The organism is Microbacterium sp. A94 (genome assembly GCF_051842855.1).
In the GTDB taxonomy this organism is placed as follows: Bacteria; Actinomycetota; Actinomycetes; order Actinomycetales; family Microbacteriaceae; genus Microbacterium.
Genome location: NZ_JBPXMU010000001.1, coordinates 679,113 through 732,727, shown reverse-complemented (window position 1 = coordinate 732,727; position 53,615 = coordinate 679,113). Strand labels below are relative to the sequence as shown.

Below are 53,615 nucleotides of genomic sequence, written 5' to 3'. Positions count from 1 at the left end.
CCGCAATGCTGGCAGAGTCCACAGGCCCATGAACATGGCGAGCATGAGAACCACGTCGATTGTGTACGTCCACCCGTAGCCGGTTGTAGCGACAAGAACCCCAGCGAGCGCGGGACCAGCCATCACCATGACACCGATGGTGATGCCGTTCAGTGCGGATGCTGAAGCCAGCAGTTCGCGGGGAATCAGGCGCGGGATGATTGCCATCCGAGTGGCCATACCGACGGAGTTTGCTGCCGCGTTGATGGCGCTGAGCGCGTACAGCCACCAGATGGTCTCCAGTTCCGTCCAGGTCAACGCTGCGAGCAGGACCGTGGAGGCGAACGTGATGGTGGCTGCGACCAGTGCGACGCGGCGGCGATCGAATGCGTCGGCGAGCATTCCGCCGTACAGCCCCGCAAAGATCATCGGCACAAGGCCGGTCACCGCGACCATGGAGACGGCGAAAGTGCTTCCGGTGAGCTCGAATACGTGCAGCATGATCGTGACGAGGGTGAGCTGGCCGCCGAGCCCGGCAAGGGTGGACCCGGCCCACATCCTGGTAAAGGCGCCGCTTGCGCGAAACGGTCGCAGATCGATCAAGGCGTTGTACACCAGATGAGGCTATCCGGGAATGATCGCCGGTGTCGGGGGAGTGTTCTTCGGGCTGGTAAGCTGTACAGGTTGCCGTTTGATCGGCCGCGGATAAAGAGAGCCCACGCATCAGGCGTCGGGCGCCGCGCAGTGAACTGAAAGGGGATCCCATCTATGGCACTCGAATCTGACGCTAAGAAGGCGATCATGGAAGAGTACGCGACGCACCCCGGTGACACCGGATCCCCCGAGGTGCAGGTTGCAATGCTGACGCAACGCATCAAGGACCTCACCGAACACCTCAAGGACCACAAGCACGACCACCACTCGCGTCGTGGCCTGTTCCTTATGGTGGGTCAGCGCCGTCGTCTGCTCGGCTATCTCCAGGACACCGAAATCGCACGTTACCGTGCGCTGATCGAGAAGCTTGGACTGCGCCGATAACGCACCAGCGTTCAATCGCACTTCTTCCGAAGGCCGCCCCAGGTGTGGGGCGGCCTTCGTCGTTCATCCTCGGGCCACGAGAAACGTCTTGCCGCATGAAACTTGGGTTCCCACAACGTTTCTCATGCAGAAACGCGTTTCTCGAACTCAGGTGGCCGGGTAGGTGACGGTGGTCTCTCTGAGGACCGCGCCCGTGGTGAGCTCAGTCGGGTGCTGCTGGCCCTGGTTCATCAGATGAAACACCTGCTTGTCGTGGGCGATCAGGTGGTCCGCGATGATCCGACGGTGACAGCGCCACCACACCGCCTCGGAGCACATCACTGTCGTGCGATGTTCGCATCCGCGTTCGAGCAACTGCACGAACCCGGTCTGAAACTCATCCGAGAGCGCGTAGTCGGCATAGTTGTGGAAGCTGCGGTTCTGCCAGAAAGCATTCACCTCGAACGGTACGTTGTTCGAAGCCGGGCGACAGCCGCCGAGTTCCGCGATGCGCTCGAAGCGGATGCTGGCGGCGCCCAGCGATTCCCGCAACGAGTCCTCGTCGAACTGAGGATTGCGCCTCGAGCCAGGAAGACGTCGCACATCGATGACCAGACCGATCTCAGCCGACTGCAACACCTCGATGAACTCCTCGATCGAGCGGTTGGAATGTCCGACGGTGAAGAACGGCAATGGCATGGTGTCAGGCTACGGCGCAGACGCGCGTCGTGCGCGGCATTGACTTGGCGCATGGTTTCCCGTAGGAAAGTACCACGAGCTTTCCAGGTGGAAAGCCTGGTGAGGGTGACGATGGAACAGCGACCGGTGGACGGGCATGACCCGCTGGCACCGCCCACGGCGGATATCGCGCAGGCATATTTGGATGAGCTCAGCGCCGTGCAATCTCGGCGAGAGGAGCATGTCGATCGTCGCGGGGCTGCGTGGCTTGCCCTCGCAGAGGCGATCACCATATCCGTTTATGTGACGATCGCAGGGTTTGCCATCGGGATGACTTCGGCGAACTCGGCGTTCCTCATCGTGCTCGCACTTTTCTTGCTCTGGACTCAGCTAGGCAACGAGCGACGTGAAGAGCTCGGCGGTATTAACCGCTCACGGGCGCGCACATGGGTGGCGGGCATCGGGATCGGTGCGCTGATGATCATTTTCCTGCTTGGCAGGCTCGTGGCGGCGCTCGTTGGTGGTGAGATACCGCTGGTGATCTATTTCCTGCCTGGACTCATCGCGCTTGCGGTCGTCGGTGTGCCTGCCGTGCGCGATATTCGCGCTTTCCGTCCCGTCGGCGAGCAACCGCGGCACAGACACCTGACCACTCCGGAGCGGTGGGCGACTGTCACCATCGGCGTAATCATGGCTGGGAGCATCTGGGTACTGGGGGTTGGAAGCGAGCTGCTGATATTGACTCTCGCGCCGGTGCTGATGTTCGCCTACCTCGCGTGGTGGGTTGCTGGGCGCATCAGCGAACGGCTGCCGGTCTTGGGGGCAGTGTGGGCCTGGCCGCAGTGGCTAGCCTTCATCCTTGGCGGGGTTGCGGTCACCGCGACAATCAGCGTGCAGCTGCTCGGCCTTGCAGCGTCGGCGAGCACATTCGCGCCGCTCGCCGCTGTGGTCATTTTGCTGGTCTTCGTGGCCAGCGCCTTCATGGACGGCCGTGATGGCTGAGAAGCATCCGCGCCTTCGGTTGGATGACAACTTCGCCAGCCCGATCCGCTTCTCGCTTATGGCTGCGCTGATCGATGGGAATGAGCTCGACTTCGGCACCATCGCCGAGATCCTCCAAGTGGGTGACTCGGCGTTGAGTAAGTCGATCTCGCATCTGCACATCGCTGGCTATGTCGCGACGCGACGAGGTGACGTCGGGAGCCGTCCTCGCACCTGGGTGCGTTCGACGATGAAGGGTGAGCGTGCCTTCGCCGCGCACCTGCAGGCGCTGCAGGAGATCGTCGAGTTCGCAGGTCACCGCAGCTGAGATGCCCCCACCAGATCCGGATGGTGGATGGCAGCGACGTCCGGGTGCGCGCGCAGACGTGACTTCAACGCGTTCTCGCCGTAGAGACTGTGGATCGGGTTCGTCGGATCTGCCGTGACTCCGCGAGCTTCGGCCGCGAGCTCGGCAGGCAAGTCGATCAGTGAGAGACGGGCATCCAATGCTGGATTGAAGAAGAACGGCACCGAGATGCGCTCATTCGGAGCTTTCGGTGAGATCACCCGGTGATTGGTGGCCTTCAGATAACCGCCGGTGGCGTACTCGAGCAACTCGCCGATGTTCACCACGAAAGCCCCGTCGACCGGTGGAGCGTCCACCCACTTGCCGTCGCGCTCGACCTGCAGACCGCCCACGCCCGGCTCGACCCACAGCAGCGTCAGTACGCCGGAATCCTTGTGTGCTCCCACGCCCTGCTGGGGCGCGGGCTCATTGGTTCCGGGATAGCGCACGATCTTGATGAGTGTTGACGGGTCGCCGAAGTTCGACTCGAAGTACGACTCGTCGGCGCCGAGAGCAAGCGCCCAGGCCCGAAGCAGTTTGCGGGCAACGCCCGACAGCTGCGCGTGCCATTCGGTCACGACCTCGCGCAGCTCCGGCTGCGCTGCCGGCCAGAGATTCGGTCCGAGTAGGCGGTTGAACGCCGGGCCGTCGGTGACCGTCTCACGCTCGGGGCCGATGTCGATCTGCTCTCGCCAGTCGACTTTCCCCTGCGTCCGTTCCCCGCCCACGCGCGTGTAGCCACGGAAGTGCGGGCTCTTGACGTTCTCGATCGACAGCTTCTCCTCCTCAGGCAGAGCGAAGAAGTCCAGGGCTGCCCGGTGCAATCGGCGGGACAGATCCGCAGTCACACCCGTGCCGGTGAGGTAGAAGAAGCCCACGTCGTGGGTGGCCGCGCGCAGGTCATCTCGGAAGCGCGCCGCGGCCTCGATACCGTTGTCGAGCTGGGAGAGGTCGAGGACGGGAAGATTCAGATCAGCCATGGCCTGAGGCTAAACGCCGATCGCTCCGTCCGCGATGAATATTGCCCAGCATTACCGCCGGTAACATTTAGGTCATGCCTCGTCTGTGGATTTCGCTCCGTCTGCTGTTGCCCGCCGTCTGGATCGGACTGATCGTCGGACTGAGCTTCATGGAGACTCCGCTGAAGTTCTTGGCCCCGGGCATCACGACGCCACTGGGCCTCGGTATCGGCCGACTCGTGTTCATCTCGCTGTCGATCGCCGGGTGGATCATCCTCATCGTGCTGACTCTGATCTCTCAAGCCCGGCCGCGCGAGACCCGCGGCGGCTGGATACTGGTCGGGGCAATGTGGGTGATCATGGCTGTCGAGTCCTTCGCGATTCGTCCCGCGCTGGCCGCGCGTAGCGACATCATCATCGCTGGCGGCGACCCGGGAGACTCCGTGCTGCACTACATCTACATAGCGGCCGAACTGCTGCTGCTCGCGGTGCTTGTCTGGTACCTCGTGCTCGGTACACGTCGTATCAAGATCGCCTGAATCGACCGCACCGCCAGCCTGTCAATCCTCGCGCGGGCGGCGAGAGCCGGTGGGATCCTCGCGGCGTGAGGTATCACTGCCGAGTCGCTGATCGGAGAAGAGCCAACGCGCACGCGGTTCGATCAGTGGCCGGAACAGCTGGCGCACCGGCTTCGTCGCCAGAACAAGTGCGATTCCGACAGAGAGCACGATCACCATCGGCAACCAGATCCAGGTCGGCTCGGCATCACGCAGGATGCCGGACTCACGGAACGGGTAGAGCACGAATGAGTGCAGCAGGTACACGTACATCGTGTACTGCCCGAACTGCGTCCACCAGGTGGCGCGACGCGGGATCAGCACGAAGAACGCGGCGGTGAGCAGCAGCCCGATCAGGATCAGCGCCAGTCGAATCGCCCCGGACCACCAAGCGTGCGCGCCCAGTTCGGCGTAGGAATCGACGTAGAAGAACCATCGGTCAAGGTCGATGCTCGACCAGACTTCCACCCAGTTCCAGGCGACGAAGGCGTCCACGGCGAAGATGAGCAGCGCGAGCACTCGCAACCACCAGGGGCGGAAGTCGATCAAGCGCAGTCGGTCGACGATGTCGTGTTCACGCAGCCACCAGCCGAGCACGAAGAACGGCAGAAATCCGAGGGTGCGCGACAGTGAGAAAGTACTGTCGACATTGGGCAGGTATCCGGCGCCGAGTGAGATCAGCAGACTCCAGGTCAGCGGCCAGCGCAGCAGAGCCAGGTAGGGCAGGACGAGTCGGAAGATGCCGAGTGCCAGCAGGAACCACAGAGTCCAGGATGGTTGGGTGAGGTTCGCAGTCGCCTCTCCCTCCACCAGCCATTTGGTCAGTGTCCACAGCAGTTCGAAGATCACATAGGGCAACAGGATGTCAGTGATCACCCGCGCCATCTGCTTTCTGGTGGGTGGGGCGGATTTCGAGAAGTAGCCGGCGATGATCGCAAATGCGGGCATGTGAAAGGCGTAGAACGACAGGTACAGCGCCATGGCGATGTCGGAGTCATAGGTGAGACGCTGGATTGCGTGCCCGAGCACGACCAGGACGATGCACGCGTAGCGGGCGTTATCCCAGAACGGCACGCGCCTGCGGGGTCGACCGGTTGACCCGGTTTCCGGACCGGTGGGCGTGTGCGCGGTACTGCTCATCCAAAGAGGCTACCGGTCGGGAATAAAGTTGCCCGGAGGACGTTTACTCATATATATTCAACTGAATGGATACGGATTGCTACAGCATCCACCCCACGAACTACGGAGCAAAAGATGAGCGAGTCCACCGACAACTCGGGCATGCAGTTCGGCCTCTTCACGGTCAGCGATGTCACACAGAACCCCGTCACCGGGGAGACTCCGAGCGAAGGCCAGAAGATCAAAGACGCGATCACGATCGCGAAGCACGCCGAAGAAGTGGGGCTGGACGTCTTCGCTGTCGGCGAGCACCACAACCCGCCGTTCTGGTCGTCCTCTCCCTCGACCACGCTCGCCGCGATCGCCGCGCAGACCGAGCGTCTGATCCTGTCGACCTCTACGACGTTGATCACTACGAACGACCCGGTGAAGATCGCCGAAGACTTCGCGATGCTTCAGCACATCTCCGACGGACGCACCGACATCATGCTTGGCCGCGGTAACACCGGGCCCGTCTACCCGTGGTTCGGCAAGGATATCCGCCAGGGCCTGCCGCTCGCGATCGAGAACTACGCTCTGCTTCACAAGCTCTGGCATGAGGACGTCGTCGATTGGGAAGGCAAGTTCCGCACGCCGCTGCAGGGCTTCACCTCCACGCCGCGCCCCCTCGACGGCGTCGCACCCTTCGTGTGGCACGGATCGATCCGCACCCCAGAGATCGCGGAGCAGGCCGCCTACTATGGCGACGGCTTTTTCGCGAACAACATCTTCTGGCCCAAGGAGCACTACCAGCGTCTGATTGAGCTGTACCGCCAGCGCTACGCCCACTACGGACACGGCACACCGGAGCAGGCGATCGTCGGCTTGGGCGGCCAAGCGTTCATGCGCGCGAAGTCGCAGGATGCCGTGAACGAGTTCCGCCCGTACTTCGACAACGCACCGGTCTACGGTCACGGTCCGAGTATGGAGGACTTCACCGAGATGACGCCGTTGACGGTCGGTTCGCCGCAGCAGGTCATCGACCGGTATGCCGGGATGCGCGACTTCTACGGCGACTATCAGCGTCAGCTCTTCCTGATGGACCATGCCGGTCTGCCGTTGAAGGTCGTCCTCGAACAGCTCGACATCCTCGGTGGCGAGGTCGTGCCGGTGCTGCGCCGCGAGCTGGCGAAGAACCGCCCGGCAGAAGTTCCGGATGCGCCCACCCATGCCGCACGTGTTCGCGCCGTGTACGGGGACGGACCCACCCGCGAGGCGCGTCCAGGTGTGAACCGCGGCGACAATCTGACAGCAGGCTCCCCGTATCAGGACACACCGGCGCCGGCAGGCGCCGCATTCGGCATCGGCAGGAAGGAAGCGTGAGCATGAGTACTCGTCGTATCGCCGTCATCTCGGCGGGCCTCTCAAATCCGTCATCCACCCGAATGCTGGCCGATCGGCTCGCGGCAGAAACGGTGCGGCACCTCGCCGAATTGGATGTGCAGGCCACCGTTGACGTGATCGAGCTTCGCGACCACGCGCACGACATCACGAACAACATGCTCACGGGTTTCGCGCCGCCGGCGCTGGAATCAGCCATCAACACCGTGTATTCAGCGGATGCCCTGATCGCCGTCACGCCCATCTTCTCGACGAGCTACAGCGGTCTGTTCAAGTCGTTCATCGATGTTCTGGACCCGGATGCGCTCACCGACAAGCCGGTGCTGATCGGTGCGAACGCAGGAACCGCACGGCATTCGCTGGCGATCGACTACGCGATTCGTCCGTTGTTCGCCTACTTGCACGCGGAGGCCGTGTCGACGGGCGTGTTCGCGGCATCCAGCGACTGGGGCGGTGCCGGAGACGAGGTAGCGCCGCTGGCCAAGCGCGTGGCCAAGGGCGCGAAAGAGCTCGCCGAAGCCATTGCTCGTAAGGACGCTGCGCACTCCACAGATCCGTTCGACCCGGCGAACTACCTCGGGGAAGGACGTTCGTTCGGCCACCTGCTCGGTGGACTCGCGGGGGAGTGATACCGCGCGCACGCAAAGCCGAGGGGCGGACCTCGAACAAATAAAAGATGAAGAGGGCCACCCCGATCGGGGTGGCCCTCTGACGGTCAACCGCTCTTGCGTCGGAACTCGCGCCGCGTCTGCGGGGCGTTTGCCGCGTGGACGGCGGATTCGCCATCCAGATGCGACTCACCATTGCGGTGATGTGCGTTCTTCTTCTCGAGCGCTTCCTTGAACTTGCGCTTCATGTCCTCAGACGAGGAGGCTGCGCCTTCTTCGGTGCTCATGAGGTCAGCCTACTCCGACGGTGCCCCAGCAGGAAAGAACTCCTATCTGCGCGTGTGCCCGAAAACACACGTGAACCGCGACCGCCGGGATCGAACGGAAACCGAATCGGAGACAGCGGGTGAAGAAAGACCGTGCACAGAGTGAACACTCGATGCCTGGGCCGGTTCCGGCGCAATCCCGGTATCCGTGCACGGCATCCTGACATCGTGAGAGTCGCGATTGTGACCGAATCATTCCTGCCGCACATGAACGGTGTGACAGGGTCTGTGCTGCAGATCCTGCGCCACCTCGAACGCAGAGGGCATGTCGCCCATGTGATCGCTCCGGATGCCGCGGGCATCCCCCAGCAGTTGCACGGTGCTGTGATTGAGCCGGTGACCAGCGTCGCGCTGCCCGGCTACCGCGACGTCCGCGTGGGAACAGTCGGCGCCCAGCGCATCGCTTCGTCACTGAACCGATTCCGTCCGGACGTCGTGCACCTGGCCTCACCATTCGCACTCGGGTGGCGCGGCGCGCTGGCCGCATCCCGCAGCGGTGTCGCCTCTGTAGCCGCCTATCAGACCGACGTCGCCGCGTACACCACCCGCTATGGAATGGCAGCAACGACTGAGTTCGCCAAGAACCACCTCGTCCGTCTGCATCGCAGGGCCACCCTCACCCTTGCCCCATCAGCGGGCGCTGAACAGCAGCTCGCTGCACTCGGGATCGACCGCATCCGACACTGGGGGCGTGGTGTGGATGCTGAACGCTTCCATCCCTCGCGGCGCGTCGAACGCGGCGACGGGGGAGAGGTCGTCGTGGGCTACGTCGGGCGGCTTGCGGCAGAGAAGCAGGTGGAGGATCTGCGTGTGCTCGCGCAGCTGGACGGGGTGCGTCTCGTGATCGTCGGTGAGGGCCCGGCCCGGCAGCGACTCGAGTCGCTGATGCCCGGTGCAGCGTTCCTCGGACATCTCACCGGAGACGCGCTCGCGCAGGAGATGGCATCATTCGATATCTTCGTGCACCCCGGCGAGAGCGAGACCTTCGGCCAGACACTGCAAGAGGCGCACGCCAGCGGGGTCCCTGTGGTCGCGACGGGGCGCGGCGGGCCAGTGGATCTCGTCCGGATGGGGATCGACGGCTGGTTGTACCGGCCAGGCGACCTGCAGGACCTGCGCATGCGGGTAGTAGATCTGGTGGGAGATCGGCGTAAGCGCCGTGCTTTCGGGGCTGCCGGGCGTGCGGCTGTGGAGCACCGCAGTTGGGAGGCAGTGTGCGACCGCCTGCTGACACATTTCGCGGAGGCACAAGAGCTGAATTCGGCGGATCGGATGCTCCGGGCGCCGCGGTTGCGACGCCCGGAAACGCCGCAGCCCGTCGCCGGAGGCCACTGGCGACGCTACGTCGCATTGGGCGATTCGCTGACTGAAGGACTGTGCGACCCCGCGCCAGACGGCACACTGCGCGGGTGGGCTGACCGGCTCGCACTGCTGCTGGCGGCGCCCGGTGGACTCCACTATGCGAACCTGGCCGTACGTTCGCGCCGGGTGCGCGACGTGAGCGGACCGCAACTGGCCAGAGCCAGACAACTCCGTCCGGACCTGGTCTCCATCCTGGTCGGGGCCAACGACCTGGTGAGGGCGCGCGTCGATGTTGCTGCACTCGCAGCGCAGGTGGAGACTGCGGTGCGGACACTGCGTGCCGATGGCGCCGACGTCATTCTGGTCACGCCGTTCCTCCCGGGGCGAGCGGCGGCGCGGCTGCTCGTGGCACGCTTCGCCGATTTCTCCAACAGGCTCGTCGGCATCGCCGAGCGCACCGGCGCGATTCTGCTGGATACTGATCTGCACCCCGTGCTGGCTTCGCCACCGAACTGGGGTGAGGATCTGGTACATCTGAGCAGTCGCGGCCACCGCTACCTCGCCTACTGCGCGGGTGAGATGCTCGGAGTGCCGCACGCCGAGACGCTCGGTGCGCTGGATGAGGCACTGCATGATGCTGGCCGCCCTGTCTCTCGCACCGCGTGGTGGCGCAGGTACGCGCTGCCGTGGGCCTGGCGGCGCTTGCGTGGCCGTGCCGCCGGCGACGGGCGAGTCGCCAAGCATGACGACTACGTCTACATCGGCCGCTCGTCGAGCATGCGCGGCGTCGCACTACGCTGAGCGGGTGCGCTGATAGAGTAAAGGCGGACTGCTGTGCGCAGTTCGCGTGCGTTTTCACGCACGCTTACGCATATCCTCGGCCGTCACACGGATGGACGAGTTTAAACAAAGAAGGAGAGACCTCTTGGAAGGTCCTGAAATCACTGCCGCCGAGGCCGTTCTTGACAACGGTCGCTTCGGCACCCGCACCATCCGCTTCGAAACTGGTCGTCTTGCTCAGCAGGCGCAGGGTTCGGTTGCGGCTTACCTCGACGAAGAGACCATGATTCTCTCGGCGACCAGCGCTGGAAAGCACCCGCGCGAAGGCTTTGACTTCTTCCCGCTGACCGTGGACGTCGAAGAGCGTTCCTACGCAGCTGGCAAGATTCCCGGCTCGTTCTTCCGTCGTGAGGGTCGCCCCTCGACCGAGGCGATTCTGGTCTGCCGACTGATCGACCGTCCGCTGCGTCCGTCGTTCGTCGATGGTCTGCGCAACGAGGTCCAGGTCGTCATCACCGTGCTTTCGATTGCGCCGGGCGAGTACTACGACGCTCTCGCGATCAACGCGGCATCCGCGTCGACCCAGATCTCGGGTCTGCCGTTCTCGGGTCCCATCGCCGGTGTGCGTCTCGCGCTCATCCCGGGCCAGGGCGAGCACGCCGACCAGTGGGTCGCGTTCCCGAACGAGGCTCAGGTCGCTGAGGCTGTGTTCGACCTGATGGTCGCCGGTCGTGTCGTCAAGAAGTCTGATGGCTCCGAAGACGTCGCGATCATGATGGTCGAGGCTGAGGCAACCGAAAACAGCTGGAACCTCATCAAGGGCGGCGCAGTAAAGCCGAACGAAGAGGTCGTCGCCGCAGGGCTCGAGGCCGCAAAGCCTTTCCTCAAGCAGCTTGTCGAGGCGCAGGCCGAGATGGCTTCGCACTCCTCGAAGGCTCCGGGCGTCTACCCCGTCTTCCCGGCCTATGAGCAGGGCACCTACGACTTCATCTCCGCATCTGCGACAGCTGACCTCGAGAAGGTCTACCAGATCGCCGACAAGATCGAGCGCCAGACCGCCGATGACGAGGTCAAGGATCGCGTCAAGGCCGAGGTTGCTGCTGCTGTTGAAGCAGGAACCCTTCCTGCGTCTGCAGCCGGTGAGGTCTCCGGTGCGTACAAGTCGCTGACCAAGAAGATCGTTCGCGACCGCGTCCTCACCGAGGGTGTCCGTATGGATGGTCGTGGCCTTGCTGACATCCGTCCGCTGGACGCTGAGGTGCAGGTCATCCCGCGCGTGCACGGCTCCGCGATCTTCCAGCGCGGCGAGACCCAGATCATGGGTGTCACCACGCTGAACATGCTCAAGATGGAGCAGCAGATCGACTCGCTGTCTCCGACCACTTCCAAGCGCTACATGCACCACTACAACTTCCCGCCCTACTCGACCGGTGAGACCGGTCGTGTCGGTTCGCCGAAGCGTCGTGAGATCGGGCACGGCTTCCTGGCCGAGCGTGCGCTCATGCCGGTGCTGCCCAGCCGCGAGGAGTTCCCGTACGCGATCCGTCAGGTGTCTGAGGCTCTCAGCTCCAACGGCTCGACGTCGATGGGATCGGTTTGCGCTTCGACTCTGTCGCTGCTGAACGCGGGTGTGCCGCTGCGCGCAGCCGTCGCCGGCATCGCCATGGGTCTCGTCTCCGATGAGGTTGACGGCCAGACGCGCTACGCGGCCCTGACCGACATCCTCGGTGCAGAAGACGCGCTCGGCGACATGGACTTCAAGGTCGCAGGCACCAGCGAGTTCATCACTGCTATCCAGCTCGACACGAAGCTTGACGGCCTCCCGTCGGATGTTCTCACCGGCGCGCTGACGCAAGCCCGTGACGCACGTCTGACGATTCTCGGCGTCTTGAATGCTGCGATCGACACGCCTGACGAGATGGCGCCGACCGCGCCTCGCGTCATCAGCGTTCAGATCCCCGCTGACAAGATCGGTGAGCTGATCGGCCCGAAGGGCAAGACGATCAACGCGATCCAGGACGAGACCGGCGCTCAGATCTCCATCGAGGAAGACGGCACCGTTTACATCGGTGCTGTTGACGGACCCTCGGCTGAGGCCGCGCGCGCTCAGGTCAACGCGATCGCGAACCCGACCAACCCCGAGGTCGGCGAGCAGTTCCTCGGAACTGTTGTGAAGATCGCCTCGTTCGGTGCCTTCATCTCGTTGCTGCCCGGCAAGGATGGTCTGCTGCATGTCACCGAGGTGCGCAAGCTCGCCGGTGGCAAGCGTGTTGAGAACGTTGATGACGTGCTCAACGTAGGCCAGAAGATCCTCGTCAAGATCACGAAGATCGATGACCGCGGCAAGCTGTCGCTGGAGCCCGTCCTCGACGACGCTCCCGCCGCCGATGCTGCGCCCGATGCGGAGTCCGCTGAGGCGTAAGGTCTGAGATTCGGCCCGGATTCTTCTCCATGTGAGTCGAATCCGGGCCTTTCTCGTGCCCGTCGTTATCAGAACGTTGTGAAAACTTGGCTTCCGCCTGCCTGTAATGGCAGGTGAGGGAGGCATTTGCGCTTACCCTCGAAGTACGCACCGGGGGGTGCCGCATGTCAAGCAAGTAACGACAGAGATCACGCGTGCGGAGGTGGTTGAAGGATGCGGTTGTTCGGAACAGGGGACACTGCGCACCAGACGAGCGCGTCCAGTATGTCGTACGAGCATCCTTCCGCTCCGATTCCCGTCGTCGGCCCCGGTGTCGGTGAGACGCTGCGTGTTCCGATCGGTGACACCGGGATCGAAGTCTTTCCGTTGATCCTGGGCGCGGCCGAGTTCGGCTGGAATGTCGACCTCGAGACCAGCCATGCGATCCTCGATCGCTACGTGGAGTTCGGTGGCAATGCCGTGCACACCGCCGACGGGTTCTCCGGCGGCCGAAGCGAGCACATCATCGGGCAGTGGCTGCGCTCGCGCAGACAACTGCGTGACGTCGTGCTGGGCGTTCGCGTCGGCTCTCATGCCGACAATCCCGGGCTCGGGGCGACCAACCTCGTGCGCGCCGTCGAAGGCTCTCTCACTCGTCTCGGGGTCGAGCGCATCGACATCCTCTACCTGGATGCCACACTTGATCAGAGCACGAACCTCGAGGACACCCTCGCGACCGCGGAGTGGTTGCGTGGCGCAGGGAAGATCAACGTCCTCGGCGCATTCCGGTTCGCACCGGAACGGCTCGTAGAAGCGCGAATTCTCGCGTCGGCCGGGTATCCCCGCATCGAGGTCCTTGATGAGCCGTACAACCTGATTCGCCGCGATGCATTCGAGGGCGATCTGCGCCTCGTGGCCGGGGCGCAGAACTTGGCAGTCACGCCATCGCACGCGCTGGAGCACGGGTTCCTGTCGGGCCGCCACCGCAGCAAGGCGCTGATGTCTCAGGGCGTTCGCGGTGAACAGTTGCGCGAGCGGTTGAATCGCCGCGGCATCCGGATCCTGCGCGCGCTGGACCAGATCGCAACAGATCTTCAGGCACCGGTTGCCGCCGTCTCGATCGCCTGGCTGCTCGCGCAGCGTACGATCGCCGCGCCCATCGTCAATACCTTCGCGATGCAACACGTCGAAGAGCTGATGCAGGGAGCGGGCATCTCGTTGACCCGCACGCAGATCGCAGAGCTCACCCGCGCCGGTAATTGAGCACAGCGCGCCCCGAGACGTTTCCGGACGGGTAGGCTGGACGCGCCCCCTGTGACAGTGGGTAACGAAGCGAGTGGGTTGTGACGCATTACATCTATCTGGTCAGACATGGCGAACATCAAGACGCTGAGCACGGCGTCGACGACGGCCCCCTTTCTCCTCGGGGGCGGCGACAGGCGGAATTGATCGCCGACAGGCTGTCCGGTCTTCCGCTGAACCGGGTATGGCATTCGCCACTGCTCCGAGCGACCGAAACTGCCCGAGCGATCGCCGAGCGGCTTCCCGCGGTGACACCTGAGCCATCGGCATTGCTCTTCGACTGCGTTCCCACGGGGATGTCAGACGAGACGCCATCCGCTTATGAACCCTTCTTCGGCTCGATCACAGAAGCTGAGATCGAGGCGGGAGGCGCTCAGATGGCCGACGCGGTCAGCGAATTCCTCGTGCGCAAACAGGGCGATGTTCACGAAGTTCTGATCACGCACAACTTCGTCATCGCCTGGTTTGTACGCGAAGTGCTCGGTGCACCGGAGTGGCGATGGATGACGTTGAACCAGGCTCACTGCGGGTTGACCGTGATTGCGCAGAAGCAGGGCCGGCCCTGGTCGCTCGTCAACCATAATGAGCTCAGCCACCTGCCGGTCGAGTTGTGGACCGGGCTGCCCGACCCGATGCCGGCGTGAACGCGTCAGGGGCAGCGGAGCCAAATAGACTGGGTACATGACCAAGCAGGTGGCTCTCGTCGGCGGTACCGGCAAGCTCGGAACGATAATCAAAAGCGTGATTGATGATCTTCCGGGATTCGAAGTGACGCGCGTGCTGTCCTCTTCGAGTGATCTTTCGGAGCTCAGCGATGCTGATCTCATCGTCGACGCATCCACCCCTCAGGTGAGCATCGAAGTCGTCCGTGCAGCAGTCGAGTACGGGATCAATGTTCTCGTCGCGACATCTGGTTGGTCAGCGGATCGAATCGCGCTGGTTCGTCCGCTGGTGCAATCCGCAGGAACGGGTGCGGTGTTCATTCCGAACTTCTCACTCGGCTCCGTACTCGGCTCGGCCCTCGCCGCCGCAGCGGCACCGTTCTTCTCCTCCGCGGAGATCGTCGAGGCGCATCGCGATACGAAGATCGACTCGCCCAGCGGCACCGCGGTGCGAACCGCTGAGCTCATTGCCGCCGCGCGATCCGAGGTCGGCCCCGTCAACGCGCCCCACGCCGACCAGCGCGCTCGTGGCCAGCAGGTCGCCGGCGTTCCCGTGCATTCGCTCCGCCGCGCCGGGGTGATCGCCCGTCAGGATGCGATTCTGTCCGGACCGGGAGAGACGCTGACCATCACTCACGACACGGTGGAACCCGCCGAGGCCTACGGCCCGGGCATCCGTCTGGCTGTGCCGTTCGCTGCGGAGGCGCGCGGTGTCGTGATCGGTTTGGAGAACATGATTGACATCGGAATCCGAGCCCGCTCGTGATGACTCGCATCGGTGTTGCGCTGATCGGCGCCGCCCTGATCCTGTACTTCGTGCTGATGGGACAGAAGGCCATCCTCTTCATCACGAGTGGTCAGCCCGTCGGCATCGCGATGGGTATCGCGCTGCTGGTGCTGCCGATGATCGGGATCTGGGCGCTGGTGCGAGAGATCCAGTTCGGCGTTCAGGCTGAAAAACTCGGCACGAAACTCGACGGCGAGGGCGGGATGCCGGTAGCCGAGACCGACCTGACGCCCAGTGGCCGTATCGCCAAGGCCGATGCCGAACCAATGATCCGGCGCTATATCGCGGAGGCGGATGCTGCTCCGGACGAATGGCGTGCACGGTATCGACTGGGCGTGGTGCAGGATGCCGCAGGGCGGCGTAAAGACGCGCGTGCGAGTATTCGCCACGCCATCCAGGTCTCCAAGCGGAAGGCTTAGCCCTCCGCTCGGAGTGGATACTCAGGCGAGTGTTGCCTCGAGCGTGATCTCGATGCCGGCCAGCGCCTGAGACACCGGGCATCCGGTTTTCGCGCCTTCGGCGATCTCCTGGAACTGCTCCTGGGTGAGTCCGGGAACGGTTGCGTTGACGTTGAGGTGGCTGCCGCTGATACCGACGCCGGGCTTGAAGGTCACCGACGCGCTCGTGTTCACGTTCTCCGGCGGCGTGCCGTTCTCGCTCAGCGCGTGCGAGAGCGCCATGCTGAAGCAGGATGCGTGCGCAGCTGCGATGAGCTCTTCGGGAGTCGTCGTACTGTCGGAGCCTTCGCTGCGGGCCTTCCAGTTGATCGGGAAGGTGCCGATATTCGACGAGGAGAACTGGACAGTGCCGGAGCCCTCGGCAAGAGAACCGTTCCAGATCGTCGTTGCTTCGCTGGTGATAGGCATAATTTCCTCCAGAAGTCGGGACCGGGTGTTCGGTCAGCCTATCGACGAACCCCACTCCGGGGAACAGCTCCATCACGTACCGGGTATCCTGACAGACATGAGCGCAGCTGTCCCGACGCCGTATGAAGATCTGCTCCGTGACGTACTTGAGCACGGCACTCACAAGGATGACCGCACCGGAACCGGCACCACCAGCGTGTTCGGACGCCAGATCCGTTTTGATCTGGCTAAGGGCTTCCCGCTGATCACCACCAAGCGGGTGCATTTCAAATCGATCGCCTATGAGCTGCTGTGGTTCCTGCGCGGGGATTCGAATGTCACCTGGCTACAGGAGCATGGCGTCAGCATCTGGGACGAATGGGCCGATGCAGACGGTGACCTCGGCCCGGTCTACGGCGTCCAGTGGCGCTCCTGGCCGACGCCCGACGGGGAGCACATCGATCAGCTCTCGCAGGTGATCGACCAGATTCGGGCGACTCCGGATTCGCGACGCCTGATCGTTTCGGCATGGAACCCGGCCGATATCCCAGACATGGCGCTCGCGCCCTGCCACGCCCTGTTCCAGTTCTACGTCGCCGACGGCAAGCTGTCGTGCCAGCTCTACCAGCGCAGCGCCGACATGTTCCTCGGCGTGCCGTTCAACATCGCCAGCTACGCGCTGCTGACGTTGATGGTCGCCCAGCAGGTGGGGCTCGAACCCGGCGACTTCGTGTGGACCGGTGGCGACTGTCACATCTACGACAATCACCTCGAGCAGGTGCGCGAGCAGCTCTCCCGCGACGCCTACGACTACCCGACGCTGACGTTCGCGCGAAAGCCGGAGTCGATTCTGGATTACGACTTCTCCGACTTCGTCGTCGAGGGCTACCAGCACCACCCACCGATCCGTGCGGCAGTAGCGGTATGACCTGGGTCGGCCTGATCTGGGCTGAGGCGGCCGATGGTGTCATCGGCGCCGAAGGCGGCATGCCGTGGCATGTGCCAGAGGATCTCGCGCACTTCAAGGAAATCACGCTGTCCGCACCCGTGGTGATGGGGCGCAAGACCTGGGATTCGCTTCCGGAGCGGTTCCGCCCCCTGCCGCAACGCGACAACATTGTCATCACCCGCCAGCAGGACTGGACAGCCGAAGGTGCACGCCGTGCTCCAGACTTGAGCGCAGCCGTGCGCGGGCTGGACAAGGTCTGGATCATCGGTGGAGCGGAGATCTTCGCTCAGGTGATCGGGCACGCCGATCGGCTGGAGGTCACCGAGCTGGATCTGAAGGTGGCCGGTGATGCTTATGCGCCGTCGAAGGACGGCTGGCGGCTCGTGGACGAGGGGGAGTGGCAGACCTCTCGCACCGGAATCCGCTTCCGCTTTCTCGGATATGAGCGCTGATGCCGATCGCCCTCATCACGGGTGCCAGCGCTGGCCTCGGCGCTGAATTCGCTCGACAACTCGCTCAGCGCCGAGCTGATCTCGTGCTCGTGGCGCGCTCGGATGATGCTCTGGAGCAACTGGCGGTCGAACTGCGCCAGACCTATGGTGTCGCTGTCGAGGTGCTCGTCGCCGACGTGGTGGATGAGACCGGGGTGGAACGTGTGGTGAAGCGCCTCGTTGACCCGGAGCATCCGATCGATCTGCTGATCAACAACGCGGGGTTCGGGCTCCCACTGAAATTTGCGGACAACGACGTAGCCGATGAAGTGCGGCATCTTCGAATCCATGTCGAAGCGCCGCTGCGGCTGATGCACGCAGCGCTCGGTGCGATGCGTGGACGTGGTGGCCGGATCATCAACGTTGCATCGGTCGCCGCATTCATCCCGCGATCGACGTACGCCGCCTGCAAGAGGTGGCTGGTCGGCTTCAGCGAATGGGCGAACTCCGAATACGCCCGAGATGGCGTCACCGTCACGGCGTTGTGCCCCGGCTTCACGCACACGAATTTTCACGAGCGGATGGGCCTGCCTCCCGGTGAGGAGGGGATCGCCGCGTGGATGTGGCTGGATGCCCGCACCGTCGTTCGCGAGGGACTTCGCGACGCTGCGCGTGGCAAGTCGCTGTCGGTACCGTCCTGGCGCTACAAACTGATCGTCGCGGCGACGCGGATCGTCCCCTCCGCTCTGCTATCTAAGGCCGGACGACGCGGGCGCATGTGATCGCCTTACGGGCTTCGCCGAGGATGCAGCTCAGCGGAAGCGGCCGAGATGAATGCCCGCGTACGCGAGTGCGCCGACCGTTTCTCCATCGGTGATGCGTCCGTCAGCGACCATGCGCAGCACCTCGTCGAACGGGATCCAAGAGACCTCGACGATGCCCTCTTCCGCCTGAGCAGATCCGGCGGCTGTGGTGAGCTCCTCAGCGAGAAACACGTACTCGGGCGCGACGGTTACGCCGTTCAGGGCGTTCATCAGCCCGACCTGCGTCCACGTAGCGGCGCGCATTCCGGTTTCTTCGAGCAGTTCGCGTTGCGCGGCCAGCAGGGGCTCTTCTCCATCGCTGCCGCCGGCGGGAACTTCGATCGATCGTCCGGTCGTGTACCGCTCGAGTGTCACCAGGCACACGCGCATCTCGTCGTCAACGGCAACGATGAAAACGGCGGGGTGACGTACCGAGACCACGCCGTAGATCCCGTCGCCGGCGGGGCCGGTGACAGCATCCTCACGCACTGAGATCCATGGATTCTCGTAAACGATCCGCGAGTCGTTGGTGCGCCAGCTCATGCGTCGACTCTAGTAGCGGCTTCATCCGCGTCGCGGCGAGCGACTCAACACCGATACGCTGGGACCATGACGCACTCGGGTAACCCTTTCGGACAGGTTCTCGTCGCGCTCGTCACTCCGATGACGGCCGACGGTGAAGTCGATTGGCCCGCCGTCGAAAAGCACATGGATGACGTCATCACCGCTGGTGCGGACGGCATCGTTGTGACCGGGACGACTGGCGAGACCTCTACGCTTACCGACCCCGAGAAGCTCAAGCTCGTCGAAGTCGGCAAGTCCGTCTCCTCGGGCCGCGCGAAGATCATCACCGGCGGTGGCTCCAACGAGACAGCGCACGCGATCGAGCTTTACAAGGCCAGTGAGAAGGCCGGCGCTGACGGCATCATGATTGTCACGCCGTACTACAACAAGCCGACCCAGGCAGGAATCCTGACGCATTTCCGTCTGGTGGCAGACTCCACCGACCTGCCGGTGATCCTGTACGACATCCCGGGTCGCACGGGTGTGCCGATCAAGTACGAGACGATTCTGCGTCTGGCCAAGCACCCGAATATTCTTGCCGTGAAGGACGCCAAGGGCGACTTCAGCGAGGTCAGCCGCGTGCTGAATCAGACTGATCTGATGTACTTCTCCGGTGACGATGCGAATGCACTGCCGCATCTCGCCATCGGCGCAACCGGACTCATCGGCGTCACCGCGAATATCACCGCTGCACCGTACCGCACGATCGTGGATGCTGTGAACCGCGGCGACCTTGCTGCCGCCACGGCAGAGCACAAGCGCCTCGAGCCGCTCGTTCGGGCCACGATGACACATGTTCCCGGTACGGTCTCGGCGAAATACATCCTGCACGGCCTCGGCCGTATCTCCAGCCCCCGGGTACGACTTCCTCTGGTTGGTCCGGAGGAGTGGGAGGCCGCGCTCATCGAAGATGAGTTGTCTGTCGTCACCGATATCGCTGGTGCAGATTTCTCGAACTTCCGCCCCGACCGCAATGCGGCCGCCGGTGGTGCCCTGCCGAAGGTGCACGGCACGACGCGCTGAGACGACGGGCGCGTCGCGCGCCCATAAGAACGACCGGGCACGACGAGTGTCCGACTGAGGAGACATCAATGTCCAATCCCATCGCCGCTCCCGAACCGCTCGCCGAGGGGGCCCTCCGCGTCATCCCGCTGGGTGGCTTGGGCGAGATCGGTCGCAACATGACGACCTTCGAGTACGACGGCAAGATCCTCATCGTGGACTGCGGTGTGCTCTTCCCTGAGGAGCACCAGCCCGGCGTCGACCTGATCCTGCCGGACTTCGAGCCGATCAAAGACCGCCTCGACGACATCGTCGGCATCGTCCTCACTCACGGGCACGAAGACCACATCGGTGCCGTTCCGTATCTGCTGCGCCTGAAGAACGATATTCCGCTGATCGGCTCAGGTCTGACACTCGCGCTGATTGAAGCCAAGCTCAAGGAGCACCGGATCAAGGCGTTCACCCTCACGGTGAAGGAAGAGCAGCACGAGAAGGTCGGGCCGTTCGACCTGGAGTTCATCGCGGTCAACCACTCGATTCCGGACGCCCTTGCCGTCGCCATCCGCACACCAGCGGGAATGGTGCTGGCCACCGGCGACTTCAAGATGGACCAGCTGCCGCTGGATGGCCGCATCACCGACCTGCGTGCGTTCTCGCGCTTGGGCGAAGAGGGCGTCGATCTGTTCCTGGTCGATTCCACGAACGCTGACGTGCCCGGTTTCACACCGACCGAGAAGTCCATCGGCCCGGTCCTTGACCAGGTGATCGCCAAGGCACCGCGCCGGGTGATCGTGGCGAGTTTCTCCAGCCACGTGCATCGTGTTCAGCAGGTGCTGGACGCCGCCCACGCGAACGGGCGTCGGGTTGCACTACTGGGGCGGAGCATGGTGCGCAACATGACCATCGCCGCTGACCTCGGATACCTCAAGGTCCCCGATAACGTGCTCATCGATTACAAGAAGGCGCGAGATCTGCCAGACGAGAAGATCGTCTACATGTCGACCGGTTCCCAGGGTGAGCCGATGGCTGTGCTCAGCCGCATGGCCAACCGTGAGCACGCGATCGAGGTCGGCGAGGGCGACACCGTCATCCTGGCATCCAGCCTGATCCCCGGTAATGAGAACGCCGTTTACCGTGTCATCGATGGGCTCACGAAGCTCGGCGCCAACGTCGTGCACAAGGCGAACGCCCGGGTGCATGTGTCAGGTCACGCCGCGGCGGGGGAGCTGATCTACTGCTACAACATCCTCAAGCCTAAGAACGTGCTGCCCGTGCACGGCGAATACCGTCACCTGATCGCGAACGCCAAGCTCGCCCAGGAGACCGGCGTCCCGGAGGAGAACACGATCATTGCCTCCAACGGCACGATCATCGACCTCAAGGACGGCGAGGCGCACGTCGCCGGTCAGCTCGACATCGGCTTCGTCTACGTTGATGGCTCGACCGTGGGAGCGATCACGGATGCCGATCTCAAGGACCGGCGGATTCTCGGTGAGGAAGGGTTCGTCTCGATCATCATCGTTGTGGATGCTGCCACCGGAAACATCGTCTCGGGGCCGGAGATCCATGCTCGCGGTATCGCCGAGGACGACACCGTCTTCGATGATGTCGTTCCCAAGATCGTGGCGGCGCTGAAGGAGGCCTCGGGCAACGGCGTGCGTGACACACACGCGCTCTCCCAGGTTGTTCGCCGCACGATCGGACGCTGGGTGAACCAGAAGCTGCGCCGCCGTCCGATGATCGTTCCCCTCGTCATCGCGGCCTAGCCGATTCTGCCGGAATGCCGCGTCATTACGCGGCATTCCGGCAGCGGAACGTAGTCTTTCGGTATGGCCAGGAGTACCACGAAGACCTCGCGCGCGTCCGAGAAGCCTCCGGCGCGCGCCAAGGCCGCGGCCGCACCCAAGAAGTACGTCGACGAGGTTGAGAAGCCGGCACTAGCGGTACGCGCTTGGGTCGGGCTCGCTCATGGCGTCGGCGGCCTCTTCCGCGCGTTCGGCCCGGAGTCACTGGATAAGGATCAGCGTCGGGACGGGTTCCCGCTGCTGCTGGTGCTGCTCGCCTGCCTCGGCGCGGTCAACGAGTGGTTCTTCATCGGCAACGAGATTGCGCAGAACATCAGCGCGTACTCCGTGGGCCTGCTGATCGGGCGTACGGCGTTCTTGCTGCCGGTGCTGCTGCTGATTCTGGCCGGCTGGCTGTTCCGGCACCCCTCCTCGGTGCACGACAACGGCCGCATCGGGATCGGCTTCGGTCTTTTCGTCATCTCGATCGCTGGAATCTGTCATGTCGCGGGCGGCAAGCCTGAACCCCAGGACGGTATGCCAGCGCTCAGCGCGGCCGGTGGCCTGTTCGGATGGATGCTGGGGGAGCCGCTGTCGTACCTGACCGACATCGTCGCCTACATCGTGCTTTCGGTTCTGGCAGCGCTCAGCATCCTCATCATCACGAAGACTCCGCCGAACCGCATCGGCACGCGCCTGGGCGATCTCTACGCGTGGATGTTCGGCGCTGAGCGCCCGGACCCGAACGCACAGAAACCGGCAGCGTCCGAGGCTGATGGATCCGACGACGCCGAATCTGACGATTCGCTGCCCTGGTGGCGGCGTAACAAGACCGGCCGCGAAGAGGATCCCGACGAGGGCATCGGGTCACAGGATCTCACTGAACTGCTGCCGCAGAGTGACACCCCGCCGGTGGATAACACCGCCTACGATCAGGCCGTCATCCTCGCTGATCCCGCGGATGCCGCAACCGAGGTCCTCACGGATGTCGAGAGCGTGACAGCCGGTCTGGCAGGTAAAAGCAGCACAGCGCTCCTCGACGACTACGGTGACACCGGTGAGCAGCCCGAACTCCCCGGCCTCTCCGGATTCGGCACGGACGGCCCCGGCGAACGCGGGCTGCACGCGCCCAGCGTTCCCTATGTGCTGCCGTCGCAGGGGGTGCTCGGCGAAGGTCCGGCTCCGATCATGCGCTCGGACGCGACAGACCGCGTGATTGAACAGCTCACCAGCGTGCTTACGCAGTTCAAGGTGGATGCGAAGGTCACCGGCTTCTCTCGTGGGCCGACGGTGACGCAGTATGAGATCGAGGTCGGTCACGGCGTCAAGGTTGAGAAGATCACGCAGCTGAGCAACAACTTCGCCTACGCGGTTGCTTCGAATGATGTGCGCATCCTCTCGCCGATTCCGGGTAAGAGCGCGATCGGCATCGAGATTCCCAACGTCGACAAGGAGATGGTCGCGCTCGGGGACGTGCTGCGTTCACCGGTGGCCACCAGCAGCACGCACCCGATGACTATCGGCGTTGGCAAGGATGTCGGCGGCAAGATCGTCGTGGCGAACCTCGCGAAGATGCCGCACCTTCTGGTTGCCGGTTCGACCGGTTCTGGTAAGTCCAGCTTCGTGAACTCGATGATCACGAGCTTGCTCATGCGTGCGCGTCCGACAGATGTGCGCATGGTGCTGATCGACCCGAAGCGCGTGGAACTCACCAGCTATGCGGGCGTTCCGCACCTCATCACGCCCATCATCACGAACCCGAAGAAGGCGGCCGAAGCGCTGCAGTGGGTCGTGAAAGAGATGGACATGCGCTACGACGATCTCGCATCGTTCGGCTTCCGTCACATCGACGACTTCAACAAGGCCGTGCGCGCAGGCGAGGTCGAACTCCCCGTCGGCAGCGAGCGGGTGCTCAAGCCCTATCCGTATCTTCTGGTCGTCGTCGACGAGCTCGCCGACCTTATGATGGTCGCTCCGCGGGATGTCGAGGACTCGATCGTCCGCATCACTCAGCTGGCGCGAGCCTCAGGAATTCACTTGGTTCTGGCAACACAGCGTCCGTCTGTCGATGTCGTCACCGGTCTGATCAAGGCCAACGTCCCGTCGCGTCTCGCTTTCGCCGTGACGAGCGTCACGGACAGCCGAGTGATTCTGGATTCCCCAGGTGCAGACAAGCTCATCGGTCAGGGTGATGCGCTCTTCTCGCCGATGGGCTCTTCCAAGCCGTTCCGCCTTCAAGGCGCATGGGTCGAAGAGAGCGAGATCGATGCGGTCGTCAAACATGTGACCGCTCAGGCCCGACCCGAGTACCGGGTTGATGTGCAGGAGGCTCTCGAGCCGAAGAAGAAGAAGGAAGTCGACGAGGACATTGGAGACGACCTCGAGGTGCTGCTGGCCGCAGCTGAGTTGATCGTGTCATCGCAGTTCGGTTCGACGTCGATGCTGCAACGCAAGCTCCGCGTCGGCTTCGCGAAGGCCGGTCGTCTGATGGACCTGCTGGAGTCACGCGAGATCGTCGGCCCGTCCGAGGGATCGAAAGCGCGCGATGTCCTGGTCACACCTGAGCAGCTGCCGGCCGTTATGGCCAAGTTGCGTGGTGATGATGTGCCGGCTGCTGCTGCGCCGGCAGCTCAGGCCGCGCCCGTGGCCCACCCCGCGAACCCGCCCGCTGCGGCGCCCGGGTTCGATCCCATCGAAGCGCAGTTCGAGGGCTTGCCGGTCGTTGACGAAGATGGGGGCGACGAAGACGCCTGGGGACTGACGGGACGCGACTGATGGCCATTCCGCGGCAGCTGCCGAACGCGATCACGATCGCCCGTATCCCGCTCGCCGTCGTCTTTTTCGTGGTGCTGCTGATCGGTGGACCGTTCGGCTCTGATGACCTCACGCTCCGCTGGGTCGCTGGCGTCCTGTTCGTCGTCGCGATATCCACGGACTGGGTCGATGGCTATCTCGCGCGCAAATATGACATCGTCAGCGACTTCGGAAAGCTCTGGGATCCGATCGCGGACAAGCTGCTGACCGGAGCTGGTTTCGTCGGTCTGGCGATTCTCGGCGAATGGCCGTGGTGGGTGGTCATCATCATCCTCATCCGTGAATGGGGTGTGACGCTCCACCGGTTCGTGGTTGCGCGCAGTCACATTGTGGCAGCCGCGTGGATGGGAAAGCTCAAGACGGCGGTTCAGGGCGTGGCGTTGAGCTGGTGCCTGCTACCGCTTCATCAACTGATCGGCATGGACTGGTGGAGCGTCATCGGTGTTGTGCTGATGTACGCGACGCTGGTGCTGACGGTGGTCAGCGGAATCGACTACGTACTCTCACAGGTGCGCGGAGCTCGGGCGAGCCGGCAGTGAGTGCTGCTTCCGAGCTGATCGGCGCACTGACCGAGCGAGGCTGGACGCTCGGGGTAGCCGAATCTTTGACGGGCGGGGCGCTCACAGCCGACCTCGTCTCGGTTCCCGGGGCATCTGCCACGTTGCTGGGCGCGGTGGTCGCTTATGCGACCCCGGTGAAGGCATCGCTGCTCAACGTGGACGCGGAGCTGTTGAAGGAACACGGACCAGTGCATTCGACCGTCGCGGAGCAGATGGCGCTGGGGGTCTGTGGAGCCGTCCAGGTCGACGGACGACCGGCGGATGTCGGTGTGTCGACGACCGGGATCGCCGGGCCCGATTCGCCCGATGGTCAACCTGTGGGCACCGTGCATATCGGAGTGGCCGTTGGCGGTCGCGTCAGCTCCTTTGCCTTTCGATTCCCCGGAGACCGAGCAGCGATTCGCGCTCAGAGCGTGGAAGCGGCGATTCAGGCCGTACGGGAACGGCTGCGGGAATAGTCCTGCCTCGATGCCGGTTATTATCAATGTGTCAATGACAGGCGTGCTCACAAGCAAAGCACAGCGTGAAAGGGTAGCGTTTTTCCTAACGCATCGGGTTAGACTGGCGATCCATTCGCAAGTGGCTCCGGGCAAGGAAATGGAGGGGAGGTTCCGATGATTCTTGTACGACAGGAAATCGGCGATGTGCTGAGGGACTTCCGCCTGCAGAAGGGGCGTACGCTCCGGCAGGTTGCGAGCAAGGCTTCCGTTGCGCTCGGATATCTCAGCGAGGTTGAGCGAGGGCAGAAGGAAGCCTCCAGCGAGATTCTCGCTTCGGTTGCTGAGGCACTCGACGTCCCTATCTCGATGATCATGCGCGAGGTCGGCGACCGCATCTCTGTTCTTGAAGGCATCCAGGTGTTCCCTGATGTTGTTCCGGACGACCTGGTCGCATCGATCGAGCCCGAGCTCTCGCTGCACTGATCGCCGTCGATGCGACGTAGTGAGTTTCTTCGAGCTGTCCAACTTGAGTTCGGTGCGAGGGCTTCGAATCTGACGACGGACCTCGTCTTGGACGCGATCGGCAACCGCACTGCATCGGAAGCGCTGGATGCTGGTGTGGCACCACGTGACATCTGGCTCGCACTCTGCGATGCGACCGATGTTCCGGCGAACCGTCGTTACGGTGCTGGCCGGATTGAGCCGCGAAAGAACTGAGTCGACGTCCGATACAAGTCGACACAGATTCGGCGTGTCGTCGAATATCTGTTCGAAGTGCGCGTAGTGTTCTGCACACATGGTTTCGAGGCGACGTTTTCCACCGTTCCTGGGATTTCCGACGCAATGTCTGAGCCCCCTTCTACGGTGAAGACAGGCCGAAAAACCATACGCCTTGTCGGAGAGTTCGCCCCAGTCGGGGTGGCCGCGACAGCCTACAGGCGGCACCACGCGAACAAATAGGAGCACATGATGGCATCATCCGCAGACCGCGAGAAGTCCCTGGATTCAGCTCTCGCCCAGATCGACCGGCAGTTCGGAAAAGGCTCGGTCATGCGACTGGGCAGCGACGAGCGCGCGCCGGTTGCCGTCATTCCGACAGGCTCCATCGCCCTCGACGTCGCTCTTGGCGTCGGTGGTCTCCCGCGTGGCCGCATCGTAGAGATCTACGGCCCTGAGTCGTCGGGTAAGACAACGTTGACGCTGCACGCTATCGCGAACGCGCAGCGTGGCGGCGGCATCGCCGCTTTCATCGACGCTGAGCACGCACTTGACCCGGAGTACGCGAAGAAGCTCGGTGTTGACATCGATGCTCTTCTCGTCTCCCAGCCAGACACCGGTGAGCAGGCTCTCGAGATCGCCGACATGCTCGTGCGCTCTGGCGCCATCGACCTCATCGTCATCGACTCGGTGGCTGCTCTTGTGCCGCGTGCTGAGATCGAGGGCGAGATGGGTGATTCTCACGTGGGTCTGCAGGCACGGCTCATGTCGCAGGCACTACGCAAGCTCACGGGTGGTCTGAGCCAGACGAACACCACGATGATCTTCATCAACCAGTTGCGCGAGAAGATCGGTGTCTTCTTCGGTTCGCCGGAGACCACTGCCGGTGGCAAGGCGCTGAAGTTCTACGCTTCGGTGCGACTCGACATTCGTCGCATCGAGACGATGAAGGACGGCACCGAGGCTGTGGGTAACCGCACGCGGGTCAAGGTCGTGAAGAACAAGATGGCTCCGCCCTTCAAGCAGGCAGAATTCGACATCCTGTACGGCACGGGAATCTCCCGTGAGGGGAGTCTCATCGACTTCGGTGTTGAGCACGCTCTCGTGAAGAAGTCGGGCTCCTGGTACACCTACGAGGGCGATCAGCTGGGACAGGGCAAGGAGAACGCCCGTAACTTCCTGATCAAGAACGCTGACATCGCTCTGGAGATCGAGACGAAGATCAAGCAGAAGCTCGGCATCGGTGGCGCGAAGGCAGAAGAGGCGCCTGCGACTGCTGATGAACTCGCACAGCGTCGTCCGGCCTGATCATGGCTGACGGAAACGGGGGCGAGTCAGACCTCGCCCCCGTGATCCCGCTGTTCGGCGGGAAGCTTGTTCCGGCGTCGAGCCTGCCTGTGCGGAGAGCTCACGCTGAAGGCGGTAGCGAAACACACATTGACGACGAGCGCGACAAGAACGACGACCGCGAGCACGACGAAGCTCGGAGCGCTGCCGAAGAGGCACTCGTGCGCAAGCTGCGTGCGCGTTCTCTCTCCCTCTCCGAGGCACGCCAGATACTTCGCGGTAACGAACTGAATTCTGCGCAGATCGATGATGTGATCGACGACTTCTGCCGACGCGGCTACCTGGACGATGCGGCCCTTGCCGAGCAACTGGTGGCCTCTGGCATCGAACGCAAGGGCCAGGGGCGCATCGCGCTGTCCCGTTCGCTCGCACAGCGCGGCCTCCGTCGTGATGTCATCGACGCTGCCCTGGGCGAGCTTCCCGACGATGATGCCGAACGCGCGCTGGAGTTCGCGCGAACGAAGGCGCGCTCGCTGTCACGGTTGGACTTCGAGACAGCATTGCGCCGGCTTGTCGGGCAGCTGGCACGCCGGGGTTACGGCGGCTCTGTCGCCATGACGGCTGCGCGGACGGCGCTGACCGAAGCGTCCCTGGGCACGCGGTCCAGCGGGGTGCGTTTCGTCGATTCGGAGTGACGATCTTCCCGGCTTCGGAGAGAGTCCCGGTTTCCGCTCGTAGAATGGTTGCACCATGATTACTCCGCGCAGTGAACCGACGATCATCACGGCCTCGTCGGCGGCCGTCGACGCAGACGGACAACAGCGAACCTACGAAGTGCGCACGTTCGGTTGCCAGATGAATGTGCACGATTCCGAGCGCCTGTCCGGCTCGCTGGAAAGCGCCGGATACCTCCGAGCAGACAGCGGCGCTGAAGCCGATGTCGTCATCATCAATACCTGTGCTGTCCGCGATAACGCCGCAGGCAAGCTCTACGGAACCCTCGGCCACCTCGCCTCGGTGAAGCGGCGCAAAGAGGGCATGCAGATCGCCGTGGGCGGCTGTCTCGCCCAGATGGACAAAGAAGCAGTACTCGATAAGGCCCCCTGGGTTGATGTCGTCTTCGGCACACACAACATGGGTTCGCTGCCCGGTCTGTTGGAACGTGCTCGTCACAACGGCGATGCTGAGCTGGAGATCCTGGAATCGCTCGAGGTATTCCCCTCCACGCTGCCCACCAAGCGCGACTCTGCGCACAGTGGATGGGTGTCGATCTCCGTTGGCTGCAACAACACGTGCACGTTCTGCATCGTCCCGAGTCTGCGGGGCAAAGAGAAGGACCGTCGCCCCGGTGACATCCTGAACGAGATCCGTTTGCTCGTCGAAGACGGCGCAATCGAGGTCACGCTGCTCGGCCAGAACGTGAACTCCTACGGTGTGGAGTTCGGTGACCGCCAGGCGTTCAGCAAGCTGCTGCGCGCAGCAGGTCAGATCGAGGGGCTCGAGCGCATCCGCTTCACGAGTCCGCACCCGGCTGCGTTCACCGACGACGTCATCGACGCGATGGCTGAGACGTCGAACGTCATGCCACAGCTGCACATGCCGCTGCAGTCTGGCAGCGATCGCGTTCTGAAGGCGATGCGTCGCTCATACCGCAGTTCGAAGTTCCTCGGCATTCTCGACAAGGTGCGCGAGCGCATTCCGTACGCCGCGATCACCACTGACATCATCGTGGGATTCCCTGGCGAGACCGAAGAAGACTTTGAAGACACGATGCGCGTGGTCGAGCAGGCCCGCTTCGCGAGCGCCTTTACCTTCCAATACTCGATCCGCGAGGGAACGCCAGCGGCGACGATGGAAGATCAGGTTCCGAAGGCTGTTGTGCAGGAGCGCTACAACCGTCTGCTCGCGTTGCAGGAGCGGATCTCGCTCGAAGAGAATCAGGCGCAGGTCGGTCGCGAGGTCAACGTTCTCGTCTCAGTTGGCGAGGGCAAAAAGGATGCCGCGACACACCGGCTGACGGGGCGCGCTGAAGACGGCCGTCTCGTGCACTTCGAAGTCACCGAGGGATCGCAGCTGCCGCGTCCCGGTGATGTGGTGACGGTGAAGATCACGCACGGCGCACCATTCCACCTGCTTGCGGACGACCCGGCCGGTGCTCCGCTGCGGGTTCGTCGCACGCGCGGCGGTGACGCCTGGGATCGTTCGCAGGCCGAGTCCTGTGGCGTGCCCGCCGCGGCCGGCGAATCTAGTGCTCCGCGAGCGGTTTCGCTCGGCCTTCCCACGCTGCGCGTCGGTGTCTGACACTCCTCGCGTCTGGGCGATCGTCGGAGCGACAGGCACCGGTAAGAGCGACCTCGCGCTGAATCTTGCCGAGGCTTTGCGAGCGCGGGGGAACTCCGCAGAGATCGTCAACGCCGATGCGATGCAGCTGTACCGGGGCATGGATATCGGCACAGCAAAACTTCCGCTCGCTGAACGTCGGGGCATCCCGCACCACATGTTCGATGTTCGCGAGGTGGATGAGGAGGCCGCGGTCGCCTGGTACCAGCCGCTGGCACGGGCCGCGATCGCCGACATCCATGCACGTGGTGGGGACGCGATTCTGGTCGGCGGTTCCGGACTGTATGTATCGAGCGTCATCTTCGATTTCCATTTCCCACCGCGCGATCCTGCCGTACGTGAGCGACTCGCACTCGAACTGGAGGAGCAGGGAGCTCCCGCGCTCTTCGCCCGGCTGCAACAGGCCGATGCCGCGACGGCAGCGCGCATCGACTCGAAGAACAGTCGCCGCGTGATGCGTGCCTTGGAAGTTATTGAACAGGGCGCCCAGACACACGGTGCGGCTCTGCCGGAAGAGCCACGGCTGTGGCACCCGGACACCCGAATCGTTGGCCTGCACGTCGATCGTCCGGAGCTCGTCGAGCGCCTCGACCGCCGCGTGGAACGGATGTGGCAGCAGGGGATTCTTGGCGAGGTCGCTCTGCTTCGCGAAGCAGGCCTGGAACGCGGTACGACCGCCCCACGAGCCATCGGTTACGCCCAGGCGCTCGCGCAGCTGGCAGGGGAGAAGTCAGAGGCAGACGCGATCGCCGAGACTCAAGCGCTGACGCGACGCTACGCACGCCGTCAGGTTTCGTGGTTCAAACGCTATCCGGACCTGGAATGGGTTAGCCCTGGAACGGATCCAGCGGACGTGATCTGACTGATGTCGGTGGTGGATGCGAACGTCCTTGTATGGCGACTCACTATTTCACCGCGTCCAGCCTCGACGGCTTCATCGCGACGACAGATCACTCACTCGATTGGCTCCTGAAGCAGGATGTCGATCCAGACGGCGCGATGGCCTATCAGCAGTTCGAGAAGACGATCGGCGCGCTGGCGATGGGAGCTTCCACCTACGAGTGGGTGCTGGAGCATGAGCAGGGCCAATGGGGTTACACCCAGCCCGCCTGGGTGTTCACACATCGCGACCTTCCCGTGCCGGATGGCGCGGAAGTGACGCTCACTCAGGCGCCCATCGCCGAGGTCCACGCAGCAATGACAGTAGCTGCAGGAGAGCAGGATCTCTGGATCATCGGTGGCGGTGACCTGGCAGGCCAGTTCGCCGACGCCGGTCTGCTCGATGAGGTCTGGGTGCAGTTCGCACCGGTTACCCTCGGAGCAGGGGCCCCGCTGTTCCCACGCGCGCTCGATCTCGAGCTTTTAGACGTCGCCCGTAACCGTGATTTCCTTTGCGGACGTTACCGGGTATCGCGTCTGATACCGAATACGAAGTAGACGGCGGGACCGATCCAGTTCACCAGAATGACGGGGATCCAGGCGGGCTTTGCGCCCCGTAGCTGAATGTCCGTCCGATGTGCCAGATCCCAGAATGCCAGTGCAGCGAAGGCGACCTGCACGATTCCGAGCACTCCGAGCGCCGCTTTTCTCGCCGGGCTCACCTGGCTGATGTCTTTCTTCTTGCGTCCCATGTCATCCTCCTGACTCCATCCTCGACCTCAGCCGCTTCGCACGCCAGAGCGGGGCAGTATTCGCTGTAGAGTTCTGCGGCAGTCAGCGGACGTCCCAAGCAGAAGCAATCTGCGTGGCGCGCAGGTGCTGATCGGGCGGTACGACCAGGACCAGTCGGTGGTCGTGATCGCTGTACTGCACGAGAATCTCGATGCCCGCATCGGCGAGGATGCGAGTGAAGGCGCCGAGCTGACCTGCTTTCCCCTGATCGAGTCTCAGCATGACGACGTCGCTGATGATGACGGGGCCGATTCCGTGGGCATTCAAAGCTTCGACTGCGGCGTCGGCATCATCCACGAGGAAGTGCGCGATCGATGCATCCTGATACGTAAACACGCCCCCGCCCTCGAGGCTGACACGCGCGGCTCCGAGGACCTCGCCGAACTCCGCAAGAGAGCCCGGATCCGTGCGCAGCAACAGGCCGATGTCCCGCAGCACGACGCTCACGCTACGACCACCGTCGGCCGGAGCTCCACGCTGGATCGGAGAGAGTTCGCGATGTAGCAGCCTGCATGAGCGGCGTTGACCGCGTCGAGAACTTCTGCGCTGTCGGTGCCCCGGAGGACGGTGATCACCGGTTGCAGCACGATGCGCGAGATCGCAGCAGGGGATACTCGGTCATCCATGAACCCCCGAGCCGTGTCCGTGTAGTCGTGGACATGGATCCCGCGCATCGCCGCTACCGCGAGAAAGGACAGAAGCTGACAAGAGCTCGTGGCTGTGACAAGAAGCTGTTCCGGATTGAGCAGGGTCGCATCGCCGCGGAAAGCGGGGTCTGCCGACAGGGCCAGTACCGCGTCAGTCGGAGCCACTGTTGCCGTGTGACCACGGGAGTACCCGCGATAACCATCGGCAGTCGAGCCGTGCCAGCGGAGAGCGGTGTCGTATGTGTGGAGTGTCATGCTGGCACGATACTGCGGGGACGTTTCGGGATGTACCGAAGTGTGCTCGGGTACGATGGCGCCATGTCACGCGACCTCTCCGTGATCGGGCGTGCGCTGTCAGCACCGACCCGCTCCGCCTTCCTCAACATGCTGATGGATGGTTCAGCCCGTCCTGCCGGGGAACTATCCGCTGCTGCCGGCGTCAGCGCGTCGACAGCGAGCGAGCATCTTTCGGCGCTGCTCGACGCCGGCCTCATCGTGTGCACACCGCGTGGGCGTCAGCGCTTCTATGCCATCACGGACGCCGACGTAGCGAGTGCGCTGGAACGCCTGGGACATCTGTGTCCGCCGGCACCGGAGATCACGTATCGACAGGCGGCCGGAGCGCGAGACCTTGCTCATGCGCGGCTCTGCTACGACCATCTGGCAGGAAGACTGGGAATCGCGCTGGCCCACAGCCTGGTCGAAAACGGGTGGCTCGCCACGGATCTGGTCGATGTCACGGAGCGAGGCGCCGCGCATCTACGCGCACAGGGCATTGAGGTGAACGAACTCTCCCAGGCGCGCCGACGCCTGACCCGCGGTTGTCCGGACTGGACCGAGCGCAGACCCCACCTCGCAGGATCATTGGGATCTGCAATCGCGCAAGCATTCATCGAACGCGCATGGGTGGTTCGACGGCCGGTAGGTCGCGGAGTGGACATCACACGTGCCGGCCACCTGGCACTGAAAGAGATCTGGCGGGTGTCCGATCCTCTTTAGACTGTTCCCATGGTCGCATTCACCAAGGGACATGGCACCGGCAATGACTTCATCATCATCGCCGATCCGGATGGCGAGCTGGAGCTCACCGCCGAGCAGGTGGCCGCACTCTGTGACCGCAACTTCGGTATCGGCGCAGACGGCGTGCTGCGGGTCGTGCGCTCCGCCGTTCTCCCGGAAGGCCGGGCCTCGCTTGCAGAGGAGCCCGCAGCCGAATGGTTCATGGACTATCGCAACGCCGATGGGTCGATCGCCGAGATGTGTGGCAACGGCATCCGTGTCTTCGCGCACTATCTGGTTCGCGCCGGACTCGCGACAATCGAACCCGGATCAACACTGCCGATCGGCACGCGCGCCGGAGTGCGCGATGTGACCAGCAGTGGCACCGGCTATCAGGTGGATCTCGGGCGCTGGCGTCTGTCCGGAGACGATCCTCTCGCCAAGGCTCGAGGCCTCGACGTCGCACGCCCAGGACTAGGCATTGACCTGGGCAACCCGCACGTCGTTGTCGCGCTGGCATCCGACGAGGAACTGACCGGACTCGAACTCGAATACATTCCGGAGCTCGAGCCCCAGCTTTCGGCTGGCGCGAATGTGGAGTTCGTGGTCCCGGGAGAGCCGCTCGTGCGCGACGGTGTCGGGCACGTGAAGATGCGCGTGTTCGAACGCGGCGTGGGGGAGACCCTCAGCTGCGGCACCGGGGTAGCGGCCACTGCGCTTGCCGTGCGCTATTGGGCGGGCGACCGTGCACCGGATAACTGGCGCGTCGAGACGCCCGGTGGCGCCCTCGGGGTACGGATGTTCCCGGCTGAGGACGGCGAGCACGTTGCTCTTTCCGGACCTGCACAGTTGGTCTACACCGGCACGATCGACCTCGTCTGATGTTCGAATGCCAGAGTCTCACTCAGACCAGGGAGATCGGCTCCGTCGGTGGGGTTCCGTGCTTGCGGATCTTCAGGATGCGATAGCCCTTGCCTGTTGCCGTCCGGAACACGCTGTACCCCGGGGTGAATGTCGCGCCGAGCCAGCGTTGGAGGGAATCTGCGCCGAGGTTGCGCTGCACCACCAGCCACGCATCGCTTGATTCATCGAGACGCGGGATCCAGCGTTCCAGCATGTCGTGGAGCACATTCTTCCCGACGCGTATCGGCGGATTCGACCGGATGGTGCGAAAAGCGATGTCATCGGGAACATCGTCGGGAAGCACAGCGTTGACATTGGTGAGGCCGAGAGCATCGGCATTGCGTCGGACGAGATCGAGCGCACGCTCATTCACGTCGACTGCCCAAACTGTCGCATGCGGAGAGGCTAATGCCATGGTGATAGTGATCGGCCCCCAACCGCTTCCGAGGTCGAGGAAGTGACCACTCGGCGGTAGCGGTGGCATATTGCTGAATAGAACTGCGGTACCGGCATCCAAGCGGTCAGGACTGAAGACGCCACCAGCGGTGGTCATCTCGAGTTCACGGCCTGCGAGCGTCACCGGGATGGTACGCAGGTTCTCCGCACTTGCCGGGGCCGCAGTGAAGTAGTGATCGGACCCCATAGAGCGAGCGTACCGGAGAGCCGGGTTAAGGTTAAGGCGCGGCACACAGAAGGCAGAGGATGACGAAAGCCAAAGACGAAAGTCACAACGACGACACCGTGAACCGGGTACTTGCGAGCGCAGAGACGCGCACGCAGGCGCGAGTGTTCGGTGCAGCCGAAGCGCTCCAGAGCGACGCCACCGCGACGCACGCGAACCGCGACGGAGATCAATGGGATCTCGCGGACAGGAACGCTCTCAGACGAGTCGGCGGCCTCTCGACCGAACTCGATGACGTCACCGAGGTCGAGTACCGCCAGTTGCGGCTGGAGAACGTCGTCCTGGTCGGTGTATACCCGCAGGGCGCGCAGACCGATGCGGAGAACTCGCTTCGCGAACTCGCAGCCCTTGCCGAAACAGCCGGTGCTGTCGTTCTGGACGGCGTCCTGCAACGGCGTCCGCAGCCCGACCCTGCCACGTACCTCGGACGCGGGAAGGCACTGGAGCTCAAGGATCTCGTCGCAGCCACCGGTGCTGACACCGTCATCGCCGACAGCGAGCTGGCGCCCAGCCAGCGGCGCGCACTCGAAGACGTCGTCAAGGTGAAGGTGATCGATCGCACCACGGTGATCCTCGACATCTTCAGCCAGCACGCCCAGAGCCGCGAGGGCAAGGCTCAGGTCGAACTCGCGCAGCTCGAGTACCTGCTGCCGCGGCTGCGCGGCTGGGGCGATTCCATGAGCCGGCAGGCCGGTGGCCAGGTCGGCGCCGGGGGAGCGGGCATGGGATCGCGTGGTCCCGGTGAGACGAAGATCGAGCTCGATCGGCGTCGCATCCGCACCCGCATGGCGATTTTGCGTCGGCAGATCCGTGATTTCGCGCCTGCGCGTGACGCCAAACGTGCTGAGCGCAAGCGCAACACGATTCCTTCGGTGGCCATCGCCGGGTACACCAACGCCGGCAAGTCGAGTCTGCTCAACGCTCTGACGAGCGCCGGTGTGCTGGTCGAGAATGCGCTGTTCGCGACGTTGGATGCCACGGTGCGTCGCTCAGAGACATCCGACGGTCGTGTCTACACGTTCACCGACACGGTCGGGTTCGTACGGAATCTGCCGCACCAGTTGGTCGAGGCGTTCCGCTCGACGCTCGAAGAGGTCGCGGGTGCTGACCTCGTTCTGCACGTCGTCGATGCCGCGCATCCGGACCCTGCCTCTCAGCTGAAGACGGTGCGCGATGTGATGGGCGATGTCGGAGCTCGAGACATTCCTGAGCTGGTCGTCTTCAACAAGGCCGATCTGGTCACTGACGACGAGCGTCTCGTGCTCCAGGGACTCGAGCCGAAGGCGCACTTTGTGTCATCACGCTCCGGTGAGGGGCTGGAAGCGCTGCGGGCTGCGATCGAAGAGGCATTGCCGAAGCCGGCTGTGGAAGTGCACGCTCTGGTGCCCTACGACCGCGGTGATCTCGTGGCGGCCGTTCACGAGACCGGTATCCTGCTCTCTTCGGAGCACGGCGAGAGCGGCACCAGCATCCACGCGCATGTGTCAGAGCGACTGGCGGCAGAACTGGCGCCCTTCAACCGCTGAGTAGGTGAGTACCTGGATGCCGCTCAGCTCGCGCTGAAACGGCCCTCCACGGTGGCTTCGATCACGATGTCGTCGGGTTCGTACGCCATCACCGGTGAGGATTCTTGCATTACGGAGAATGCCGCGCCGCGGGCCCGGAGCATCTGCGGTGCGGCCGGCGACTGATCCCGCGAGATGAGTCCGACGTCTGCGATCTCGAGGGGCACGACTGTGCTCAGGTTCAGCGCGCCGGCGTACGCCTGGGCGCGCGAGACCGCGACGCTGACGGCCGTTGCTGCCACCTCGCGTTCGATGCGGGCGCGCGTTTCTGGGGTGAGGTGCCAGTCGACGTTGCCGACGTCGACGCTCTCCCACGATGAGATCTCTGACACCCAGATGGAGAGTTCGGATGCTTCGATGAAGGTCGCCGTGAAGTCGACGGTGGCGTGGTACACCAGAGCGAGCTGTTTGCCTTCGTTGTTCCACGGGCGATCTGCGCGTACTGCCAGCCGCTTGCTGGACCACTCTGCCACGACGCCGGAATCCGCACGTTCGCTGATGCTTGAGCGGACCGGCTCGGCGAGGCTCAGAGCCTTGTCGACGACCGTAGCGCGGTCGGGGCCCTCATGATGGACAGAGACCCGGATGCGCGCCCGTTCGGGAGCAACTCGCGTCTCATTCTCGCCTCGAACGGTGATGATCACAGCAGTCATGTGCCGACTCTACGGCAGGAATAGCGTGCGCTCCGGATACGTTGTAGTCTGTGGTGCTCGGGTGCTTCGGTGCTCGAGGTGATAAATCCACAGAGTGACAGCGGTCCCTTCGCAAGAAGGACCCACGGGGCTGATCGGTTTCGACAGTGCTTGTGGACCCACGTGAAGCGGGCCGAGGATGCAGGGTTATCTCGTGAACGCTCCCTGCAAAACTATAGTTGCCGAAACAAAGCGCAACGACTTCGCCCTCGCTGCATAAGCGAGCCCGATAGTCCGTCAGACCGTATGTGATTCCGATACGGACCCTGGCGTCATTTAGGAATCTTGCTGCGTGATGGCGTCTGGACGTCACGTGGGACTCTTCCCAGGCTGGGCTCGTCGACTTAGGTGTCTGTGACAAAGGTCGGAGCCGAGCAGAACGTCTCTACAGACTGCGCCCGGAGAAGCCGTGAGCTCTCAGCGTTGGACGGGGGTTCGATTCCCCCCAGCTCCACCGTACCGCTGTCACAAATGAACCCCCGCCTTCCTTACTCTAGTAAGGGAACGCGGGGGTTCATCTGTGTCTGCGATGCTTTTCGGTTCCGAGAATGATCGGCAGGTCGACATCCTTTTGGGCGTAGAGTCCGGAAGTAACAGCAGTGCGCAAACGCGCGGAACGCGGTCTCAACCCACCGCGCGTTGACGCCTGCTTAGATCTCCCTCCGAACTACGCAAAGACCCCCACCTAGCCTTCGGGCCGGTTGGGGTCTTTCGTTGTGCCCGTACGCGTACTCACGGATAATCGCTTGCTAATGATCAGGATTTATCCAGCGATTGTGCATACTCTCGGATGTAGTTCAACGGTGGGGAGTTGAGCTAGACCCGCTGGGGTTAGTGGGTCAGGAGAAGGCAACCGGAGGGTGCGTCACTCCGCCGGGCACGGAGGCCCAGACAGATCAGCGCCCGACGTATTCGCGCCGCCCCCGCGTGAAGGTCATGTGCTCGGGATGTCTCGGGCCTTCGGGTACCGGGTGCGCGTCGTCGTAGTGCTTCTCTAGGTCAGCGTCTGACCCAGCCAGGAGGCCGCAGGCGCATCTCCATCATTGGAACGGGATGATCGCTGCCATCGCCCCAGCATCGTTCATCACGGGCTCATCCGCAGTGCATGGCTGGCAAATATCCGTCTTGTGGGGGATGTGCGCCATCAATGACCGTGCGTAGCATCGAATGATCCTGTCCCTCACGGAAGGTCCAGTCACGTCATGAGTTCACGCAACGCGCCCCAGGTCGCCGTCTGGTATTTCGTCGCGGCGACGTTCCTCTTCGCCTCAACGATCCTGTTCTTCCCCGACGCTGATGTCTGGGTCCGTATCGCAACGATCGTTGTCGGGCTTCTGATCGTCGTCGCTGGCGGCATCCAGCTCGGCAGGGAGATCAAAGCACGCCGACAGGAATCGCGCTGACAACCTCACCACCCTCGGATGATCGGGCCATTGAACTCGGGCGGCATCTCCACGTCCTGCGCCTGCTGCACATGCACACACTCTGGACACGCCCAACCGCCCGGAACGTCGCGCATCACGACAGCATCATCGGGGCCGTGTAGGAAATGTCATTGGTCCCCATGCTCTCGGACAAAAGTCCGCAGGGCGGGGACGGATGGTAGGTCGAGCCTCGGGTATGCGGTGTCGCTGTGTCGTCGATAGGTGACAACACGTGGTGCGCCGAGCTGCGTAAGGAGTGGTGCGTACGTCTTCGGCGGAATCGCCGCTGTCACTGCGAAAAGGCCGCTCCTCAGCATTCGTTGAGGAGCGGCCTTTCGCGTCGGATTGCCGGGACCTACTGCCAGTCGAGCAGGAGCAGTCCCTGCTTGGTGTCGGCGACAATGACCCAGCCGTCACCGAATTCGTAGGTCATTCCGAAACCCTCTTCATCCGGGGAGAACGCATGCTGTTCCGTGATGAGGTTGCGGCCCTCGCTGTCGGCCCGCAGCCAGCCTTCGCCGATCAGCTTCTCCTGGGCGGCAATGGATGCTTCGGTATCCAGCGGTGCCCATCCGAAGATCTGGACGTGATCGGAGGCTACGGTGTAGTCGCCCCAGACGCACTGGATGCCGTTGTCGACCAGATCGGCTCCGAGTCGGAAGCCATCGGCTTCGTACGTCCAGCCATGTTCGCCGAACGCGGCCACGGTGCTCTCGGAGATGATCGTCTCGCAGGTGGGCTCAGCGAGCGTCTCATTGGGTTCGACGGTCGCCGTTGGAGCGGGCTGTGCTGAGGGTGCGTCAGCGGGCACCGCGGCAGCCGGACTGGATGAGGACGGTTCAGTCTTCGGCTCCGTGGGCGGTTCGGCAGCGGGGGAGCACGCGGTCAGCAGCAGGGTGATAGCGACTGCTGCGGCAGCAAGCGGGATGCGGGGGATCATCTCAGCCTTCAGGTCAAGTGGTGGTCGGTGGATGCGTCAACTCGAGGAACGCCTCGTGAAGGATGCCGTTGGTAGCCAGGGAAGAACGATCGGAGATGGTGTCGACGCCGTCGAAGGACGTGAACGCGCCTCCGGCCTCACGGACGATAGGGACAGCCGCTGCGATGTCATATTCCTTGACGTCGAACTCGGCCACCATCTCGAGCCGACCCTCTGCCAGCAGCATGTAAGCGTACACATCACCGTAGGCGCGATCCCGCCAGACTCGATCGGCGACGCGCAGCAGCGCGCTCTGGTGCCCGGCGTCGGTCCACTGAGTGATGCTCTGAAAGCTCACCGCTGCATCATCGATCGCGGACACCGTCGAGGTCTCCAGGCGACGAGGTTCGGCATCCGTCGCGGTCCAAGCGCCGGCGCCCGTTGAGGCCCACCAGCGGCGGCCCAGCGCCGGCATGCTGACAACCCCGACCTGCGGCACACCATCGATGGCCAGAGCGATCATGGTGCCCCACAGGGGAACGCCACGCATGAAGTTTGCGGTGCCGTCGATCGGATCGATGATCCATTGCCGGTGGGTGCTTCCCACCGCGCCGTACTCCTCGCCGAAGATGCCGTCCTCTGGGCGTTCAGAAGCAAGCAGGGCACGGATGGCCCGCTCGGTCGCCAGATCCGCGTCGGTGACGTGTGAACGATCATCCTTCGTCGAGATCTTCAGGTCTGCGGCATCAAAGCGCGGCAGCGACTGCAGGTCGGCAGCATCCGCGAGTTTGAGCGCAAGTTCGAGGTCTCGGGTCAACGCGTTCGAGGCGGGGGAATCGGTCACCATCTCAGGATACTGGGCGTCGCGCCACGCCGATCCCGGCTCGATTTCGCATGCGTCAGGATCGCTGGTAATGTTATTCCTCGGCCGGGGAAATCCCCAGCCACGCACCTCTAGCTCAATGGCAGAGCAATTGACTCTTAATCAATGGGTTCCCGGTTCGAGCCCGGGGGGGTGCACGGATTAGCCTCGAAGACTCTCGCCAGTCTTCGAGGCTTTTTCGCTTTCTATCCCCGTGCGACAGCAATCACGGTACCGCCAGTGACAGCGCACAGCTGAGCGAATGTCAACGGCATCACCGTGTGCGGGTGACCTGCAGCGGCCCAGATTTCGGGGTAGGACTCAAGCGCCTCATCGACGAAGGTGCGAATGGGCGCGGGATGCCCGACGGGTGCGACTCCGCCGATCGCCTGCCCGGTCGCTTCACGAACAACGGATGCCGGCGCCATCGTGATGCTGGCGACCCCGATGTTCTCGGCGAGCACGGTGAAATCAGCGCGGTGACCACCGCTGGTCATCACGAGAACGGGTGCGCCGTCCGCGAGGAAAACCAGACTGTTGGCGATCGCGGCAATCTTGCAGCCGATCGCAGCGGCGGCTTCTGCGGCGGTGCGCGCTGAATCCGGCAACACTCGGATCTCGGTGGTGACACCGGCAGAATCGAGGTGCTGCTTGACGATCTTGCTACGTTCCGGGAGGTTCAACGATGCGCTCATCGCTCCACCGTAGCGAAGGGCACCGCGTGGGTCGCGCTTGACGAAAGCGGTCGCACAAATTACAGTTCAAGAAACCTGAATCAGCTTTCAGATTAAGCAGCAATTCCTTCCAACGGTGAGAGGCATTCACATGCGAGTTTCAAAGAAGTTACTCCTGGGCTCTGTGGTGGCCGCGGCCGCCCTCGTTCTGTCGGCATGCGCGCCGCAGGCAGGTGCTGGCTCCGGCGGAGCCGACGCGGGCGGCGACGACGGTGGCTCCGTCGCAGAGATCACTGCTGGCGTCATCACGAGCGAGACCGGGCCACTGGCCGGGTACGGCAAGCAGTACCTCGACGCGTTCAAAGCCGGTCTCGACTACGCCACGGACGGCACCGGTGAGATCGACGGAACCACGATCACGATCGAGTACCGCGACGACGCCGGTGACCCCGACACAGCGGTCACCGCCGCCAAGCAGCTCATCGGCGAGGGCGTGAACATCCTCCTCGGCAGCGCCTCCTCGGGCGTCGCTCTGGCCATGGCAGAACAGGCCGCGCAGAACAAGGTGCTGTTCATCTCCGGGCCCGCCGCCGCGGACGCTATCACCGGGGTGAATGAGTACACGTTCCGCTCCGGACGTCAATCCGCCCAGGACGTCGCAACTGCCGGTACATTCCTCGACGACATCAACGGCAAGTCCATCGCCGTATTCGCGCAGAACAATGCCTTCGGACAGGGCAACGTCGCCGCCGTCGAGGCGATCCTCGGCGCCCAGGGTGCGACAGTCACCCCGGTGCTCGTGGCAGAAGACGTTACCGAGTTCACCCCGTTCGCGCAGCAGGTGCTCAGCGCTGAGCCGGACCTTGTGTTCGTCGCCTGGGCCGGTGCCACCTCCGGCGCCATGTGGCAGGCGATGAGCCAGCAGGGCGTTCTAGAGACCGTCCCCGTTGTCACCGGGCTCGGCGACGCCGCGACCTTCGGCGCCTACGGCGAAGCATCCGAGCAGATCAACTTCCTGAACCACTACTTCCCAGGCGGACCGGACAACGAGGTCAACACCGCGATGATCGAAGCGATCGAGTCGGCGGGCGGAACGGTCGACCTGTTCAGCCCCGACGGCTTCAACGCGGCGATCATGCTCGTGCAGGCTGTGAAAGAGGGAGCCGGTGACGTCGATGCCATGATCGCAGCTCTCGAAGGCTTCGAATTCGAGGGGCCGAAGGGCACGACCACCGTGCGTGCAGACGACCACGCGCTGCTGCAGGAGATGTACCAGGCCAAGCTGATCGTCGACGGTGACGGATTCGTCGCAGAACTCGTCGACACGGCCGCGCCTGCTGACGTCGCACCCTAAGCGGAAGGCGAAGCAACCGATGAGCACCCCAGTCCTGCCTGTGAAGAAAACAACCGGCGCCGCCCTGCGCGTCGAAGGGCTCGGCCTTCAGATCGGCGGAGCGACGATCCTCAAAGACGTTGATCTCGATATCGCACCGGGCGCCCTCGTCGGCGTGATCGGTCCGAACGGCGCCGGCAAAACCACGCTGTTCAACGCGATATCAGGAGTAATCAAGCCCACAGCGGGCCGAATTCTCCTCGACGGTGAAGATATCGCTGCCCTGTCCGTGCCGAAACGCGCACGGGCGGGGCTGGGGCGCACCTTTCAGACCTCCAGTCTGTTTCCGAAACTCTCGATCCTCGAGAACGTCCGCATCGCCGCTCAATCGGCGCAGGGCGGAAGCTACTCCCTGCTGAAGTTCCCGCGGCGTGATGACTCAGCCACCGCTCACGCCATCGCCGTCCTCGAGCAGGTCGGACTCGGCCACCGACTGGATACCCTGGCCGGTGACATCAGCCACGGGGACAAGCGCAAGCTGGAGATCGCCTCGCTACTGGCCACCGACTCCCGTCTCGTACTGCTCGATGAGCCGATGGCAGGTGTCGCTTCCGGCGACGTCGCGGGGCTCGTAGAAAACATCCGGGCAATGCAACGCGAAAGCGGATGCACCGTGCTGATGGTCGAACACCACATCGATGTGCTCATGGGGCTGGTGGATCTGGTCGCCGTCATGTACTTCGGCACGATCATCGCTCTTGACACACCCCAGAAGATCATGGAGAACCCCACCGTGCAGAGCGCGTATCTCGGAACGGGGACGACAGCATGACCGACCCGATCCTTCAGGTGCGATCACTTCGCGCATCGATCGCCGGCCAACAGGTCATCGAGGACATCTCGTTCGACGTCCCAGCCACTGGTATCACCGCTGTGCTGGGGCGAAATGGTGTCGGTAAGACGTCGACGTTGCGCGGCATCCTCGGACTCATCACCCGTCGAGGTGAGGTGCTGCTCGAGGGAGAGCGGATCGATAATCTTCCCACGCACAAGATCGTGCAACGCGGGGTCGGCTACGTTCCCGAAGACCGTGAGGTCTTCGCCGGCCTCACCGTCGCAGAGAACCTCGCACTCGCCGAACGCCAGCGCGAGCCGCGTCATGATTTCATCGCCAGCCTGTTCCCCGACCTGGTCCAGCGCCGTGACCAGCGCGCCGGCACGCTCTCCGGCGGGCAGCAGCAGATGGTCTCCGTTGCGCGAGCGCTGCTCAACGACAATCGCATCATCCTGGTTGATGAGCCCACCAAGGGTCTCGCCCCCAAAATCGTGCACGAGGTGGCCGAGGCCTTGGCCGAAGCAGCCAAGACCGTGCCGATTCTGCTCGTCGAGCAGAATCTTGAGGTCGTGCGCCAGCTGGCCGCGGGCGCCGTCGTGATCGCCGGCGGGCGGGTCGTCCACACCGGCCCCGCGAACGCGATCCTCGACGACGCCGCACTTACCCGGCGCCTGCTGGGTATCAGCGCGGAGGCCCACGCATGAGCGCGCTCATCCTCACCCTCGTCATCGGCGTCGGCCTCGGCGCCCTCTACTTCCTGGTCGCCAGTGGCCTGAGCCTCATCTACGGACTCATGCACGTGCTGAACTTCGCCCATGGCGCCTTTCTCACACTCAGCGCTTTCGTCGGCTGGGCCGTCGCCCAGGCCATCGGCGCCACGACATGGCTCGGTTTCCTCGTCTCGATCCTGGTGGGCGCGCTGGTTGGCGCCGTCTTTGCGACGCTGACCGAACTCGTGCTGATCCGACCGCTCTACGAGCGGCATATCGAACAGGTCCTCGTCACCGTGGGCCTCTCCTTCGCCGCGATCGCGCTGTTCGAGGGCATCTGGGGAACGGATGCGATCACCGTGGCGGGACCGTCGTGGCTCGGCCAGACCACCGATGTGCTCGGTGCGAGCATCCCGAATAAATACTGGGTGCTGATCCTTGCAGCCGGCCTCGTGCTGGCTGGTCTCGTGCTGTTTTTGAAGAAGACGCGCTACGGAATGATCATCCGTGCCGGTGTGGAGAACCGCTCGATGGTCACCGCTCTCGGCATCGACGTCCGCCGATCCTTCACCCTCGTATTCGCAATCGGAGGGGCTGCGGCCGGAATCGGCGGTGTGCTCGCTATGCACGCGTTGACCTACGTGTCTGCGCACCTGGGAACGACCCTGCTGATCTTCGCATTCATCGTCACGGTGGTGGGCGGTCTCGGATCCCTCACCGGAGCTGCCGTGGCCTCGGTTCTTGTCGCGGTCCTCCAGCAGGTCGCCAACACCTATCTGGGCGGCACCGGCGACTTCATCGTCGTGATCCTGTTGGCGGTCGTGCTTCTCGTCCGACCGGCAGGACTGATGGGAAGGAAAGCATAATGTCCCGTCCTAACGCTTCAACAGGCTCGCAGAACGCGGCGCTCAAGCGCTTCCTCCCCCTGATCATCGGGGTTGTGCTCGTCGTCGTGATGGCGATCCTGCCGCTGCTCAACCTTTCGCTGCCGGGCATCCTTCCCGGGCCGACCTACACACCAGGCTCGCTCGCCCTGCTCTCGCTGTGCATGGTGTTCGCTGCCCTCGCGCTGTCGTACAACCTGCTGCTCGGCAGCGCCGGCATGCTCTCCTTCGGTCATGCCCTGTATTTCGGCGCTGGCGCATACGGGTTGGGGATCGTCCTGCGCTCGTTCGAACTACCGCTGTGGCAGGGGGTGTTCGTCGCGCTCGTCGGCGGCATGGTCATCGCACTGGTCACCGGAGCGGTTGCCATGCGTGTCAACGGCATCCCGTTCGCGATGGTCACCCTGGCATTCGCCCAGGCCGGCTCCGTGCTCGTGCGCCGTAACCAGTCGATCACGGGCGGCGAAGAAGGCCTCGGCCTCAACACAGACCCGGTTCCGGACTGGCTCGTGGGCGTGATCAACACCCGCAACCTCTACTGGCTCGCTCTGATCGTGCTCGTCGTGGTGTACCTGGTCGTCCTGTGGGTCGACACGTCCCGCCTCGGGCACCTGGCCGCCGCAGCCCGTGAGAACGAACTGCGCGTGCAGGTGCTGGGGCTGCGTCCGGCGCGCGCCAAGCTCGTGGTCTTCGTGATCGCAGCGCTGTGCGCGAGCCTTGCTGGCGTCACCTATCTGCTGCTGCAGTCCGGCACACAGCCCAGCGCTGTCGGAGCCGATCTGACCATCACGGTGCTGGTGATGGTCGTGTTGGGCGGAGTGGGATTCCGATGGGGTGCGATCGTAGGGGGCGTGCTCTACACGATCCTCGACCAGCGACTCACCGTCCTCGCCCGCGCAGAAGGCATCCAAGCGCTGCCGGACTTTCTGCGCATCCCGCTGTCCGAGCCGCTGTTCCTGCTCGGCGTGCTGTTCATCCTGGTCGTCATGTTCCTGCCCGGTGGTATCGCTGGAACCGTCGATGGATGGCGGCGCCGACGCCGGGGCAGCCCTGCGGCGGCAGCCGGTTCGCTGGGCGCTCTCGAAGACAGTGAGAATGCCGATGCCGAAGTTGGTGCCCGGTGATGATGGATGAACCCCACACCCTGGGGCGATGGCTCCGGGATCGCGCCGGCTCAGATCCGAAGAAGATCGCGATCGATGATCGCGGCGTCGCAGTGGATTATCAGACGCTGTTCAGCAGAGCAGATCAGCTTGCCGCGCGGCTGCGGGATGCCGGGTACGGGCCGGGCCAGCGCATCGCCACAGTGTCAGGAAGCTCAGCCGATCACGTGGTGGCGTTCTTCGCCTGTGCTTTCCTCGGCATCAGCTTCATGCCGCTGTCCTGGCGACTGACTCCGACAGAGTTGGCCGATCTGATTCGTCGCAGCGACCCGGCACTCGTGCTCGTCGAGGACGAGTACGTCGCCCTCGCCGGAGCGGCGCTGCGGATGCTGGACAGTGCGGACACACCGCCCTATGTGTTCCTCGGCGTCACCGGGGTCGAAGTTCACGCACCGCGATCTCGCACGGTGGTGACCTCTCGTGAGGTGCGCGACGATGACCCGTTGCTGGTGATCTACACCTCGGGAAGTGAAGCTGCTCCGAAGGGAGTCGTACTCACCCACGCGAACTGCTTCTGGACGAATATGGCGCTTGCTCAGTCGATGCCGATGCGCGCCGATGACGTCGTGCTGTCGATGTTGCCTCAGCACCACGTCGCCGCCTGGAATGTGCAACCGCTGCTGGCATGGTGGTCGGGCGCGACCGTCGTTCTGGAGCGGTCGTTCCAGCCGGGACGAATCCTGCAGCTCATCGGGGAGCGCAAGGTCACCACGATGATGGGTGTGCCCACTCAGTACCGCCTGCTCCAGGAGTCTGCCGAGTGGCCGACGACCGACCTTTCATCGCTTCGTGATGTGCTCGTCGGCGGAGCCACGATGCCTGTTGAGATCGCTGAGACATGGGCGGCGCGTGATGTGTTCCTCACCCAGGGCTACGGATTGACCGAGGCCGGACCCAATGTGCTCGCGCTGCCGCCTGATCAACTCACCGCGCATTCCGGCACTGTCGGGCGCCCCTATCCGTTCGTCGATGTCTGTTTGGCGGATGTTGAGACCTCTCTCATGCTCGAGGGTGAGGCGACGGGGGAGCTGTGGGTGCGCGGACCCAGCACATTCGCCGGTTACCTCGACGATGAGGCTGCGACGGCCAGAGCTCGCGTCGGCGAGTGGTTGCGCACTGGAGATCTTGCGCACCGGGATGGCTCCGGCAACTATCGCATTGTCGACCGCCTCAAGGACATCTACGTTTCGGGCGGCGAGAACGTGTCACCTGCTGAGGTCGAGCGGGCGCTCGGTCAGCATCCGCAGGTGAGCGCTGTCGCCGTCGTCGGTGTGCCGGATGCTGTGTGGGGAGAGCGCGGCTTCGCTTTCGTCGTTGCCCGTCAACCGCTTTCCAGCGACGAATTGCACGCCTTCGCCAGGGAGAAGCTTGCGGCATTCAAACTGCCGGCGCAGATCGTTTTCGTCGACGAGCTGCCGAGGCTGACCATCGACAAAGTCGCCCGTACAACCCTGCGGGCAGCGGCCGTGCAAGTCATCGCCGCGCGAGAGGAAGAGAACGCTCATGGCTGAAACGGTCGATACCGCCACCCCCGAGACATTCGTTTCTCCGGCAACAGGGCGTCCGCTGACCAAACGCGGCGAGGCGACCAGACGCAAGCTCCTTGAGGCTGCCGAGGGCGTCTTCGCCGACCTTGGCTATCACGAAGCTTCAATCGTGAAGATCACTGAAGGCGCTGGCGTCGCGCTCGGCACCTTCTACCTGTATTTCGACAGCAAGCAAACGATCTTCGAGGCGCTCGTGATCGACCTGAACTCGCGGGTACGTCATTCGATGTCTGAGTCGATGGCAGGTGCCCAGAACAGAATCGAAGCCGAACGGCTCGGTTTCGAGGGATTCTTCCGCTTCACCGCCGCGCACCCAGCCCTCTATCGGGTCGTCAGAGAAGCCGAGTTCGTCTCCCCGGCGACGTTGCGACTGCACTATGAGCGCATCGTCGACGGCTATCACGCCGGGCTCCGCGCTGCTCAATCAGCCGGAGACGTCGACGAGGCGCTGGACCCGGAGGTAGCCGCGTGGGCGCTGATGGGCGCGGGCGAGCTAATCGGCATGCGTTACCTGCTGTGGGAACGCGATGCGGATGGGCACCCGCCTGCCGAGATCGACGCCGCCGTGATCGAGGGAATGAGCCGCTTCGTCGGAAACGCCCTGCGCCCGCGGTCATCGACAGCAGCGAGCGACGTGGCAACGGGAGACGAACCGGCAACGGGGGAGAAGGAGCGCGGGAATGGCTGAACAGGATCTTGCCGGACGGCGTGCCGTCATCACCGGTGGCGCGAGCGGGATCGGCCTGGCCTGCGCCCGAGAGTTTGCAGCGCGTGGTGCGCAGGTGACCATCGCGGATCTGAACGGGGCAGCAGCCGAGGCCAGTGCCGCCGAGATCGGCGGCGACGTGTGGGAAGTCGATCTTTCTGACACCAGAGCGTTGGATGATCTTCAGTTGGATGCGGACATCCTGGTGAATAACGCCGGCATCCAGCGGGTGAGTCCCATCGCCGAGTTCGATCCGGATGCGTTCCGCACCATCCAGCGCATCATGCTGGAGGCCCCGTTCCTGCTGATCCGTGCGGCGCTGCCCGGCATGTACGAGCGTGGGTGGGGGCGCATCATCAATGTGTCTAGCGTGCACGGCCTGCGCGCCAGCCCGTTCAAATCCGCGTATGTTGCGGCCAAGCACGGACTGGAGGGGCTGTCTAAGGTGACAGCGCTGGAGGGAGGCGCACACGGTGTCACCAGTAACTGCATCAACCCCGGCTATGTGCGCACCCCGCTCGTCGAGAAACAGATCACCGATCAGGCTGCCGTGCATGGCATTCCCGAAAGCGAAGTGATCGAAAAGGTCATGCTCACCGAGAGTGCGATCAAGCGTCTGGTCGACCCATCCGAGGTCGCATCCCTTGCCGGCTGGCTCGCCTCGCCGCACGCCGCGATGGTCACCGGAGCCTCGTACACGATGGATGGCGGATGGACCTCACGATGAACACGCACACCTATCGAACCATCGATGTCCCGGTCGCGGGCGGTAATCTTCGCGTGGGGATCTGGGATCCGCAGGGAACCACAGGGGAGATCCCCACCGTGCTCGCGATCCACGGTGTGACGGCGTCACATCTGGCGTGGGAGTTCCTCGTGGCAGAACTGCCCGGTGTCCGCGTCGTCGCACCTGACCTGCGTGGTCGGGGTCGGAGCAACGCGATCGAGGGGCCGGCAGGGATGAGCGCGCACGCCGACGATCTCGTTGCTGTTCTGGATGCTGTCGGCGTCGGTGCTGTCGCGGTCATCGGTCACTCGATGGGTGGTTTCGTCGCCGTCGTTCTTGCGCATCGGCACGCCGCGCGCGTGCAGCAGCTGATCCTGGTCGACGGTGGACTGCCGCTCGATGTCCCCGCGGATGTCGCTCCTGAGCAGTTGGTGACGCTGATCCTCGGCCCGACAGCTGAGCGGCTGTCACGACGCTGGACGAGCGTGGATGAGTACATCGACGTCTTCTGGCGCGGTCATCCGGCATTCAGCAGCGACTGGAGCGCGGCCCTCGAACGTTACATCGCCTACGACCTCTGCGCGGACGGCGACGGATATCGCCCCGCCACGAGCTACCAGACCACGGTCGAAGACACCGTGGATCTGAATCTCGGTAACGCCCTGTCAGCGGCACTTGCCCAGTTGCACCACCAGACGCTGTTCATCAGCGTGCCGCGCGGTCTGCAGAACGAGGAGCCAGGTCTGTACCCGCCTGCCCATCGTGCGCAGGTGCTCGCCGCGCACCCATCGATTGTGCATCAGCACCTGGGCGGACTCAATCACTACACGGTGGTGATGAGCGAGCGCGGAGCGAGGCAACTGGCACCCCTGGTTCGTGCGGCGGCCAGCGCTGTCACCGCCTGAGCATCAGCGCCGAACGCTCGCGATCCGTGAGGAGAGTTGATGGGCATGCGCGAGCAGCGTGCGTCCGAGCTGCGCCGTGCGATCTGGTCCGAATCGGAACTCCACGCCGGTCAGACTCAGCGCCCACTCCGCTCTGCCAGCCCGATCGAAGACGGCAGCACCCATGCCGAAACTGCCCGAGACGATGAGGCCAGGATTCAGTGAATAGCCGCGTTCCTTCGTCTCGCTGAGTCGTTTGCGCATCCGGCGAGCGCCGTGCGCTGTGCCCCAGCGGTCGGCCAGCTCCGGATGGCGGTCGAAATAGGCATCCACATCGTGGTCAGGCAGGAACGAGAGGATCGCGAGTCCGGCGCTGGCGACTCCGAGGGGAAACCGCACACCTTCGCTGAGGACGAAGGAGCGGATCGGGAACGAGCCCTCCTCACGCAGCAGACAGACGGTCTCATCCGCTCTGCGCACCGAGAGGAACGCGCTTTCTTCGGTCTTGACAGCAAGGGAGCGGACGATATCTTTCGCCAGCGCAGTGACGTCGTACCGAGCCGCCGCCACTGATCCCATCAGGAACAGCTCCGGTCCCGGCATCCATCGAGCACTCTCTTCATCGCGATCGACGAGGCCTTCGGCGCGCAGGGCGCTCAGCAGCCGGTGCGTTGTGGAGCGTGTCAGATCAGCCTGCTGCGCGAGCTCCTGCAGCGCTGCCCCTCCCTCGCCGGATGCCGTGACCAATCGCAGCAGTCGAGCCGCACGTGCAATCGCCTGCGCGCCGGGTACGGTGCGAGTGGTGTCCATAATGTGGACACTACCGGCGAGATCGCCCATATCGCAAGATTGGTGTTCTGATGGTGAACCAAAAGGCGGATGCTGGAGGAAGACCTCACACGAAGGAGCGCTGCGTGATCGATAAAGAATGGGCTTCATCCGCCGAAGCCGTCGCTGACATCTCGGACGGCTCGTCCCTTGCCGTTGGCGGGTTCGGCCTGTCCGGCAACCCGATTGCGCTCATCGAGGCGCTGCTGGCGCAGGGGACCGCAGACCTGAGCATCGTCAGCAACAACTGCGGTGTCGACGACTGGGGGCTCGGCATCCTGCTCAACGCGCAGCGAATCCGCAAGATGACCTCGTCCTACGTCGGCGAGAACAAGGAGTTCGAACGGCAGTTCCTCTCCGGTGAGCTCGAGTTGGAGCTCACGCCGCAGGGAACGCTCGCCGAGAAGCTGCGCGCCGGCGGCTCAGGGATCGCGGCCTTCTACACACAGACCGGTGTCGGCACACAGGTCGCCGAGGGCGGACTGCCACGCCGCTACAACCCGGACGGTTCGATCGCTGTGGCCTCGCCGAAGAAGGACGTGCGATCCTTTGACGTCGACGGCACACCGAAGGACTTCGTGCTGGAGGAGGCCATCACCACGGACTTCTCGATCGTGCATGCGCTCATGGGGGATCGACACGGCAACCTCGTCTTCAACAAGGCTGCGCGCAACTTCAACCCGATCGCCGCGATGGCCGGCCGCGTCTGCATCGCTCAGGTGGAGCGACTGGTCGAGCCCGGCGAGATCGATCCGGACAGCATCCATCTGCCTGGGGTGTTCGTCCACCGCATCGTCGAGGTCGGCACCGACATTGAAAAGCGCATCGAACGGCGCACCGTTTCGAAACCCGACACGGCGAAGGAAGGGGCCTGACATGGCACTCACCCGTGAGCAGATGGCGGCCCGCGCCGCCCAAGAGCTGACCGACGGCTCGTATGTGAACCTCGGCATCGGCCTGCCGACACTCGTGCCGAACTACGTGCCGGAGGACGTCACTGTCGTCCTGCAGTCAGAGAACGGCATCCTCGGTGTCGGACCGTACCCGACAGAAGACGCGGTCGATCCCGACCTGATCAATGCCGGCAAAGAGACGGTCACGACTCTGCCCGGCACCGCATTCTTCGACTCGGCGACCAGCTTCGCAATGATCCGCGGCGGCAAGATCGATGCCGCCATTCTCGGCGCCATGCAGGTGTCGGCCACCGGGGACCTCGCGAACTGGATGATCCCGGGAAAGATGGTCAAGGGACCGGGTGGGGCGATGGATCTCGTCCACGGTGCCGGACGCCTGATCATCCTCATGGAGCACGTGGCAAAGGACGGCTCCGCGAAGATCGTCAACGAGTGCTCTCTGCCGCTGACCGGCAGGGGAGTGGCGCACCGCATCATCACCGACCTCGCCGTCATCGATGTGACCGATGCAGGTCTCGTCCTCGTCGAAACTGCGCCAGGTGTGAGCGTTCAGGAAGTTATCGATGCCACTGAACCGCCGCTGACCCTCGCACCGGATCTGAAGGAGCAATCATGATCGACATCGTCATCGTCGCCGCAGCACGCACGCCCCAGGGGCGGTTGAAAGGACAGCTGGCCCCATTCACCGCACCCCAGTTGGGCGCATTCGCCATCAAAGGCGCGCTCGCGCAGGCATCCATCGAACCGACCTCCGTCGACGCGGTGATCGTCGGGCAGGTGTTGGCTGCCGGCTCCGGTCAGAACGCCGCCCGCCAGGCGGCGATCGGCGCCGGACTGGGCTGGGACGTGCCCGCACACTCCGTAAACAAGGTCTGTCTGTCGGGCCTGACTGCCATCATCGATGCGGCACGGATGATTCGCACCGGCGACGCGACGACGGTCGTCGCGGCGGGCATGGAATCGATGACGCGCGCACCGCACCTGCTGATGGGATCTCGGGATGGGTGGACCTACGGCAGCGTCGAGGTGCTCGACCACATGGCCTATGACGGCTTGACCGACGCATATGACAAAGAGAGCATGGGGGCGTCGACCGAACGACATAACGGGCGGTTCGAGCTCACCCGCCAGGCACAGGACGAAGTTGCGGCACTCTCGCACCAGCGTGCTGCCGCCGGTCAGGCCAGCGGTGCCTTCGACGCCGAGATCGTCTCGGTCGAAGTTCCGCAGCGTCGGGGTGATGCTCTTGTCATCACCCAGGACGAAGGCATCCGACCGGACACGACGATCGAGACGCTCAGCCGGCTGCGCGCGGCGTTCGCCGAGGGCGGTTCGATCACTGCCGGAAACTCTTCGCAGATTTCCGATGGCGCCTCCGCCGTCGTGGTGACCACACGAGAGAACGCCGAGGCCAATGGGTGGCCGGTGCTCGCCGTCATCGGCGCGAGCGGTCAGACCGCTGGTCCGGACAACTCGCTGCAGGCGCAGCCGGCGCAGGCAATCAACCGTGCGCTCGAGAAGCAGGGCATCACTGCCGCCGATCTCGACCTCGTCGAGATCAACGAGGCGTTCGGTGCCGTCGTTGCCCGCTCGCAGACCGAACTCGGCGTGACAAGTGACATCGTGAACGTCCACGGTGGCGGAATCGCGATCGGGCATCCGATCGGAGTTTCCGGCAACCGGCTGGTCGTGCACATGGCTCACGAACTCGCCCGGCGCGGCAGCGGAACGGTAGCTGTCGGACTGTGCGGCGGCGGCGGTCAGGGTGAAGCGCTGATCCTCACGCGCTGATTGCGGGAGGGGCTCAGCGCAAGCGTTGAGCCTCTTTCAGCGCCTTGGCCTGCTCCTTCTGGGCCTTGGCCTGTTCCTTCTGAGCCTTCTTCGCCTGCTTCATCGCGAGCGGGGAGTCCTCCGCAATGGGGACGCCCCGATTCTCGCGGTTGAGGTCGATAGCCGCACCGACCGCCAGGGCGAGGGTGATGCCCCAGCTGATCCACGCGAGTACCGCGCGCCAGGTGACTGGCGTTTCTCGTGTGCCACGGAGCATTGACACACCGGCCGTGATCGCTCCGATGAGGCCTGTGCTGAAGAGGTAGCGCATGGCTCCAACCTACCTGCGCTCAGGTGGCACCGGTAGAATGACATCGGCGCTTCGGCGCTGTAGCTGTGTAACTACCGGCCGTCGGCACTCTGACGGACAGCGGCGGCACCGGATCCCGCATCCTCGGGTGCGTGAGAGTCATGACGAGAACACACGCACCCGCTTCTGCCAGCCTGCTCCGCGAGGCGGGCCTTCCCTATTTCCTGATCGCGTTCATCGCGCGAC

61 protein-coding genes, 1 tRNA gene and 1 other RNA gene (2 of these 63 cut by a window edge) are annotated in these 53,615 nt (G+C 63.8%); 46 read left to right on the top strand and 17 right to left on the bottom strand.

Annotation, left to right across the window (positions count from 1 at the left end):
• Positions 1-537 carry the start of an MFS transporter gene (locus ACSU1L_RS03735; protein ID WP_439255041.1) on the bottom strand. It extends 690 nt beyond the left edge of the window, so 537 of the gene's 1,227 nt are visible here — the first part of the coding sequence; the start codon lies at positions 535-537; its stop codon lies off the left edge, out of view.
• A gap of 210 nt (positions 538-747) precedes the next feature.
• Here ACSU1L_RS03735 and rpsO point away from each other — a divergent pair, with 210 nt between their 5' ends.
• A complete protein-coding gene (rpsO, locus tag ACSU1L_RS03730) occupies positions 748-1,017 on the top strand; it encodes a 30S ribosomal protein S15 (protein ID WP_439254758.1) in 270 nt (89 codons plus the stop codon).
• A gap of 147 nt (positions 1,018-1,164) precedes the next feature.
• Here the strand turns inward: rpsO and ACSU1L_RS03725 are convergent, their stop codons facing one another.
• Positions 1,165-1,695, bottom strand: a complete 531-nt coding sequence (locus tag ACSU1L_RS03725) for a DUF488 domain-containing protein (RefSeq protein ID WP_439254757.1) — start codon at positions 1,693-1,695, stop codon at positions 1,165-1,167.
• A gap of 105 nt (positions 1,696-1,800) precedes the next feature.
• Here ACSU1L_RS03725 and ACSU1L_RS03720 point away from each other — a divergent pair, with 105 nt between their 5' ends.
• Both ACSU1L_RS03720 and ACSU1L_RS03715 read left to right on the top strand, forming a co-directional pair.
• A complete protein-coding gene (locus ACSU1L_RS03720) occupies positions 1,801-2,676 on the top strand; it encodes a hypothetical protein (RefSeq protein ID WP_439254756.1) in 876 nt (291 codons plus the stop codon).
• Positions 2,669-2,983 (top strand): transcriptional regulator, encoded by a 315-nt coding sequence (locus ACSU1L_RS03715; protein WP_438254835.1) that lies wholly within the window; start codon positions 2,669-2,671, stop codon positions 2,981-2,983. Before ACSU1L_RS03720 ends, ACSU1L_RS03715 begins: the two co-directional genes overlap by 8 nt.
• On the opposite strand, the gene ACSU1L_RS03710 is transcribed toward ACSU1L_RS03715, so the two are convergent.
• Positions 2,971-3,981 (bottom strand): isopenicillin N synthase family dioxygenase, encoded by a 1,011-nt coding sequence (locus ACSU1L_RS03710; protein WP_439254755.1) that lies wholly within the window; start codon positions 3,979-3,981, stop codon positions 2,971-2,973. The two genes, ACSU1L_RS03715 and ACSU1L_RS03710, sit on opposite strands and share 13 nt — an antisense overlap.
• A gap of 74 nt (positions 3,982-4,055) precedes the next feature.
• On the opposite strand from ACSU1L_RS03710, the gene ACSU1L_RS03705 reads away from it, so the two are divergent.
• Positions 4,056-4,499: a hypothetical protein gene (locus ACSU1L_RS03705; protein WP_439254754.1), complete on the top strand. Its 444-nt coding sequence runs from the start codon at positions 4,056-4,058 to the stop codon at positions 4,497-4,499.
• Between the two features lie 21 nt (positions 4,500-4,520).
• Here the strand turns inward: ACSU1L_RS03705 and ACSU1L_RS03700 are convergent, their stop codons facing one another.
• Entirely contained in the window at positions 4,521-5,657 is a 1,137-nt protein-coding gene (locus ACSU1L_RS03700) for an acyltransferase family protein (RefSeq protein ID WP_438254832.1), read from the bottom strand.
• A 141-nt stretch (positions 5,658-5,798) separates the two neighbouring features.
• Here ACSU1L_RS03700 and ACSU1L_RS03695 point away from each other — a divergent pair, with 141 nt between their 5' ends.
• Together ACSU1L_RS03695 and ACSU1L_RS03690 are read left to right on the top strand one after the other, a co-directional pair.
• Complete coding sequence (locus ACSU1L_RS03695; protein WP_439255040.1) at positions 5,799-6,998, top strand: LLM class flavin-dependent oxidoreductase; 1,200 nt, start codon at positions 5,799-5,801, stop codon at positions 6,996-6,998.
• A gap of 2 nt (positions 6,999-7,000) precedes the next feature.
• Complete coding sequence (locus ACSU1L_RS03690; RefSeq protein ID WP_438254831.1) at positions 7,001-7,645, top strand: FMN reductase; 645 nt, start codon at positions 7,001-7,003, stop codon at positions 7,643-7,645.
• A gap of 86 nt (positions 7,646-7,731) precedes the next feature.
• Here ACSU1L_RS03690 and ACSU1L_RS03685 read toward each other — a convergent pair whose 3' ends face one another.
• Positions 7,732-7,911, bottom strand: coding sequence for a DUF5302 domain-containing protein (locus ACSU1L_RS03685; protein ID WP_438254830.1), 180 nt, complete (start codon positions 7,909-7,911; stop codon positions 7,732-7,734).
• 222 nt (positions 7,912-8,133) lie between these two features.
• Here ACSU1L_RS03685 and ACSU1L_RS03680 point away from each other — a divergent pair, with 222 nt between their 5' ends.
• The 6 genes from ACSU1L_RS03680 (at position 8,134) to ACSU1L_RS03655 (ending at position 15,603) form a co-directional block, all read left to right on the top strand.
• Positions 8,134-10,053 (top strand): GDSL-type esterase/lipase family protein, encoded by a 1,920-nt coding sequence (locus ACSU1L_RS03680; protein ID WP_439254753.1) that lies wholly within the window; start codon positions 8,134-8,136, stop codon positions 10,051-10,053.
• Positions 10,054-10,177: 124 nt separating this feature from the next.
• A complete protein-coding gene (locus tag ACSU1L_RS03675) occupies positions 10,178-12,454 on the top strand; it encodes a polyribonucleotide nucleotidyltransferase (protein WP_438254827.1) in 2,277 nt (758 codons plus the stop codon).
• Positions 12,455-12,667: 213 nt separating this feature from the next.
• Complete coding sequence (locus tag ACSU1L_RS03670) at positions 12,668-13,696, top strand: aldo/keto reductase (RefSeq protein WP_439254752.1); 1,029 nt, start codon at positions 12,668-12,670, stop codon at positions 13,694-13,696.
• Positions 13,697-13,776: 80 nt separating this feature from the next.
• The gene (locus ACSU1L_RS03665) at positions 13,777-14,379 is read left to right on the top strand and encodes a histidine phosphatase family protein (RefSeq protein WP_438254824.1); all 603 of its coding nucleotides are present in this window, start codon (positions 13,777-13,779) and stop codon (positions 14,377-14,379) included.
• 37 nt (positions 14,380-14,416) lie between these two features.
• Entirely contained in the window at positions 14,417-15,163 is a 747-nt protein-coding gene (gene dapB / locus ACSU1L_RS03660; protein ID WP_439254751.1) for a 4-hydroxy-tetrahydrodipicolinate reductase, read from the top strand.
• The gene (locus ACSU1L_RS03655; RefSeq protein ID WP_438254820.1) at positions 15,163-15,603 is read left to right on the top strand and encodes a hypothetical protein; all 441 of its coding nucleotides are present in this window, start codon (positions 15,163-15,165) and stop codon (positions 15,601-15,603) included. Before dapB ends, ACSU1L_RS03655 begins: the two co-directional genes overlap by 1 nt.
• A gap of 21 nt (positions 15,604-15,624) precedes the next feature.
• Here ACSU1L_RS03655 and ACSU1L_RS03650 read toward each other — a convergent pair whose 3' ends face one another.
• Positions 15,625-16,050 carry an OsmC family peroxiredoxin gene (locus ACSU1L_RS03650; RefSeq protein WP_438254818.1) on the bottom strand — a complete coding sequence of 142 codons (426 nt, stop codon included), beginning with the start codon at positions 16,048-16,050 and terminating at the stop codon, positions 15,625-15,627.
• A gap of 97 nt (positions 16,051-16,147) precedes the next feature.
• Here ACSU1L_RS03650 and ACSU1L_RS03645 point away from each other — a divergent pair, with 97 nt between their 5' ends.
• From ACSU1L_RS03645 to ACSU1L_RS03635, 3 genes are read left to right on the top strand one after another with little or no spacing between them, the layout of a single operon-like run.
• The gene (locus ACSU1L_RS03645) at positions 16,148-16,957 is read left to right on the top strand and encodes a thymidylate synthase (RefSeq protein ID WP_439254750.1); all 810 of its coding nucleotides are present in this window, start codon (positions 16,148-16,150) and stop codon (positions 16,955-16,957) included.
• Positions 16,954-17,430 (top strand): dihydrofolate reductase, encoded by a 477-nt coding sequence (locus ACSU1L_RS03640; RefSeq protein ID WP_439254749.1) that lies wholly within the window; start codon positions 16,954-16,956, stop codon positions 17,428-17,430. The genes ACSU1L_RS03645 and ACSU1L_RS03640 overlap by 4 nt, the downstream gene beginning before the upstream one ends.
• Entirely contained in the window at positions 17,430-18,191 is a 762-nt protein-coding gene (locus ACSU1L_RS03635) for an SDR family NAD(P)-dependent oxidoreductase (RefSeq protein WP_438254813.1), read from the top strand. Before ACSU1L_RS03640 ends, ACSU1L_RS03635 begins: the two co-directional genes overlap by 1 nt.
• Before the next feature lie 30 nt (positions 18,192-18,221).
• Here ACSU1L_RS03635 and ACSU1L_RS03630 read toward each other — a convergent pair whose 3' ends face one another.
• Positions 18,222-18,755 carry an NUDIX domain-containing protein gene (locus ACSU1L_RS03630; protein WP_439254748.1) on the bottom strand — a complete coding sequence of 178 codons (534 nt, stop codon included), beginning with the start codon at positions 18,753-18,755 and terminating at the stop codon, positions 18,222-18,224.
• Between the two features lie 66 nt (positions 18,756-18,821).
• Between ACSU1L_RS03630 and dapA the strand changes: the two genes are divergently transcribed.
• The 12 genes from dapA (at position 18,822) to ACSU1L_RS03570 (ending at position 31,157) form a co-directional block, all read left to right on the top strand.
• Positions 18,822-19,799, top strand: a complete 978-nt coding sequence (gene dapA / locus ACSU1L_RS03625) for a 4-hydroxy-tetrahydrodipicolinate synthase (protein ID WP_438254811.1) — start codon at positions 18,822-18,824, stop codon at positions 19,797-19,799.
• A gap of 68 nt (positions 19,800-19,867) precedes the next feature.
• Complete coding sequence (locus ACSU1L_RS03620) at positions 19,868-21,544, top strand: ribonuclease J (protein ID WP_438254810.1); 1,677 nt, start codon at positions 19,868-19,870, stop codon at positions 21,542-21,544.
• A gap of 63 nt (positions 21,545-21,607) precedes the next feature.
• Entirely contained in the window at positions 21,608-24,337 is a 2,730-nt protein-coding gene (locus ACSU1L_RS03615; RefSeq protein WP_439254747.1) for a DNA translocase FtsK, read from the top strand.
• Positions 24,337-24,915, top strand: coding sequence for a CDP-diacylglycerol--glycerol-3-phosphate 3-phosphatidyltransferase (pgsA, locus tag ACSU1L_RS03610; RefSeq protein WP_439254746.1), 579 nt, complete (start codon positions 24,337-24,339; stop codon positions 24,913-24,915). Before ACSU1L_RS03615 ends, pgsA begins: the two co-directional genes overlap by 1 nt.
• Positions 24,912-25,394, top strand: a complete 483-nt coding sequence (locus tag ACSU1L_RS03605; RefSeq protein WP_438254806.1) for a CinA family protein — start codon at positions 24,912-24,914, stop codon at positions 25,392-25,394. Before pgsA ends, ACSU1L_RS03605 begins: the two co-directional genes overlap by 4 nt.
• 156 nt (positions 25,395-25,550) lie before the next feature.
• Positions 25,551-25,859: a helix-turn-helix domain-containing protein gene (locus ACSU1L_RS03600; RefSeq protein ID WP_438254804.1), complete on the top strand. Its 309-nt coding sequence runs from the start codon at positions 25,551-25,553 to the stop codon at positions 25,857-25,859.
• A gap of 9 nt (positions 25,860-25,868) precedes the next feature.
• Complete coding sequence (locus ACSU1L_RS03595) at positions 25,869-26,093, top strand: DUF3046 domain-containing protein (protein WP_439254745.1); 225 nt, start codon at positions 25,869-25,871, stop codon at positions 26,091-26,093.
• A gap of 252 nt (positions 26,094-26,345) precedes the next feature.
• A complete protein-coding gene (gene recA / locus ACSU1L_RS03590) occupies positions 26,346-27,401 on the top strand; it encodes a recombinase RecA (protein WP_438254802.1) in 1,056 nt (351 codons plus the stop codon).
• Between the two features lie 2 nt (positions 27,402-27,403).
• A complete protein-coding gene (locus ACSU1L_RS03585; RefSeq protein WP_439254744.1) occupies positions 27,404-28,075 on the top strand; it encodes a regulatory protein RecX in 672 nt (223 codons plus the stop codon).
• Positions 28,076-28,130: 55 nt separating this feature from the next.
• On the top strand, positions 28,131-29,681 hold the full coding sequence (gene miaB, locus ACSU1L_RS03580; protein WP_439254743.1) for a tRNA (N6-isopentenyl adenosine(37)-C2)-methylthiotransferase MiaB: 1,551 nt from the start codon (positions 28,131-28,133) through the stop codon (positions 29,679-29,681).
• Complete coding sequence (gene miaA / locus ACSU1L_RS03575) at positions 29,674-30,582, top strand: tRNA (adenosine(37)-N6)-dimethylallyltransferase MiaA (protein ID WP_439254742.1); 909 nt, start codon at positions 29,674-29,676, stop codon at positions 30,580-30,582. The genes miaB and miaA overlap by 8 nt, the downstream gene beginning before the upstream one ends.
• Before the next feature lie 32 nt (positions 30,583-30,614).
• Entirely contained in the window at positions 30,615-31,157 is a 543-nt protein-coding gene (locus ACSU1L_RS03570; protein ID WP_438254795.1) for a dihydrofolate reductase family protein, read from the top strand.
• Here the strand turns inward: ACSU1L_RS03570 and ACSU1L_RS03565 are convergent.
• The 3 genes from ACSU1L_RS03565 to ACSU1L_RS03555 form a co-directional block, all read right to left on the bottom strand.
• Positions 31,121-31,351, bottom strand: coding sequence for a PLDc N-terminal domain-containing protein (locus ACSU1L_RS03565; RefSeq protein WP_439254741.1), 231 nt, complete (start codon positions 31,349-31,351; stop codon positions 31,121-31,123). The genes ACSU1L_RS03570 and ACSU1L_RS03565 overlap by 37 nt on opposite strands.
• Before the next feature lie 82 nt (positions 31,352-31,433).
• Complete coding sequence (locus tag ACSU1L_RS03560; RefSeq protein WP_439254740.1) at positions 31,434-31,838, bottom strand: hypothetical protein; 405 nt, start codon at positions 31,836-31,838, stop codon at positions 31,434-31,436.
• Positions 31,835-32,293: an OsmC family protein gene (locus ACSU1L_RS03555; protein ID WP_439254739.1), complete on the bottom strand. Its 459-nt coding sequence runs from the start codon at positions 32,291-32,293 to the stop codon at positions 31,835-31,837. Before ACSU1L_RS03555 ends, ACSU1L_RS03560 begins: the two co-directional genes overlap by 4 nt.
• Positions 32,294-32,356: 63 nt before the next feature.
• Here ACSU1L_RS03555 and ACSU1L_RS03550 point away from each other — a divergent pair, with 63 nt between their 5' ends.
• Together ACSU1L_RS03550 and dapF are read left to right on the top strand one after the other, a co-directional pair.
• Complete coding sequence (locus ACSU1L_RS03550) at positions 32,357-33,037, top strand: ArsR/SmtB family transcription factor (RefSeq protein ID WP_439254738.1); 681 nt, start codon at positions 32,357-32,359, stop codon at positions 33,035-33,037.
• A gap of 9 nt (positions 33,038-33,046) precedes the next feature.
• Positions 33,047-33,919 carry a diaminopimelate epimerase gene (gene dapF / locus ACSU1L_RS03545; protein ID WP_439254737.1) on the top strand — a complete coding sequence of 291 codons (873 nt, stop codon included), beginning with the start codon at positions 33,047-33,049 and terminating at the stop codon, positions 33,917-33,919.
• A gap of 22 nt (positions 33,920-33,941) precedes the next feature.
• Here the strand turns inward: dapF and ACSU1L_RS03540 are convergent, their stop codons facing one another.
• Positions 33,942-34,583, bottom strand: a complete 642-nt coding sequence (locus ACSU1L_RS03540) for a class I SAM-dependent methyltransferase (RefSeq protein ID WP_438254786.1) — start codon at positions 34,581-34,583, stop codon at positions 33,942-33,944.
• Between the two features lie 59 nt (positions 34,584-34,642).
• On the opposite strand from ACSU1L_RS03540, the gene hflX reads away from it, so the two are divergent.
• Positions 34,643-36,148 (top strand): GTPase HflX, encoded by a 1,506-nt coding sequence (hflX, locus tag ACSU1L_RS03535; RefSeq protein ID WP_439254736.1) that lies wholly within the window; start codon positions 34,643-34,645, stop codon positions 36,146-36,148.
• A gap of 23 nt (positions 36,149-36,171) precedes the next feature.
• On the opposite strand, the gene ACSU1L_RS03530 is transcribed toward hflX, so the two are convergent.
• Positions 36,172-36,840 carry an SIMPL domain-containing protein gene (locus ACSU1L_RS03530; RefSeq protein WP_439254735.1) on the bottom strand — a complete coding sequence of 223 codons (669 nt, stop codon included), beginning with the start codon at positions 36,838-36,840 and terminating at the stop codon, positions 36,172-36,174.
• 126 nt (positions 36,841-36,966) lie between these two features.
• Between ACSU1L_RS03530 and ssrA the strand changes: the two genes are divergently transcribed.
• Positions 36,967-37,336, top strand: a transfer-messenger RNA (tmRNA) gene (ssrA, locus tag ACSU1L_RS03525).
• A gap of 745 nt (positions 37,337-38,081) precedes the next feature.
• Positions 38,082-38,282: a hypothetical protein gene (locus tag ACSU1L_RS03520; protein WP_439254734.1), complete on the top strand. Its 201-nt coding sequence runs from the start codon at positions 38,082-38,084 to the stop codon at positions 38,280-38,282.
• Between the two features lie 376 nt (positions 38,283-38,658).
• On the opposite strand, the gene ACSU1L_RS03515 is transcribed toward ACSU1L_RS03520, so the two are convergent.
• Positions 38,659-39,243 carry a hypothetical protein gene (locus ACSU1L_RS03515; protein WP_439254733.1) on the bottom strand — a complete coding sequence of 195 codons (585 nt, stop codon included), beginning with the start codon at positions 39,241-39,243 and terminating at the stop codon, positions 38,659-38,661.
• Between the two features lie 13 nt (positions 39,244-39,256).
• Positions 39,257-40,066 (bottom strand): inositol monophosphatase family protein, encoded by an 810-nt coding sequence (locus tag ACSU1L_RS03510; RefSeq protein WP_438254780.1) that lies wholly within the window; start codon positions 40,064-40,066, stop codon positions 39,257-39,259.
• A 104-nt stretch (positions 40,067-40,170) separates the two neighbouring features.
• Here ACSU1L_RS03510 and ACSU1L_RS03505 point away from each other — a divergent pair.
• A tRNA-Lys gene (locus ACSU1L_RS03505) sits at positions 40,171-40,242 on the top strand.
• Between the two features lie 48 nt (positions 40,243-40,290).
• Here ACSU1L_RS03505 and ACSU1L_RS03500 read toward each other — a convergent pair.
• Positions 40,291-40,779: a YbaK/EbsC family protein gene (locus ACSU1L_RS03500; protein WP_439254732.1), complete on the bottom strand. Its 489-nt coding sequence runs from the start codon at positions 40,777-40,779 to the stop codon at positions 40,291-40,293.
• Positions 40,780-40,909: 130 nt separating this feature from the next.
• Between ACSU1L_RS03500 and ACSU1L_RS03495 the strand changes: the two genes are divergently transcribed.
• From ACSU1L_RS03495 to ACSU1L_RS03455, 9 genes are read left to right on the top strand one after another with little or no spacing between them, the layout of a single operon-like run.
• On the top strand, positions 40,910-42,112 hold the full coding sequence (locus ACSU1L_RS03495; protein WP_439254731.1) for a substrate-binding domain-containing protein: 1,203 nt from the start codon (positions 40,910-40,912) through the stop codon (positions 42,110-42,112).
• Between the two features lie 19 nt (positions 42,113-42,131).
• On the top strand, positions 42,132-42,923 hold the full coding sequence (locus ACSU1L_RS03490; RefSeq protein WP_438254775.1) for an ABC transporter ATP-binding protein: 792 nt from the start codon (positions 42,132-42,134) through the stop codon (positions 42,921-42,923).
• Positions 42,920-43,630: an ABC transporter ATP-binding protein gene (locus ACSU1L_RS03485; RefSeq protein ID WP_439254730.1), complete on the top strand. Its 711-nt coding sequence runs from the start codon at positions 42,920-42,922 to the stop codon at positions 43,628-43,630. The genes ACSU1L_RS03490 and ACSU1L_RS03485 overlap by 4 nt, the downstream gene beginning before the upstream one ends.
• Positions 43,627-44,502: a branched-chain amino acid ABC transporter permease gene (locus ACSU1L_RS03480; protein WP_438254773.1), complete on the top strand. Its 876-nt coding sequence runs from the start codon at positions 43,627-43,629 to the stop codon at positions 44,500-44,502. Before ACSU1L_RS03485 ends, ACSU1L_RS03480 begins: the two co-directional genes overlap by 4 nt.
• Positions 44,502-45,644, top strand: a complete 1,143-nt coding sequence (locus ACSU1L_RS03475; protein WP_439254729.1) for a branched-chain amino acid ABC transporter permease — start codon at positions 44,502-44,504, stop codon at positions 45,642-45,644. Before ACSU1L_RS03480 ends, ACSU1L_RS03475 begins: the two co-directional genes overlap by 1 nt.
• Positions 45,644-47,194 carry a class I adenylate-forming enzyme family protein gene (locus ACSU1L_RS03470; RefSeq protein WP_439254728.1) on the top strand — a complete coding sequence of 517 codons (1,551 nt, stop codon included), beginning with the start codon at positions 45,644-45,646 and terminating at the stop codon, positions 47,192-47,194. The genes ACSU1L_RS03475 and ACSU1L_RS03470 overlap by 1 nt, the downstream gene beginning before the upstream one ends.
• Positions 47,187-47,918: a TetR/AcrR family transcriptional regulator gene (locus tag ACSU1L_RS03465; protein ID WP_438254771.1), complete on the top strand. Its 732-nt coding sequence runs from the start codon at positions 47,187-47,189 to the stop codon at positions 47,916-47,918. The genes ACSU1L_RS03470 and ACSU1L_RS03465 overlap by 8 nt, the downstream gene beginning before the upstream one ends.
• A complete protein-coding gene (locus ACSU1L_RS03460; RefSeq protein ID WP_438254770.1) occupies positions 47,911-48,663 on the top strand; it encodes a 3-hydroxybutyrate dehydrogenase in 753 nt (250 codons plus the stop codon). Before ACSU1L_RS03465 ends, ACSU1L_RS03460 begins: the two co-directional genes overlap by 8 nt.
• Positions 48,660-49,568 (top strand): alpha/beta fold hydrolase, encoded by a 909-nt coding sequence (locus ACSU1L_RS03455; RefSeq protein ID WP_439254727.1) that lies wholly within the window; start codon positions 48,660-48,662, stop codon positions 49,566-49,568. The genes ACSU1L_RS03460 and ACSU1L_RS03455 overlap by 4 nt, the downstream gene beginning before the upstream one ends.
• Before the next feature lie 3 nt (positions 49,569-49,571).
• Here the strand turns inward: ACSU1L_RS03455 and ACSU1L_RS03450 are convergent, their stop codons facing one another.
• Entirely contained in the window at positions 49,572-50,357 is a 786-nt protein-coding gene (locus tag ACSU1L_RS03450) for an IclR family transcriptional regulator (protein ID WP_438254766.1), read from the bottom strand.
• A gap of 104 nt (positions 50,358-50,461) precedes the next feature.
• Between ACSU1L_RS03450 and ACSU1L_RS03445 the strand changes: the two genes are divergently transcribed.
• Genes ACSU1L_RS03445 through ACSU1L_RS03435 form a run of 3 tightly spaced genes read left to right on the top strand, consistent with a single transcriptional unit; the run spans position 50,462 to position 53,080 of the window.
• On the top strand, positions 50,462-51,250 hold the full coding sequence (locus ACSU1L_RS03445) for a CoA transferase subunit A (RefSeq protein WP_438254765.1): 789 nt from the start codon (positions 50,462-50,464) through the stop codon (positions 51,248-51,250).
• A gap of 1 nt (position 51,251) precedes the next feature.
• The gene (locus ACSU1L_RS03440) at positions 51,252-51,905 is read left to right on the top strand and encodes a CoA transferase subunit B (RefSeq protein WP_438254764.1); all 654 of its coding nucleotides are present in this window, start codon (positions 51,252-51,254) and stop codon (positions 51,903-51,905) included.
• Positions 51,902-53,080, top strand: a complete 1,179-nt coding sequence (locus ACSU1L_RS03435; protein WP_439254726.1) for an acetyl-CoA C-acetyltransferase — start codon at positions 51,902-51,904, stop codon at positions 53,078-53,080. The genes ACSU1L_RS03440 and ACSU1L_RS03435 overlap by 4 nt, the downstream gene beginning before the upstream one ends.
• A gap of 13 nt (positions 53,081-53,093) precedes the next feature.
• Here the strand turns inward: ACSU1L_RS03435 and ACSU1L_RS03430 are convergent, their stop codons facing one another.
• Positions 53,094-53,390, bottom strand: a complete 297-nt coding sequence (locus ACSU1L_RS03430; protein WP_438254762.1) for a hypothetical protein — start codon at positions 53,388-53,390, stop codon at positions 53,094-53,096.
• 140 nt (positions 53,391-53,530) lie between these two features.
• Between ACSU1L_RS03430 and ACSU1L_RS03425 the strand changes: the two genes are divergently transcribed.
• Positions 53,531-53,615 carry the beginning of an MFS transporter gene (locus ACSU1L_RS03425; protein ID WP_439254725.1) on the top strand. Its footprint extends 1,151 nt past the window's final position, so the window shows 85 of its 1,236 coding nt (coding positions 1-85); it begins with the start codon at positions 53,531-53,533; its stop codon lies off the right edge, out of view.

Bases quoted from the DNA above. Each gene is read 5' to 3' on its own strand.
- rpsO (WP_439254758.1), top strand. From the start codon at position 748: ATGGCACTCGAATCTGACGCTAAGAAGGCGATCATGGAAGAGTACGCG.
- ACSU1L_RS03725 (WP_439254757.1), bottom strand. From the start codon at position 1,695: ATGCCATTGCCGTTCTTCACCGTCGGACATTCCAACCGCTCGATCGAG.
- ACSU1L_RS03715 (WP_438254835.1), top strand. From the start codon at position 2,669: ATGGCTGAGAAGCATCCGCGCCTTCGGTTGGATGACAACTTCGCCAGC.
- ACSU1L_RS03710 (WP_439254755.1), bottom strand. From the start codon at position 3,981: ATGGCTGATCTGAATCTTCCCGTCCTCGACCTCTCCCAGCTCGACAAC.
- ACSU1L_RS03705 (WP_439254754.1), top strand. From the start codon at position 4,056: ATGCCTCGTCTGTGGATTTCGCTCCGTCTGCTGTTGCCCGCCGTCTGG.
- ACSU1L_RS03700 (WP_438254832.1), bottom strand. From the start codon at position 5,657: ATGAGCAGTACCGCGCACACGCCCACCGGTCCGGAAACCGGGTCAACC.
- ACSU1L_RS03695 (WP_439255040.1), top strand. From the start codon at position 5,799: ATGCAGTTCGGCCTCTTCACGGTCAGCGATGTCACACAGAACCCCGTC.
- ACSU1L_RS03690 (WP_438254831.1), top strand. From the start codon at position 7,001: ATGAGTACTCGTCGTATCGCCGTCATCTCGGCGGGCCTCTCAAATCCG.
- ACSU1L_RS03685 (WP_438254830.1), bottom strand. From the start codon at position 7,911: ATGAGCACCGAAGAAGGCGCAGCCTCCTCGTCTGAGGACATGAAGCGC.
- ACSU1L_RS03670 (WP_439254752.1), top strand. From the start codon at position 12,668: ATGCGGTTGTTCGGAACAGGGGACACTGCGCACCAGACGAGCGCGTCC.
- dapB (WP_439254751.1), top strand. From the start codon at position 14,417: ATGACCAAGCAGGTGGCTCTCGTCGGCGGTACCGGCAAGCTCGGAACG.
- ACSU1L_RS03655 (WP_438254820.1), top strand. From the start codon at position 15,163: ATGACTCGCATCGGTGTTGCGCTGATCGGCGCCGCCCTGATCCTGTAC.
- ACSU1L_RS03650 (WP_438254818.1), bottom strand. From the start codon at position 16,050: ATGCCTATCACCAGCGAAGCAACGACGATCTGGAACGGTTCTCTTGCC.
- ACSU1L_RS03645 (WP_439254750.1), top strand. From the start codon at position 16,148: ATGAGCGCAGCTGTCCCGACGCCGTATGAAGATCTGCTCCGTGACGTA.
- ACSU1L_RS03640 (WP_439254749.1), top strand. From the start codon at position 16,954: ATGACCTGGGTCGGCCTGATCTGGGCTGAGGCGGCCGATGGTGTCATC.
- ACSU1L_RS03635 (WP_438254813.1), top strand. From the start codon at position 17,430: ATGCCGATCGCCCTCATCACGGGTGCCAGCGCTGGCCTCGGCGCTGAA.
- ACSU1L_RS03630 (WP_439254748.1), bottom strand. From the start codon at position 18,755: ATGAGCTGGCGCACCAACGACTCGCGGATCGTTTACGAGAATCCATGG.
- dapA (WP_438254811.1), top strand. From the start codon at position 18,822: ATGACGCACTCGGGTAACCCTTTCGGACAGGTTCTCGTCGCGCTCGTC.
- ACSU1L_RS03620 (WP_438254810.1), top strand. From the start codon at position 19,868: ATGTCCAATCCCATCGCCGCTCCCGAACCGCTCGCCGAGGGGGCCCTC.
- ACSU1L_RS03615 (WP_439254747.1), top strand. From the start codon at position 21,608: ATGGCCAGGAGTACCACGAAGACCTCGCGCGCGTCCGAGAAGCCTCCG.
- pgsA (WP_439254746.1), top strand. From the start codon at position 24,337: ATGGCCATTCCGCGGCAGCTGCCGAACGCGATCACGATCGCCCGTATC.
- ACSU1L_RS03600 (WP_438254804.1), top strand. From the start codon at position 25,551: ATGATTCTTGTACGACAGGAAATCGGCGATGTGCTGAGGGACTTCCGC.
- ACSU1L_RS03595 (WP_439254745.1), top strand. From the start codon at position 25,869: ATGCGACGTAGTGAGTTTCTTCGAGCTGTCCAACTTGAGTTCGGTGCG.
- recA (WP_438254802.1), top strand. From the start codon at position 26,346: ATGGCATCATCCGCAGACCGCGAGAAGTCCCTGGATTCAGCTCTCGCC.
- ACSU1L_RS03585 (WP_439254744.1), top strand. From the start codon at position 27,404: ATGGCTGACGGAAACGGGGGCGAGTCAGACCTCGCCCCCGTGATCCCG.
- miaB (WP_439254743.1), top strand. From the start codon at position 28,131: ATGATTACTCCGCGCAGTGAACCGACGATCATCACGGCCTCGTCGGCG.
- ACSU1L_RS03570 (WP_438254795.1), top strand. From the start codon at position 30,615: ATGGCGACTCACTATTTCACCGCGTCCAGCCTCGACGGCTTCATCGCG.
- ACSU1L_RS03565 (WP_439254741.1), bottom strand. From the start codon at position 31,351: ATGGGACGCAAGAAGAAAGACATCAGCCAGGTGAGCCCGGCGAGAAAA.
- ACSU1L_RS03555 (WP_439254739.1), bottom strand. From the start codon at position 32,293: ATGACACTCCACACATACGACACCGCTCTCCGCTGGCACGGCTCGACT.
- ACSU1L_RS03550 (WP_439254738.1), top strand. From the start codon at position 32,357: ATGTCACGCGACCTCTCCGTGATCGGGCGTGCGCTGTCAGCACCGACC.
- dapF (WP_439254737.1), top strand. From the start codon at position 33,047: ATGGTCGCATTCACCAAGGGACATGGCACCGGCAATGACTTCATCATC.
- ACSU1L_RS03540 (WP_438254786.1), bottom strand. From the start codon at position 34,583: ATGGGGTCCGATCACTACTTCACTGCGGCCCCGGCAAGTGCGGAGAAC.
- hflX (WP_439254736.1), top strand. From the start codon at position 34,643: ATGACGAAAGCCAAAGACGAAAGTCACAACGACGACACCGTGAACCGG.
- ACSU1L_RS03530 (WP_439254735.1), bottom strand. From the start codon at position 36,840: ATGACTGCTGTGATCATCACCGTTCGAGGCGAGAATGAGACGCGAGTT.
- ACSU1L_RS03520 (WP_439254734.1), top strand. From the start codon at position 38,082: ATGAGTTCACGCAACGCGCCCCAGGTCGCCGTCTGGTATTTCGTCGCG.
- ACSU1L_RS03515 (WP_439254733.1), bottom strand. From the start codon at position 39,243: ATGATCCCCCGCATCCCGCTTGCTGCCGCAGCAGTCGCTATCACCCTG.
- ACSU1L_RS03500 (WP_439254732.1), bottom strand. From the start codon at position 40,779: ATGAGCGCATCGTTGAACCTCCCGGAACGTAGCAAGATCGTCAAGCAG.
- ACSU1L_RS03495 (WP_439254731.1), top strand. From the start codon at position 40,910: ATGCGAGTTTCAAAGAAGTTACTCCTGGGCTCTGTGGTGGCCGCGGCC.
- ACSU1L_RS03490 (WP_438254775.1), top strand. From the start codon at position 42,132: ATGAGCACCCCAGTCCTGCCTGTGAAGAAAACAACCGGCGCCGCCCTG.
- ACSU1L_RS03485 (WP_439254730.1), top strand. From the start codon at position 42,920: ATGACCGACCCGATCCTTCAGGTGCGATCACTTCGCGCATCGATCGCC.
- ACSU1L_RS03480 (WP_438254773.1), top strand. From the start codon at position 43,627: ATGAGCGCGCTCATCCTCACCCTCGTCATCGGCGTCGGCCTCGGCGCC.
- ACSU1L_RS03475 (WP_439254729.1), top strand. From the start codon at position 44,502: ATGTCCCGTCCTAACGCTTCAACAGGCTCGCAGAACGCGGCGCTCAAG.
- ACSU1L_RS03470 (WP_439254728.1), top strand. From the start codon at position 45,644: ATGATGGATGAACCCCACACCCTGGGGCGATGGCTCCGGGATCGCGCC.
- ACSU1L_RS03465 (WP_438254771.1), top strand. From the start codon at position 47,187: ATGGCTGAAACGGTCGATACCGCCACCCCCGAGACATTCGTTTCTCCG.
- ACSU1L_RS03460 (WP_438254770.1), top strand. From the start codon at position 47,911: ATGGCTGAACAGGATCTTGCCGGACGGCGTGCCGTCATCACCGGTGGC.
- ACSU1L_RS03455 (WP_439254727.1), top strand. From the start codon at position 48,660: ATGAACACGCACACCTATCGAACCATCGATGTCCCGGTCGCGGGCGGT.
- ACSU1L_RS03450 (WP_438254766.1), bottom strand. From the start codon at position 50,357: ATGGACACCACTCGCACCGTACCCGGCGCGCAGGCGATTGCACGTGCG.
- ACSU1L_RS03440 (WP_438254764.1), top strand. From the start codon at position 51,252: ATGGCACTCACCCGTGAGCAGATGGCGGCCCGCGCCGCCCAAGAGCTG.
- ACSU1L_RS03435 (WP_439254726.1), top strand. From the start codon at position 51,902: ATGATCGACATCGTCATCGTCGCCGCAGCACGCACGCCCCAGGGGCGG.
- ACSU1L_RS03430 (WP_438254762.1), bottom strand. From the start codon at position 53,390: ATGCGCTACCTCTTCAGCACAGGCCTCATCGGAGCGATCACGGCCGGT.